We start from the raw sequence: 57,671 nt of genomic DNA on the forward strand, positions 1-57,671 counted from the left end.
CTGACGCCACCAGTTCTGGATCACGCCTTCATGCACAGTCGCGCCATCGCGGTTGAAGCCATAGAACGGGCCGGCCGGCACGTCGCGGAAGAACTGCGCACGGTTTGCGGCAAGGGCTGAGCGGAAGCCGTCAAAAACCTCGATCGGAAGGCCTTCCGGATTGGCCTCGGTCTTGACCATGATCGGCGGTACGGCGGAAACGAGAACGGCCTTGGCAACACGGCCGGCGGGCTCGCCATGCTTGGCGACGTAACGGGCAACTTCGCCGCCGCCGGTGGAATGGCCGATATGCACGGCATTCTTCAGATCGAGCGCTTCAACGACGGCAAAGGCGTCGGCGGCGTAGTGGTCCATGTCGTGACCATCCGCAACCTGGGCGGAACGGCCGTGACCACGGCGGTCATGGGCGACAACACGAAACCCCTTGGAGACGAAGAACAGCATCTGCGTATCCCAGTCATCGGACGAGAGCGGCCAGCCATGGTGGAAAACGATCGGCTGGGCATCCTTCGGGCCCCAGTCCTTGTAGAAAATCTCGGTGCCGTCCCTGGTTGTTACAGTACTCATGGTCTTGGTTCCTTCGGTGGCGGTAGTGGCGGAATCACTCTTGGCTGCGAAGCCGAAAACGGGATACATCGCTGTAACGGCAACGGCCGTACCTGCGGTCAGCAACACGTTCCGGCGTGTGATAGATGTGATATTCGTGGTCATCTCGCGTCCTGCGATCTCATTTTGAAAACTTCAGGCGACGCTGTGTTCGTCTGACAGACGCGATATTGACGTGAGAGCCGCCCATCAACAATTGATTGAATAGTGTCGACTTTATTTCATATTTTGAAATAATACGGCGGCGGAGTGTAGGGTAATGCTCCTACCTCCGCCGATGGCCCCGGGGAACAGGCAGATGCCAAGTCTCTTCGTCTCCGTTTGCGGGAGCACGATATCCTTTATCAAGCTTGGAGACTCCATAGAAAGTGGCCGATTGCACCACCACGATCGGAAATGACCGAAGTTTCCCTTAGTCCACGGACATACCGGGCGAAGCGAAAGACAGGTTTTGTCCGCGCGCAGAATTGAGAACCTCTTGAATATGAACGGAGAGGACACCGTGCGATGCAAGCGTGTTGTCACGGCGGCCGACTGATCAACGACAAGGGAGGAAACGAGAAGCAACCCTCTGACGTCTTTCAGTCTTTAGTCTTAAGTGTGCCGGACGGATCGATCCGGGTTATTCAACCGGGCTGCCGGCCAAGACACTCATGAATCTGGGAGACTACAGCGGCACCCTCGCCCACAGCGGCGGCGACGCGCTTGGTCGACCCTGCCCTCACATCACCGATCGCAAACACATTTTGAACACTCGTCTCGAGTGGAAGAACGGATGTGCGTACAGAAGAAGCCCTGCCCGTCAGGACGAATCCCTTGTCGTCGACGTCGACATCGGAGCGTAACCATGACGTGTTCGGATCAGCGCCAATGAACAGGAAAAGGTGCCGGACCTTGAAGGTTCGTTCACCACCGGATTGACGGTGTCGCATCACGGCCCCGCTCAGACCAGTCGAGCGGTCTCCCTCAAGGGCAACAATCTCGCTGTCGACATGGATTTCGACATTGGACAGCGCCCCGATACGGTCAATAAGATAGCTGGACATCGTATCCTTGAGGGGTCTTCGGACAACAACATGGAGCTGCCGGACCTTGGGAGCAAGGAAGACAATCGCCTGCCCCGCCGAGTTCCCCCCTCCGACGAGTACGACCTCTTCACCTTCGCATAGTTTTGCCTCGATAGGAGACGCCCAATAGGAGACACCGGACCCTTCGAATTCGGCGAGATTTGCCAACTGCGGGCGGCGATAACGCGCCCCGCACGCGATCACCACGGTTCGCGCATCGACGCTCCGTTCGCCATCGAGACCCAGCCGCAATATCGAACCGGTTCCCCATGATGATTGAACAACCCGCAGGTCAATAACGGGGATGGGCAAAGCAACCTCGACCCCGAATTTTATCGCCTGGTTGAAGGCACGCGCCGCAAGATCTTGCCCGGAAATCCCCGCAGGGAAGCCAAGGTAGTTTTCGATCCGTGCGGACGCTCCCGCCTGGCCGCCTGCGGATCGTTCGTCAATCGCCAGGACACTCAAACCTTCGGAGGCCGCGTAGACGGCGGCCGCCAGGCCGGCCGGGCCGGCGCCGATGATCGCAACGTCATAGACGGCACCGGAAACAATCTCCTGTGCGACGCCCAGACAAACTGCGGCCTCGTTGTCTGTCGGATTCTTCAGAATGGCTCCGCCGGGGCACACCATCAGGGGCAGTTCTTCTCTCAAGATACCCAGTCGATGGACAAGATCGCGGCCTTGTCCGTCGGCGTCAGCGTCAAGCGCAACATACGGATATCCGCTTCGCGCCAGAAAGCCTTGAAGGCGGATAAGGTCAGCACTGCCCGGTTGACCTACCAGTACAGAACCGGCACCGCCCTGATCTACAAGGGCGACGCGCCGAAGTATAAACGCGCGCATCACGATCTCTCCGATGTCGGCGGTGCCGATGATCAGAGCTCTAAGATGCGGGGCGTCGAATGAAACGGCCATGCATCCCTCCGCACCGGCACGCCCACTCGCCAGGGATGGCCTGCCCGACAGCTGGCTGACCTCTCCGGAAAATTGACCCGTCGTATGTCGGGTCACGGGAACGCTGGATGACAGGCCGTCCTGGCGCAAAACCTCAATCGATCCTTCGAGCACCAGCCAGGCGGGTGCGTGCCTCTCGCCGACATTGAAAATCATCTCGCCGGGCAGAAAGTACCGCGGTTCGTCATCAGCGAAACGTCTTGCCGTCGCAATCTGTTGCGGATCGAGTGCAGGAAACATCTGGTGTTCACGTGAGCCTGCGGCGGTCATACCTTTTCCAATCTCAGTAGTAGCGGGGAATCGGGCCGCGTTGGGGCGTCTGGTCGGGCAGGTCCACGAATACCTCATCGATATAGCACCAGCCCCAACCTTCAGGAGGATCGTAACCTTCTATGATGGGATGGCCGGTCTCGTGAAAGTGCAACGTCGCGTGCTTGCCGACCGATTGATCACAGCAGCCGACGTGGCCGCATTGTCGGCAGATCCGCAAGTGGAACCACTCCATGTTCTCCTTGAGGCACTCCTCGCAACCGAGCGTCCTCGGAGTGACGGACCGGACTGTGACATTGTGGTTGCATCCGCTCATGCTCGCTCTCCATTATCATACCAATGAGAGTATCCCAGTGTTGAGAACGCTTTTCTCGTCCTTCAACGCGCTGCGACGGGGATCCGGGTTCAATGCAAAGCTGCGCGATGCAATCGATCGCTCATTGGGCCAGCCGTTGCTCATCGATGAAGAGGTTATGCCCCGCTGAGCGGGAGTGCGATACCAGACTATGGTGTAGGTGGCTGATGGTCTGATCAGCGTACCGGAGCGAAAGGCTGGTTCCATCGGCGTCCACGGGGCCACTCCCGTTGTCGCCATCTTTCCTCATCGACAGCCGATGTTCGCGACTTTGCAAATACGACCGCGCCAAAGCCGCACCCCGGCGGCAAGGAGTTCGCGCTTCTAAGCCGGACTGGCATTGTCTCCTCTCTGATCAAACCGCGCAATGTTGCTGGAGAAGTGTACGACTGTTCGCCTTGAGGGTAGCGCCGGCGTTATAAGTTTCTGGCAAACACTTATAACCTTGACACGCGTCCATGTCGTTATAAGTTTTTGGCAAATCCTTATAACTGCATTTCCGGGCACGAGAGGAAATAATGCTGAGAGAGATTGATATCAGCTACCGCACAATGTTTGCGGAGTTGACCCAACGAACGCTCGACGCCCAATTTGTGGCGGACTTTCCCTTAGAGGGATGGTTCGTGACTGTAACCGTCAAAGATCGCGACTACTGGTATTTCGATCTCCCGACTCCTGAAGGCAAGGACAAACGAAGATATGTCGGCCCGCACTCCGACGAGGCGATTACAGCACGGGTGAAGGCCCACAAGGAGATCAAGGACAACATTCGGGAGCGCAGACGCATGGTCAGCACTCTGCGTCGTTCCGGCCTGCCCGGACCAGACCCGTTTGCGGGCGCTGTCACGCGGGCCTTGGCCGATGCTGGATTGTTCCGGTTGCGCGCTGTTCTTATCGGGTCGGTGGCATTCAGCACCTATGCCGGGATGCTCGGCGTTCGCCTGCCATCGGCGGTTATGCAGACAGGCGACGCTGATTTCGCGCAGGACTTCGCCATTTCGGCCGAGGTAAAAGACAGCCTGCCGCCAATCCTGGAGGTTCTTCAGTCAGTCGATCCCGATTTTCGAGCAGTGCCGCACCAGGCGGACCGGGCCAAAATCGTAGGCTTCCAGAATGCCAGGGGCTACCGCGTTGAGTTCCTGACTGGAAATCGGGGATCGGAGGAATACACAGGTAAGCCGTCGCCTATGCCTGCACTCGGTGGCGCTTCGGCGGAAAACCTGCGATTCCTTGATTACCTGATCTACGAGCCCGTCCGCACGGTGCTTCTCTTCCGCGAAGGCGTGAACGTACTTGTCCCAGCCCCGGAGAGGTACGCTGTCCACAAGCTGATCATATCGTCTCGAAGGCGATCGGACGCTCTTGGACGCCTGAAGGCAGACAAAGACCTCTCACAGGCCGCTTTGCTCTTCCAAGCCTTGGTTGAGACGCGCCATAATGACGAACTGGCCGATGCATGGGAGGAAGCGTGGGATTGGGGAGATGCCTGGAAAGAGGGCATGGTCAACGGACTTCTGAGGTTACCCAAGAACGGGGTGAAAGCCCTCGAAAATGCCCTCGGACCCGAGACGTTAAAAATTGCGCTGCAAAGGTAGTGTATCGACAAACCGGGAGATGGTCGTGTCGATATTTTTCTATGACGGGCCGAACCGCCCGGTTGGTCTTGACTTTCGGGGTGTCGTGACTGAAGCACCGCATGATCGCTTCGGGAGCCATTGGTTTTCGTCGTCGCCGCAGCAATATTCCCTGCAGTGCCGTTCTGATCTTCCCTGTGCGCGTGTCAGCGGCATCATTCATCGCGAAACAACAAGCCTTCCTTATCGTCCGAGGAAAAGGTTCACGTCAGAATGCCGGCGCGATCGGCGGGATGAAGCGAGTCCCTTTAAGCGTCTTGCCCCACCGGGATCTAGCCCGCTTGGTTTGCCGTAGACGATCGCGGAAAGCACGCACTGCGCAGCGTAACCATCTCCCTGCCCTGTCGTCCATACACCAGGACTACATCACTCTAACCTTCGGGCTAATTACCAGACCGTGGCGGGCACAATAGTCTCCGAGGTGCAGGAGCGGCCAAACCAGTTTGAGAGTCGCTCCTTTCAATATCGAAGAGGAGTGTTCGCTTGAAACTATACTACTATCCCGGGGCATGCAGCCTTTCAGACCATATAGCTCTCCGAGAAGCGGGTGCCGATTTCCAGATCGAGCGCGTTGATCTTCAAACCAAAATGACGTCGTCTGGTGAAAACTTCAGGCAGATCAACGCGAAAGGGTACGTACCAGCGCTGGTCTTGGACAGCGGAGACGTTATCAGCGAGAATGTCGCAATTCTCGACTGGGTCGCCGCAATGTATCCAAGCCTGGGCGTTGGCGGACCGCTTGGAAGAACACGGCTGCTCGAGACCCTCGCATTCATCTCATCGGAGTTGCATCAGGGCTTCGAATCCCTCTGGTCTCATCGAGGTGCCGAGGAGGTTGAGCGTGCCGAGGCATCGTTGCGACCGAAGTTCGGTTTCCTGTCGCGGAACTTCAAAGGCGAGTTTCTTTTTGGAGACAATCCCACTGTCGCGGACTTCTATCTGTTTGTGATGCTGTTGTGGGCAGAACGTTATTCGCTCGATGTGGAGACGCATCTCGTCGAGTATCGGGACATGCTAAAGAGGCGTCCCAACGTTGGTGCAGCTATGGCTGCAGAGGGCCTCATCTGACAAAACTGCTGGCGCGAAAACCATCAGCGCCAGTTAGTGCCAAGGACAATCCGCAGTGCCAGCGCACCAGCGACGTTTCTGCCGGACCCGCAACCTGCGTTCTTCCGCCTTCAGACCCGTGGTAGCCGTCTGATGTCGACCTGTGGTTCAGCAGCAGGAACGGGCAGTCGCGCACAGAGTGCCGCGGTGTATGCGGTTTTCAATGTCCTCAATAGCTGTCGGCGGCGGCCCGACATGTCTCTGGCGGGGAGGCCCGTGACAAACCAGACCATCCGCCGCGAGAGGTTGTGATACGGCGGGTTGGCGGACGAATGCCCTAAGTGCGCGGACGCGATAACTTCCAACGCAGGCCGACGGGCCGGCATCGCATTCTACTGAACTGCAATTTGCGTGGGCACCAAAGGCCGATCCCCTCCCGCTGGCTGTAAACAGGGGACGTCAGAAGCACAGTAACCACGGTTTTTCTCCTTGAAAAATGCCGGACAGCATCACCAAGCTTGAAACCGAGTAGCGCTTTGGTGGTAGGCAACGATACCCATGTCGAGCTCACACGCTCCTTTGGGGAAGACTAAAATGACGGCGGCTTGCAGAGTCCAGAACGCGACGCAAGCCTTCCATTTATCTTCCCGTTACCGGAGCAAAGAATGAATTCCAAACTCAACAAGAACCTTAGGACCGCGCGAGACGAGATAGTCCCGTCCCGGTATGTTGTTAACGTTGGCGACATCGAGGTGATCATCATAAGCGACGGCATTCTGACGCCGCCTGCAGAGTCCATGGCCACGAACGCGGACCCAAAAACCCGTAATGCCTGGCTTGATGAGCGGTTTCTCGATCACGACGCTTTCGACTGGGCCTTGAACGCCGTTGTCGTCCGCAGCGGCGATCAGACAATACTCATCGATAGCGGTTTAGGCGAAGAGTACCCCAGCTTTCCTCGGGCAGGCCAGTTTGTTGCGCGACTTGAAGCGGCGGGCGTCGATCTGGCATCGGTGACCGATGTGGTGCTGACGCACATGCACTTCGATCACGTTGGCGGCCTTCTCGTACAAGGTGTGAGGGATCGCCTTGCACGAGACGTTCGCGTTCATCTGTCCGCGGCGGAAGCCGCGTTTTGGACGAACCCTGACTTTTCGCGCACTGCGATGCCGCCGGATCTTGCGGAGCTTGCGCGCAGTGCCTCAAGAGAATTTCTTTCGGTCTACGCAGATAACCTGATGACCTTCGAACACGAGACAATGATCGCGCCTGGTGTCGTGGCCACGAAAACCGGCGGCCACACTCCGGGCCACAGCGTGGTGCGTATCTCCTCGAATGGCGAAAAACTAATGTTTGGAGGAGACGCATTGTTCCCTGTCTCCTTTGACCATCCTGAATGGCATAATGGATTTGAGCATGACCCCGAGGAGGCTACAAATGTCCGCCTTCGGCTTATGGCGGAACTGGCCGGAACGGGTTCCTGGCTTGTGTCGACACACTTGCCATTTCCATCCCTGGGACGGGTCGCACCTTCTGAAAAGCTGTATCGTTGGGTGCCGGCACCCTGGGACTACTGATCAACAGCTGTCATAACGATTCCCTGCCGTCCTGCCGCATCGCAGGGCGGCGTTTTTTTTGAATGCACGGCCGACCGCTTGTGAGCGCGCGCCTGCTTTCACACCCCGCGGGATATCTACAAGAAGCAAGTTAAGAGCCATCGGCCCGCTAAGGCGTCGCCGGTGAGTTCTGATTCCAGCTCTTGCTGTAGTGCACATGCGAGCGACCCGTATGAATGCCTATACGCGTTTTAGCCGAACGTCAGGCAGGAAACCTGCCCTGTTCCTTTGCCTAAAGATTGTCATTCATACCGCGCCACGCGGCATCCCGCCTTGACTGATGGTGAAGGTCCACCAATTCGTCAAAAGCCGAGTCGTCAACCGGTCCCTACCCGAATCTTGGGCAATTTTGCCAAGTTCCCTTACAGCCGTGGAACGAAACCTGGGCAGCGAGGGCCGTAGGCGATCGGATGCTGGAGTGTTTTCGCTGCAAATTCCGCAATCAAGCAACACACACAGCAATCCGGCAAGGTCGCAACCTTCTTATTTCGCCTAAAAACGTCTCCGTAAACAGCCTCACAAAATGGAGATGGCCATGCATGACACCCTTCGCACCACTCGAACACCCTGCCACGACGCTCTTGTTGCGCCTCCGGTACCTTTTCGTCGTAACTTGCTGCTGCTGGGCCTGTCCGCGCCGCTGGTTGCAACCGCGCCGGCCCGGGCAATTGCAAAGACAGTTGACGTTGCAGCCGCCGCAATCGAAGGCAGAAATCGTCAAATGAATTATGTGACCACAGCCGATGGCGTCGAGATTTTTTATAAGGACTGGGGTCCCAGGGACGGTCAGCCGCTGGTCTTCCACCACGGGTGGCCGCTTTCCGCTGACGATTGGGATGCGCAGATGCTGTTCTTCCTCGGTAAGGGATATCGTGTGATTGCACATGACCGGCGTGGCCACGGACGATCGAGCCAAACCGGCGCCGGCCACGACATGGACCATTACGCTGCGGACGTCGCCGCGCTCGCAATGCATCTCGATCTTCGCAACGCGATCCACATCGGTCACTCCACTGGCGGCGGCGAAGCCGCCCATTACGTCGCCAGACATGGGCAGCCTCAGGGTCGGGTGGCGAAGTTGGCTCTCATCGGTGCTGTACCGCCGATAATGGTCAAGACGAACAATAACCCCGGAGGCCTTCCGATAGAGGCTTTTGACGACCTTCGTGCCCAGCTTGCCGCCAATCGGTCCCAGTTCTACTTTGATCTGTCGAGTGGCCCGTTTTATGGATTCAACAGAGACGGCGTTAAACCCGTTGATGCTATCATCCAAAACTGGTGGCGGCAGGGGATGATGGGCGCCGCGAATGCGCACTACCTCGGCATCAAGGCATTTTCGGAAACCGACTTCACGCAGGATCTGAAAACAATCAGTGTCCCGACAATTGTTATGCATGGAGGCGACGACCAGATCGTTCCTCTCGCCAACTCCGCTCCGCTGTCCGCGAAATTGCTGAAGCGCTCTACCCTGAGGGTTTACGAAGGTCTCCCCCACGGCATGTGCACAACGCACTCGCAACTGATTAACACGGACCTCCTCGCTTTTGTCAAAAGCTGAACTGTCGGGAGGCGGTGCGCGATCTGACACCGCCTCCCCGCGCCAGACAGTCATCTCACAGGGATATCGTCGTTCATATAGCAAACGCCAATTCTGACACCATTGGACATGGGACACCTCGTGCAATGGGGGAAGCTCTCTTCGTATCCGGATAGCCTCGCTCCACGATCGCCGAGATGAACCTAGGCTGTTGGATGATACCTCATCGGCGCGCTGTCCCGTATCGTTCTTTCTCGTTCTCGACATGGAGCCGATAGAAGGACGCACACGTGGTTCGCCTAAGGACAAATTTCCGTCAATCAGAGACTGGCGAGGCGACGAGCAGTTTCGCCGGCCAATCTGTGTCGGGAGTTCCAGCGGACAAGGAAATGGAGCGAGTGCTGCGAACCCCGCCGATTGAATCCCTTAATATTCATGACCCTTTCGAGACCCGTTTAGCCCGCTGGAAACATCAACCGTTTCACGATGTCGTAAAGCCGATGTCCGACCATGTCGTAATGACCTATCTCGGCGCGATGCAACGCCTCGAACGCGTCTCCGGGAGAGACCACCGCTCCGCCATGGGGCGTAGAGGCACCATCACCGTCATACCCGCTGGCTCCAGTTCCCGTTGGGACATCCATGGTCCGATGGATATCGTCCAGCTCTATATGGCACCCCAACTGCTCGATCATATCGCGCAGGAGTGTCCGGGATCTACTCGCCAGCTGATCGAGATCACGGCCCGACCCGACGCGTTCCTGGCGGCGCTCCTGGAAAAATCGCTGGGAGCGCCGGACAATCCCTCCTTCCTGGAGGCGCTTTATCGCCAGCAGATCACGTCACTGATCGCGGTTCATCTTCTAAAGGGTCCCGATCATGCGGCCGAAGATCCGGGGAGAGCCTCGGGCGGCCTTGCTCCGCACGTGTTACGAACAGTCCTGGAACGGCTGGCGTCGGACGACGAACTCGACTTCTCACTCGGGGCGCTCGCCGCCGAAGCGAACCTGTCGCGGTTCCATTTTTGCCGGGCATTCAAGAAAAGTACGGGGGTGAGCCCGCATGAGTGGCTGCGGGAGAGGCGGCTGGAGCAAGCGATGGGAATGCTTCGGGACCCGCGCGTGCTGATAACAGACGTTGCGGGACAACTGGGCTATGCGACGCTGACCGCATTCAGCGTCGCATTTAAACGTCACACGGGACTAACGCCGAGCGAATGGCGAAATGCAGTTCTTTGAGCCAGTCCGGCTCATACGAGCGTCATGCCTCCGTCAACGTGAAGTTCGATGCCGTTGACGAAGCTCCCCGCGTCCGAGGCAAGAAAAAGGGCCGCACGCGCAAGTTCTTCCGGTTGCCCCATGCGACCGGCAGGAATAAGAGACGCCATCTGCTCCTCGAACGCTGGGAGCAGGGTTTCGGGAACGCCCAACTTTTCCAGGATTGCTGTCTCCACGGGCCCAGGGCTCAGGATATTGACCCGGATCCTCCTCGGTTTCAGCTCGATTGCCCAGTTCCTGGCAAATGCTGCGACAGCCGCCTTGGAGCCGGCATAGACCGTGTGATCGGGCAGCACCTTGGTCGCGGCAAGGGAGCTGGTCACGATGATGCTTCCACCGTCCCGTATCAATGGCGACATGGCCTGTACTCCGAAAAACACCCCTCGCGTGTTGATGGCAAAATGCCGGTCATAGTCCTCCGGCGTCACGTCAGCTGACGTCGTCAGATTGATGATACCGGCGTTGGCCATGTAGACATCCAACCGGCCAAATTTTCCGGCGACGAAGTCGGCAAGTCTCCTGTGATGGTCGAGATCAGCGCTGTCAGCGACGAAGCCCACCGCACCGTGGCCGATTTCATCAACTGCCTGTTCTACCACGTCCGCTCGCCGTCCCGTGATAATCACCTCGGCGCCTTCCTCCGCGAAGAGTTGAGCGGTCGCCCTGCCGATCCCGCTATTACCGCCGGTTATTACAACGACTTTGCCACTCAGATGCTGCATGTCTCTGTTTCCCATTAAAATAGAAGTGAGTTCACCGGCGGCGAAAGGCGCGCGCCGGATGGCGGCAGCGGAAGCAACTTCCCGCTCCCGCGGCCCGTCGGTCGGTCAGTGACACCGCTCGGTGGCTGAGCGACTGACTGAACAGCAAAAGGCCGCACGCGACGGCGCCCAGGTCGATCGCATGCGGCCCTCTCGTTCCGGTTTATTTGGTCAGTAATCCCAGAAAACCGGGACCCAGCGGAACGCGTCGCCGTCTGTCGCCACTCGTCCGACCGAAGGAAAAGGAAGATGCGTGGCGACCAGCTGCTCGCCACTGTCGGCTAACTCCCTCAGGAGTTTGAGCCGAACGCGCGCAGCCTCCTCCGGATCGTGCTCGAAACCGTTGTACCAGTCGGGATGATCAAAGCCGACGGCGAAAATCGCGTCACCCGCAAAGGTCAACCGGTCACCTCCCGACGAAACACGCACCACACTGTGTCCCGGCGTGTGTCCGCCTGTGCGGTGAATTACGACGCCTGGCGCGACCTCATATTCGTCGACGAAAGTCTGGATGAAACCCCGATACTCCGAGGCGAACTTCTTCGCTGTCGCACGGAGCGCGTCAGGGAAACCCTGGGGCATGTTCACGTGCGTGAAATCGGGATTTTCCCAGAAGCTGAGTTCAGCAGCAGCGAGATGGATGCGCAGGTCCGGCCGGAGCCGTTCTTTAACACCTTCGACGAGAAGGCCGCCGACATGATCCATATGCATATGCGTGATAACGACGTCGGTGACGGATCGAAGGTCCACTCCCGCCGCTTCGAGCCGTCTGATCACCTGTCCTGCTCTTGGCAGGTTAAGATCGGGGTCGAGCCCAAGACCTGCATCGATCAGTATTGTTTGCTCACCGTGACGAACAAGGACGACGTTCAGCGACCAGTCGAAAGCGTCTGGTGGCAGAAACATCTCGTCCAGCCAGGCGGCGCGCTCGGAAGCGTCGGCATTGTGACCGAGCATCTTCGTCGGAAGCGGAAGAACGCCATCGCTGATGACCAGGACTTCAATTTCACCGATTTGAACGGCATAGCGCGACGGAACCAGTTCTTCTGTCCCAACTTTCGCGCGTAAAGCGGTACTTGCGTTCATGCTTGTCTCCTGTTTGGTTGGAATAAGCGGAATTTTGCGGCAGTCAGCTGTTGTGGCCGGAACCCCTGTTTCGGAACAGGAAACGTATGGACACGAGACTGCGCGCCCAGTTTATGAGGCTGTCAGGGGGCGGTCGACTGGACGGTCTATGAGGTCAGCCTAGCCTTTTGCGTATTGCACCGCGCGATCCGCGTAGGACACCGCGCTTAATTGCAGGCCATGCCATCTATGAACGGATCGAACTGCGGTCCCGTTTCGCAAGAGCTTGCCGGATTGCCTCCAGCAACGCATTTCCGTCGAACGGCTTTCGCAGAACAGGCCTCTCGGGCCCGAATGATTTCCGATAGAGTTTCTCGTGTCGCCCGCTGATCAGGAATACCGGAATATGAGGGTGGTTGCCCTCCACACAGGCCTGCAACTCAAAACCGTCCATGTCTTGCAGCCCGATGTCGGTTATCAGGACGTCTATGTCTGCCATTCCTTCGGCCAAAAGCGCTGCGCCCGACGAAAAGGTTCTTGGGATGAACTCAGCGGATTCGAGCAGTTCCTGAAGGGATTCCAGGACCTGGGGATCATCGTCGACGACTGCAATCACTGCCGCGCCTGGGTTCATTCTCTCCTCCATAGACCGCGGCACTCCCGTATTCGCTATCTTTCGATCTTTTAGCCAACGTCCCTTGCCCGGGTAACGTTCGCTTGCACGCCTTACCGCCACGACTAACCGAGGTCGATCTGTGCAGCAGGCAAGCTGAAAATGAAGTTCGCGCCGTGCGGTTCATTTCTTTCAGCCCATAGCTGGCCGCCATGCGCTTCCACAATCGAGCGGGAGATTGAAAGGCCCATACCCATTCCCTGATCTTTTGTTGTGAAAAAGGGTTCGAAGATTTTGGCCGGAAACTGAACGCCCCGGCCCCGATCGATGACGGAAACCCGCACCTCGTCACCCGTTCCGTAGACCTTGACCGTCACAGTTTTCCTCGTCGAGACGGGCGCCATTGCGTCCATCGCGTTGCGGACGAGGTTCATGACGACCTGCTGTATCTGGACGCGGTCGAAGGGCTTGAGCGTCAAACCGATCTCGAGATCAAGCTCGATGCGAATACCCCGTCGTGCGGCTTCGAACGAAACAAGATCGCGCATCTCGAACACGATTTCGTCGAGAGAAGTGCAGTCGCGCGTGTTTCTGTCCTGCTTAAACAGGGCACGAATACGGCTGACGACGTCGGCGGCCGCGTTAGCGCTGTGAATAATTCGATCAACCGCTTTTTTTGCCCGGTCGATGTTCGGAGGGTTCATCGTCATCCAGCGCTGGCACGCATTTGAGTAATTCATTACGGCCGCAAGTGGCTGGTTAACCTCATGTGCTATGGATGCAGAGAGTTCAGCGAGACTGGCCGCCTGGCTGGCACGCGCCAGACTGTCCTGCGCCATGCGAAGGTTTTCCTGGGCGCGAACCTCTCCGTCGATATCGAGACAGATGACATTCCACTGAACAATTTCTCCCGTCTCGGTCCGCATCGGAGCGGCGCGGGTTTCTACCCAGCGATACTCACCATCGTGGCGGCGCAACCGATGCCGACGGGCATAGGGCTCGCCTGTCGACAGACATTGGTGATACTGTTGTTTAACCCCTGCCACATCGTCCGGATGCACACCTGCGTCAAGCGTTCCGTCCAGACGGGATTTTCCGCTGCCATCCAGCGCATCCAGATTATATCCCAGGAACTCCCTGAGTTGCTGGCTGCGGTAGAGCGGCTCTCCGTTCGGCGCCGCGCAGTCTATCATCGCCGGTAACGTTTCCACCAGTTGCCACAAGAAGCGTTCACGCTCGCGCAGCGCCTCCTGGGCCTTCATCTCCTCTTCAATGTCGATCGACGCGATATACCATTGAAGGACCGTCCCCTCTTTGTCCTTCAACGGCTGTGCGCGAGCCTCGATCCAGCGGTAGGATCCATCCCTGAGAATCCGGCGAAATCGGTTTGTGAAGGGCTCGCCCGTTGCAAACCCATGCTTGGCCCTGTCAAACATCACGAGGAAGTCCTCGGGATGGACGACCTCCAGAGCAAGGGCGTCAAAGTCCTTAACGTGAGAAGATGGCATCCCCGCCTGGTTCAGGTATCTCTGACTGGCATAGGTCATTTGTCCGGTCGGGGAGAAGCTCAATACGTTGAATGGCACCGCTTCGAGCATTTGCTCCAGCTGCTGTTTGCTTTGATGGAGAGCCGCCTCCGACCGGACCTGATCTTCGATATCCTGCGAAAGCCCATACCACTGGATAATCTCGCCGTCGTCGTCGCGTAGGGGTTCGGCTCGCCCCAGGACCCAACGGTAATTGCCGTCGGCCCCGCGCAGACGGTACTTAAGTGAGAACGGCTCGCCCGTTTCAATCGAGTGTTGCAACGCACCCGCAAACGAGTCCTTGTCGTCTTGATGAACCAGAGCGTCGATAAAGGCCGCCAGGCCCTTTTTCTCTGCGGTTTCGTAATCACCAACCTGCACGCCAAGGAAATCGACAACTCTTTTGCTGAAAAATACGGGGTCACCTCGCGCACTGAGCCGCCACAGGTAACTCGGCACCAGATCAACCAGCTGTGAAAAATCCCGCTCCCTGCTCCTTAGTGCATTAAGACTTTCCTCGAGTGTACGCGAAGCGCGTTTTTGCTGCATTGAAACGACTGCAACCACGACAGTCGAAAAAGAAGAAACTGCCAGAAACAGCTGCAAGACGAACTGTCGATGCTCTTCTGCAAAACCACTGGCAGAGGCCGGATCGGCTGCCGGCGCCGCAGACAGGGCAGCGAGCGCAACAAGTGCAGCAACGGCCATCGCCGCACCCTGCAACGCAAATCGCAGCGCTGCCCACAGTAACAACGGCGCAATGACGAAGGCGAATGGCAGATAACCCTTCACGAGAAATGCTGTCAGGCCGAACAGGACCAGTCCAAGCGCGCCCGCCTCACAAAAACGTCGGGTCGAGATGACGCCGTCCCCCTGCCAGCTCTGGAATACCGCTATCACGAGCGGCGCGGCCGTAAGCACGCCTGTCGCATTGCCGAGCCACCGGAACGCCCACGCGGTAGCGAAGGATTGCGGCGGGATGCCAAGCCGGGCAAGGGCGAAACTCCCGACCGTTGCACTGATAACCGGCGCCAATCCCCCGCCGAGGAAGAGCAGGGCCAGGACGCCTTTCAACGTATCAAACCGGGGGGCAGGTCCGAGAACGCGCTTGACAACCAGTGCTCCGGCCACCGCCGTCAGCGCATTGCCGAAATATATCAGCAGGGCTGCGGAGGACGGGCTGCGAAACCAAAGAATGTTCGCTGTCATTTCAGCGCCCAATCCGGTTGCGATCCACCATAACCAGGTGAACTTGCGCGTGAAGAGAAGGGTTACAATAAAAAGGCCTCCCGGCGGCCAGACTGAAATTCCCGTGCCCTGTACGGTTGCAAGCAGGTGGGCTAAGCCACAACCAGCAAGATAGGAAAGAAAGAAAAATCCAAGATAACGCGCGTCGGGCGGTCGAACCGGAACAGACTGCAACCGGTCGCTCAGCCCGCGAAGGCCCGCTGCATCAAATAAGTGCCTACCGATATTCAAGACCAACGCTCCGTTTCGCCCGAACATCTCCGTCCGAACCCAGGACCGGACGTGCGTTCAACACCTGACGCCCGATAATAACTGGAAAAATCAGGCGGCGAACCTCGTCTGAAGGCTAGGTTTTATTAGTTAGTGAAGATTGTCCGGATCGACCTTAAAAGTGCGTGCGAGGTATGGTCGTTTCTAACACTGGGATTAATAGCATGACGGGCGTTCTCTTCATGCAGCGACAGCTTTATCGAAAGCTCCCTGGCAAGTTCGGGCTGGTTTCTGAGCAGGTTTGAGAGAGGTTCGTGGCCGATCTCCCAGATTTTCACGGCGGACACCGCCTTCAGGGAGCTGTTCTTCCAAAATTGAGACGAAAAATCCGCCCCGCCATAGAGATCGCCGGGTGAGAGGCGCCTTTGCTCCAATCCATCCTGCATCACTGCGACAACGCCGGAGTCGATGACGATGACAGACGAGACTTGAGAGTCGTCTGGTGCTATTGTGGCGCCCTCCGGGTAGGCCCGCAATGTGGCTGCATCGGCAAATTGCTCCTTCGCAGCCTCATCCAGGTTTTCAAAAATGCTGTTCTGGCGCAGGATTTCGACCAGCCTTCTTTCGCGATAATGCGAGGAATCAGGCGTCGTGGACTGCTCCGCAAGAAGAAGTGACGATGCCGACGGAGCAAATTGCAGGTTGGCGGCTTTGCAGTGGCGGTGAAGCAAGTCAATAATTTCGTTTCTCGCTCCTATCATATGCATGGGGTCCTTCACCCGTGCATAAAGATCGGCATCGATCGCATTGGCGTCGATCCCTTTGAGAGCAACCACTGGGCCGGGATTCCTGATGATCAGGTTGCAGCCTTCAAGGGCGGTGGTGATAACCTCTTCAATTGCCGACGGTGTCGTCGTTGACTTCAATCTGATGGTCAGCTGCAGCAAGTGCGTTTCTTCCGGTCGGCTGACATTGGTGAGCCCCAGCTTGGCCAATGCGCTATTGGGTAGGACCACGACGTTGTTGGCTATCGTCAGTATCTGCGTCGAGCGCCACGTGCTGGCGACCACACGCCCCTCCACGCCATCATTGAGGCGTATCCAGTCTCCAAGCGTGAAGGTCCGGCCAAGCGTCAGGGCGATACCGGAGAAGACATCACCCAGCGTGTTTTGGAGGGCCAGGCCCAGCGCTATTGCGATCACGCCCGAGGTCGCAATCAAAGTCCCGACCGGCAGCCGGAAAACGAATGCAAGAGCCGAGAGCGCGACGCACAAGTACACGCCACCGACCACAATGTCTTGAAGGAGGCGCGCTTCTCGCGGTCTGCCTTCGAGGACAAGATAAATACGTACAAAGCCGATCACAGCCCACGCGAGGTGCAACCACCATAACATCTGCCCAAGGATCACGACGAGCGTTCGGTCGTCATCTGTAGGCGCGCCGCTCGACTGGCCAAGCGGCACTTGTCCAAAGACGATGACGGCCGTCATGGCGAGGAAGAAAGCAATCTGGACGACAAGCCGGAGATTGGATCTTACCGGACCGATGAGCTTCCAAACGATCATTCCCGTTATTCCGAGAAAGACCAGCCAGGCAATTGGATCGGTCGCCAGATCGGCAGAGAAATCTTGCATCATGTAGATGTCCTCAGACAGGAACTGACTGGTGCTTTGACTGCTTGTATGCCCATTGAGAGGCTGTTAGTAGCCAAACCCGGCGATGTAGTTCTCCATCATGTGTTCCTGCAGTTGCTCCTGTTCGTAGAGCACCTTCAGGGCATCCCGTATGTCGAGAACGCCCAGTGGTTTTGCCTGATCTCCAAGAACGGGCATGTTCTGGAGGCGATTATCGACCATCACCTGCCACGCTGTTTGCAAATCATCCGTCGGGCGACAACCAACGATCTTCGGGCTCATCAACCCCTCAACCGAACCCGGTCCGGAGCGATGGGCGATATGTCGAATAAGATCGGACTTGCTGAGGACGCCTCTTGCCACGCCGTCATCAGAGCAGACGACCGCGAGCCCAACGCCAGGTTTTGAGAGTGTCGCCGCCGCGCGCGCCACCGTATCCGTCAGATTGACAATCATCAAACGAGCGGAGACCATGGGGTAAAGCTTTTCGATGCGCATCGCGTTCTCCTGCCATCAAGGGTCAATTGTCGGACCTGCCCTTTATTGCGGCATACGAACCGGAGTGGCGCTGCGGCGGCGCCACTCCGGTGTACTGGCCGTGACCTGATGGATCATGGCCAATGGTGAGCCTCTACAGCTGTTCAGGCAGGCCCCGCCGAACAGCCGTTGACGAAATGCCAGCGGCCTTACTTCTCGTAATTTGTAAGATTGGTTTCTGACGTGTCGACCACGAACACGGCAAGCAGACGCGCGCGCTCGGTTTTACTTGCGTTTTCGCTCACCGCGTGATGATCTCCGGGGTATTCGGAAAAGTTTTCGCCAGCACGGTAGACAGTGACCGGACCGCCGTTGACCTGGCTGGTGATGGCGCCTTCCAGGACGGTCGCGTAAATGAATGCCGAGGCCGGATGCGTGTGCGCAGGAGAGTGGCCGCCCGGTGCATATTCGACGAGCACGCCCCGCAGGCTTTTTCCGGGAACGTTCGGAAGTGGTTGATCGTACACGATCTTCACGTTCTCGCCTTCGGCCTCATGTGCCGCGACGGATGTGACGAGCGACATGGCGCAGGCGGCGCCGCAGAAGAGTAATTTCATCATCATAATTCTCCTTGTCGAAGAGGGCTGCCTGGCCAATTCCACGCCAGACAGCACCGGGTTGAGTGAGAGCCGCTTATTTCTGCTGCGCCGAATAGGCCTTCAGCCATTCGTCAAAGCCGATAGCGCCCAGATGTGCGCCTGCGTCGGGAACCAGCGTCCGGTCATCAATGCTGACTTCGAAGTAGCGTGCTTTCGGATCGGGCATGACGGTGCGCGGATCGTTGGTTGCCTTCAGGAACCGACTGATGAACTCGTTCATGGGAGCTCGGTCCGGACCGGCGATTTCGATCGTTCCATTCAAAGGTTTGCCGACCGCAACTTTCGCCACGGCGTCGGCAACATTATCGGCCGCGATGGGCTGGAATGCTCCCGTCGGTGAGCGGACGATCGAGCCTTCAGTTGCCGATTGCGCGATCGCACCGACAAACTCGAAGAACTGGGTGGCATGGACAATCGTGTAAGGGATGCCGGACTTGCGGATGTGTTCTTCCTGGGTCAACTTTGCGCGAAAGTAGCCCATGGCCTGCATCCTGTCCGTGCCAACGACCGACAGCGCAACATGATGGCGCACTCCGGCGTTCTTTTCGGCCGCGAAGAGATTGCGCCCTGCCGCTTCGAAAAAGTCCATGGCCGCCTTTTCCTCGAATGAAGGAGAGTTCGCCAGATCGATGACAACCTCTGCCCCCGCGAGAGCATCATCCAGCCCCTCGCCTGTAACGGTGTTCACACCGGAATTTGGCGAGGCAGCAAGAACGTCGTGCCCCTGCATTTTCAGCCTTGCGACCGTTTTTGAGCCGATCAACCCGGTACCCCCGATGACGACGATTTTCATGTCAGTTCTCCTTGTTTCAGTTGATTGATACGGTGTTCATTCGGCGGCACGGGCGGCCAGATCAGCTGCGCTCTCACGCGCAGCTTCCTCGATGATGGTGGCGACCTCTTTCGGCCTAGAGACGATCAGGGCGTGAGATGCTCCTTTGAGGATGACCGTTTTGCGCGCCTGAGCGCGTTTCGCCATGAAACTCATGACGGCCGGTGGAATGCAGAGATCGTGCGAACCGAAAATTGAGTAGGAAGGCAACACCTTCCAGGATGGTCTTTTCGTCAGTTCTGCAAAGGCGGCTTTCGAAATGGGCCGCTGCGTGAACGCCATCTGGATGGCGGTTTTTTCCGGAACGTCCGCCGCGAATTGCTCGCGGAACATATCTGGCCGAATATAGAGGTCCTGGCCTCGGTCCTGCAGTTCTACCGCGTTCAGCGTTTTCGATAGCGTACTGCCAGGGAATTTCGAAGACAGGCTGGTGCTCGACTCGCCAGTATCTGGTGCGAAAGCCGCAACATAAACGAGAGCCTTGACGTTGGGACTATCATTTGCAGCCTCGGTGATAACCGGACCTCCATAGGAGTGGCCGACAAGCACTACGGGTCCCGGCACCGAGTGGAGATAACTGGCGACTGCCGCACCGTCATTGGCCACGCCTCGCAGGGGATTGGCAACGGCGACAGCCTTGTATCCGTCTCTTCTCAGCTTGTCGATTACCCGGTTCCAGCTCGCCGATTCTGCAAAGGCGCCGTGAACGAGGACGATCGTCGGCTTGGGGGAAGGTGACATAGCGAAGACGGCAGCGTCAGGTAAGACGCCGACCGCGGCCGCAATAACCAGAATTTTGAGTGCGCCTCGCACAAGTGTTCTCCGTCAGGCGTTTCCGTTGACATGAGATTGCGCGATTGCCGCCCTCGGGAATATCGAGCCTAGGACGAGGTCACATAGACCAAAGGCGAGGTTCGGTCCGCCGAAAGACTGGAGGTGCAACAACCAAACAAGGCAACCACCGCCTATCATGCAGGCGTGTCCGCATGGCAGAATGTTCACGGGTATTGGCTGTGTCGATCCCCGACCTCGAAGCAGGAGGAGCGAACCGCATGATTGGAGAATCTGTCGTCTGCCGCGCTCTTCAATCGGACACGGCCTGCAAACCCCAATCAGGACGATAGCGACATCGGTGTGGCATCTCGCAGCGACGCTGGTAACGCATCCCAGACGCGGATCAGTTCCCCGACGGAGATCGTCTGCATCTTCCGCATGACGTTGCTGCGGTGCAGCTTGACCGTCGCCTCGCTGATACCAAGGTCGAAGGCAATTTGCTTGTTGAGGCGACCAAGTGCGACTTCGTGGAGAATCTGCCTCTCGCGTGGCGTGAGCGTTGCGAAACGGGACGCATGTTCATGGGTGTACTCGGCACGCTTCCGCTGCTCGACGTCCCGCTTTATTCCTTCAATGACGGCGTCAAGGAGGGTCTGATCCCGCACAGGTTTAGTGAGGAAGTCGACTGCCCCCGCTTTCATCGCCTGCACTGACATCGGAATGTCACCGTATCCGGTGAGAAAGACAATCGGTTTGGTTCGTCGTTGCTCGCAAAGCTGGTGCTGGAGATCAAGACCGCTGGATCCCGGCATGCGTACATCCAGGACAAGGCAGCCCGGCCTGTCGGGAAGCCTTGCCTCCAGGAGATCGCGCGGCGATGCGAAGCATTCCACGTCGAGGCCGACAGATTCGATAAGCTCCTGCAGCGAGTGCCGAACATCGGCATCGTCGTCAACAACAATCACGAGCGGACTGTCGGCAATGAGAGCAGCCGCCTTCATCGCCTTGCCCTCCTGCAAGCGACCAGGGCTGTGTTATTTTTATCAGGAACTGAAAAAGTGCTCATGACCCTTCTCCACAAACTTAATCCGAAACCCCTGTCGTAGATGTAGTGCGCCATATGCAATGGCGCCCTGCTTCGATCAGGTGCCAGGCTATTCATCCGCTGAACGTACACGAGATTTGGAGATGGTTCTGGTTTCGATCCATTTTTCGACATCTCCGTAGAATTCCGCAGGGGCCTTGCGGCCAAATTCCCCGGCTATATCAGCCAGTGACTGGCTCGCCAGAGATTCCCGCATTGCCTTCTCGGCATGCAACATCACCGCGTGGACCGCACAGACGCCTTTTGTTGCCCAACGCGGGGGCTTTCCGCCAAAAGCTGCGCAGCGACCACGAATTTCCTGGCAGTCGAAGAGAGGTTTCCTGCCCTCGATGGCGTCCACCACTTCGAGTACGCTGATATTTTCCGGCTGCTTGGCCAGGCGATATCCGCCTTTCGCTCCTTCCCATGCGACGACCAGGCCAGCTCGCTCAAGTTTCGGAAATATCTTCGCCAGAAAACTTGGAGAAATGCCCTGCAGATCGGCAAGATCCCGGCTGCTGAGAGGCTTGTCCGGAGACCCCATCAACCACAACAGACAATGCAATCCGTATTCCACGCCGACCGTTATATGTGCCATAACGCGGACTATAATAGTCCGCGTTATCTTTGGCAAGTGCCAGTTATGGATGGAATGGTCTCGGTTCAGGAGATGCCGTAGGCCGGGAGGACAATGATCACCCGCGTGCCGACGGTGGGCTCACTTTCCACCTTTATGTGGCCGCCGGCCGCCTGAACGAAGTTTTTTGCGGCGGAAAGTCCGTAACCACCAACGCCTGACGATCTTGTCGTGAACAAGGGTATGAACGCGTTTTCGAGAGTTTCGCGCGTCATGCCGTGACCGTCATCGGCGACCACGATTTCAACAGCCGGTGCGCCGTCAGGTACCAGTACCCGCGCAGCCAGCAAAATCGTGCCACCGTCCGGCATCGCTTCGCGGGCGTTGACCATCAGATTCAGAAGGACTGCTTTGAATCCGATGGCGTTACAAACCAGGCGAGGCAAGTTCGGCTCTGCCTGAACTTCGACGTGTGTTTCCGGCTCCCAGATGGCCAGAGAGTCTTTCACATCGAGGAGACAAGATTCAACATTGACGGTTTCAACGGGCGTATAGCCATTACTCTTGGCCCGGAGGGATTGGCGAACGAGTCCGCCAGCACAGTCCAGCGACATTCGGGCGCTGCGAATGACATCTAAAGCCCGGACGTCGGCAGAGACCAAGGGATTGCGTGACAGGACATTTATGGCAGACGTCGCAACCTGGATAAGATTACCGAGGTCGTGAACGACTGTTGCCAAGGGTTCTTGAATAGGGGGCATGTCGGGCTTTAAACTGACGCAAAACGGTGCATGCGACTTTCCAGACAGACTGTGTTCAGCATGTAGCATATTATCCTCCAGATCAGCTGATATGGCGCAGTTCATAGGAAGCGATTGCGAACCTAGAGAAGTGCACGCTTAAGATCGACCTCACACTGGACCCAAATAACCTATCCGGAAGTTGAGACTTGCTATCGCTTTGGTGGCTGTGGGGCGCCAAAAACTGGCGCTCGCCCCGGGGTATGAAACTAGCCCTACAGGCTGCAAAGGCTAGCGCGTTGGTGAGGTCGCCTCAATTTTTCGGTAACAGATATCAACGCTCGTCCAGATGTGCGCTGACGTGAAGCCATGCATCATTTCCCAACCGAACAATTGGCGCCTGTAACCTTTGCAGGCGCATGGGTTTGTTATGAGATGGCTGTCATTATTCCTCTGTGTGCTTGCCTCGATCTTCGCGGTGTTGCCCGTTTTGGGGGCCAGCAACAGCGGCGACGAGTGGCGAAATTCGCAGCAGCGACTGCCGACATTGGAGAAATTGCCGGCAACTGTTGGGCGCGGGTCCGATCCGGCAACTGAAGGGGCGACAGCCGCCGGGATCCTGGATTGGGAACAACATACGCGCGCCAGAATTCATGAAGTTCTATCCGCCGCTGCGCGAATTCCGAATGAGACACAACGGGCAATGCAGGACCTTTTGGATGACCTGAACGACAATGGTTATCTGCCGGTTTCTTCCGCTTTCGTCCTTATGGTTGTCGCTGGCACCACTGCGGAGCGATTTATCCGGCGAAATCGCCTGCATCATTGGGACGGCCCGGAACAATATCTTCCATCGCTGGTCTTTGCGGCGGTCGTCGCACCACTTTATTTCCTCGTCGATTTGCCACTGTCGGTACGCCTTGTTGCAGGCTGCTACTTGCTCTTGTTTGTGGCCTGGCGATTTGTCTCGGCTTTGGCGGAGAAGATCGCACCTTTATCTTTTCGCCGAAATTTAAGGTTGGTAATGTGTCTGTCGCTATTTACCGCCAGCGTGATGATGTTGGGCCATGTTCTCGATTTCGATCCCGACACCGCTCTGGCAATCGAGGCCCTGGCGTCCTGCATGATATTGACGGTCATCATCGGTACGACATGGGTTTCGGTCGGTCGAGATGCCAGGATGAAGACGGCGATATCGCTCTATGCTGCCTTCGTTTGGATTCTCTGGTGCCTGAATGCCCGGGCGCTGTTCTGGTTGAGCATCTATCCTGCCATCCTGCCGCCGGTTCTTCGCGCAGTTTCTCAAATCGTCCGGGACCTTGCTTCCAAAGCGCTTCAAATCCCTCAAACTAGTAACCGAGCCATCCTTTTGGTGCGCGGTGCGAGGGCGTCGGTATTTTTATTGGCTCTCGCCTGGATAGCATTTGTCTGGGAAACTGACGTCACCTTCCCCGGTCACGGGATCCCGTTGGTCCGGGACGCTCTCGCTGGCGTCTTACGGAGCGCACTTGTCCTTCTGGTCGCGGACATCATCTGGCATCTGTCGAAAGCCGCCATAGAGCGACTGCTTACCCGCCAAAACCCTTCTTCGGCTGCGCTCGAGACTGATTGGGAAGGAGAGCATTTCACGCGGCTGCAGACGTTGCTTCCCATCCTACGTAATGTGCTTGCGGTCACCATTCTTGTCGTTGCAAGCCTGACAATCCTTGGTCAGATCGGGGTCGACATAGGTCCGCTGATAACAGGAGCGGGCATCGTTGGAGTGGCAATCGGCTTTGGCTCACAAGCGTTGGTGCGGGATATCATAAGCGGCTTTTTCTATCTGTTTGACGATGCTTTCCGGGTCGGAGAGTATATTCAGGCAAAGGACTACCGCGGAACCGTCGAAGGTTTCAGCCTTCGCTCGGTAAAGCTAAGACATCACAGGGGTCCAATTTTCACTGTCCCTTTCGGCGAACTAGGTGCAGTAGAAAACATGAGCCGTGACTGGTCCAAAACCAAGATACTCGTGACTGTCCCGTATGACACGGATCTCGAGAAAGTTCGCAAGATTGGCAAGGCGATAGGCCAGACTTTGCTCACAGACCCGGAACTGGGTCGCTTCTTCATCGAGCCGCTAAAACTGAAGGGTGTCGAAGATTTTGCAGAGTACGGAATTGTGGTCAGCTTCGCGATGACCACCGTGCCAACCAGCCAGCAGAGCTTTATTCGACGTACCGCATACGCATCTCTTCGAAAATCATTTCAGGAGAACGGCGTCACCTTCGCTCAGCCTACCGTCAACATTGCCGGTAAAGACCCAGCTGATCTAGCCGCCGCGAACTTGCAGCGCCAGCGATCGGCCCCAAACCGGGTCAATAAGTGACGGCATCTCAAGCGATTGCCACTGAAGGGATTTGATCTTTCGGCGCCGGATCCCATCAACAAGGCCCTGAACCCTTTCAACTTGCTTCTGCCGACCACTCACCGTTAAAACGGTCTTTCCGGCGGACGGAAACAGTCGCCCTTGATATATTTCACAATCCGTCCCAGTTGCCGGGCTCCGACCTTCTCGGCGGGAAAGGGTATCTGGAGACGCCACTCCATCTAAATGGGTTGGAAATGAGCGCTTGCTTCAGCCGGCCTGATGCAACCTACTGTCCATCCATCGGGCCGTCGCTGTCGCCGCCTTGCTCACGGTCGCCAGGCTGGCCGATGGGCACAGGGGGCGCACCTTCATCATTGTTGGTGATAATATCCTCGTCCTTGGCTCTCGGCCGCCATGTTGAGCCGCGTGTGGCTTTCGGGTCGTCCGGCCGGCCTACGGTATTCGGGTTCAAATCTCTCATGATGGTCTCCTTTCCCAAGGCGAACCCTCCAGGCGCGCAGATGTTCCGGTGCTCGGAACTCGAATCGAGGCGGTTGCATTTGGGCATCAGAAGGAGGGCGCTATGCCGGACGATAAAGTAAAGCCGTACACCGTCGAGGAACTTCAACAGGAATACTCGGTCAGCCTGCCTCAGGCGGTGGAGGTGCTGGATCGTTTCGGCGGAGACCGGCGGACGATTAAAAAGCTAATGAAACGGTGTCCCGTTCGCGATGATGAGCACTAGGAATATGACAAGGATGTTTGTTCCCAAGGAAGAGTTGCTCCTACCCGGCGCACGCCCCATAATCTCTTGCTCGTGCGGTCATCCCGAAGCGCTCGTTGCACGGCTGGCATCTCTCAACGAATACCAGGCTTATGCTGGATAGGGACTGCAAAGCATCTGTCATCCGTTGGCGCTGTCGTCGAGTTTAAGTGACATTCCGTAGATAGTGACATGAACGTCAACGAGACGTTTCATGTGATCGATGTCCGTCGCCGCGTAGCGAAGGCCACGAAGGCCATAGGTGAGCGCCGCCGCAAACTCAGCCCGTGAAACGGGGAGCGTCCAGTTCGGGACGTGCTCTTCCAAAATCCGAACCAGAAACTGTTGAAACCGCTCGTAGACCTCCCGAACCGCCGGAAACCGGAAATCAAAAAGGTCTGCGGCGTCAGGATGGGCTGAAGCCAGCTCCACCCCGTGGAGGCCCCAAACGGTACAGGCATGCAACAATTTCCCATCAACAGACTCAATCCGGTCGACCGCCTGCTGGATCTTTGCGAGGGATCTCGCGTCCATCATCTCAATGACGCGGCTAAAAATCGCCTCTTTGTCCGGGAACAGGAGATAAAGGGCGGGGCGGGAGATACCTGCAGCTCTTGCTATGTCGCCCATCGTTGTGCGCGCGAAGCCGTAGCGCACAAAAACGTCCTCGGCCGCGACAGCAACCTTCTCTTCCCGGTCTGAAAATCTTTCCATTCCCGATTCTTGACATAATAACAAAAACTGTCAATATCTGACATATGAACGAATTTTGTCAGAAAGACACATCATGGATCTTTATACTCTCTCGCCCCAAATCCTGTCAGACGCGGCTGAACGGCTCGGCGGGAACCCAGTCGTGATGATAAATCTTCTCCGCTTCCGCGAAAGTCCTCACTATCCGGGCGGGTTCGTGGATATGAAAGAGACGTCACGGGCAGCATATTACGAAGGCTATGCTGGCGTGTTCCAGGAGATCGCATCAAAACTCGGGATTATTTCCGAACGACTTTACGTCGGATCCAGAGCCATGACGTTAGTCTCGACCGAGGACGAACAGTGGGACGACATCGTGATGATACGCTACGACAGCTTTTCGGACCTGCTTTCAATCATCGGGCATCCGGACTACCTTTTGCGCGCCGAGCCCCACCGCCAGGCCGCAATCGCGAACTGGCGGTTCATTGCAAGTCAATGAACACCGCAACTCGGTGGCCGCGAGCATTCCGCCGACGTTCCCATAAGCAATTTGCCATGATCGGCCAGTCAAAGCGCCCAGCCCTGATTGTTGTAGCGCACCGCGATGGTCGCTCAGCTGTGCGCCCGTCGAGCGCGTCGACGTTCGAATGATGCCCTGGATCGAGGTATATGCAGCAAACGACAGCGCACGGGCTACTTCGTTCGCATGCCGGGTTCGACGTGGACGCGACGCAAGCTGCGACATGTCTAAAGCGGTTTCGGGAACGGCAGGCCAGCGCCGACGTTGTCAGGATTAACCCGCGAGATCGCGCTGTGGACCGGTTTTGCTGAACCTTGCAATCGGAGAAAGCTGACGATGAAATTCAATCTCGAGCGCTTTGTGACGGCGCAGCAAAACATTTACGAGGTGGCCCTCAGCGAATTGCAGGCGGGACTGAAGCGCTCACACTGGATGTGGTTTATCTTTCCGCAACTGCGTGGCCTTGGCCGTTCGGAAACTGCGCGCTTTTACGCAATCTCGGGTCGTGCGGAAGCGGAGGCGTATTTGACGCATCCTATGCTTGGACCACGCCTCGTCGAGTGTACGACCGCCATGCTGCGGCACACCGATCTGAGCGCGCATGACATTCTCGGATCCCCGGATGATCTCAAATTTCGATCCAGCATGACGTTGTTTGGAGCTGTTGCTGAACGGGATTTACCTTTCCAAGCCGCACTGGACATGTTTTACGCAGGAGCCCGTGATGAGAGCACGCTTCGGCTGCTGTAGTAGAAATAACTAACGCTCGCCGACGCTGCCGGCATATTGGATGTAGCACGAGCCGGCGAAGGTCGTCATGACCAGTCGGGCAGACTTTGGCCGCCGTTAAGGTTCATTGTTTCGGGCCCGTGCTACCGATGTCCGATCGCTTATTCCACGTTGGGCATGCAGTCACGCGCAAATTTCGGCAGCGGGCTCCCCTGGTGGCATCGTTCGAGAATGCGTTTGGCTTTATAAAGAGCAAACGGTGCCGGTAGCGCAATCGTTCTTTGCGCATCGATCATCTTTTCCAGCTGCAGGATAGCCCGTTCCAACGGGTTAGCTGTAGTTCGTATGGGTCGCGGGAAATATCGAGCATGACCCGAGTTGATTGACATCATGTCACCTCATCGGTTGTTGTTATCACAGGATACATAATGGCAAAGACGACATATACGCGGCGTGGAGTTCGACAATGCGCCTTGTGGTAAATGAAAGTTTGCAGTCGTTCCGATTTGAAGCTCCGTCTGGTTTCGCTGTCAGTTCCCGAGGGCAAATGCCGCAGAAGAGATGAAGGGGCACTTGTTCTTCGCTCGGCAGGAAGTGGCCGTGATGGTTTCCTACGACCTCAGGAATGAATCCAACTACATTCTCCATCCACTTCGGAGTCCGCCTGCGGCGCCTAGTCAATGCGGTATTCCGACACGCAAGTGATCATTGGTTTTCATCCCGCTTTGATCACGGGTCCGGAATCCCGCTGTCTGCTCGTTGCCGCCGTTTGAGTCAACGCCGGGCTCTGTGAGCCATTTTTTTGGCGCGATTGCCGCAGGTGGACATGTCGCACCAGCGCCTTGAAGCGTTCTTTGTCCGGTCGATAAACAGCCAGTGACAATCGTCGGGTGGGCATTGCTTCAGCCGGGAGAGTTCGTCGCCTCGAAGCAGGTCGAGCGCGGACCACGCGATGGTGCCGGTCACGCGATAGATACCCTCAAAATGCCATGTGCACGGCGTCCCGGAAAGCGAAGCCTGGCGCAGAGACAGCGCAGCAACGTCGCGTATGACGTCCAGATCCAGCCGAGACGGATCGAGATCGTTAGCTATCGCCGATCCCGCGGCACCAATTGCCTTGCGAAGCGCGAGCACCTGCTCGAGCAGTATCTCTTGCTCCTGCGGCGATAAGACGAAGTCGCCGCCGACCAGGCCGACTTCCTTCGCCCATGCCACAACGTCATCGAAGCTTGCCAAATGGTCGACTTCCCGGCTCGTGTTGCGCCAACTGATAGTGTTGGCGAGATCAAGAGCGAGATTGCCGGAGACGCGGTGGGGCAGTGAGATCATCGCTTTCTTTTCCTGGTCAGCGCGATTGCGCCGGAACACGCGCCGTTCCCGATGCAAAGAGGTGGGACCATCTGGAGACCGGCCGGCCCTTGCTGCGGCCGGGAGATCCCGATTTTCTTGCGGAGCTCCATCACCCTAGGCAGGGCTTGCTCGCGGCTCAACGAAGGCTTGGATCATTCACCAGAATGCGATGCAGCTCGATGCGCTCGGGCAGTTCGATCAGGAACTCGGCGTCGAGATCGAGATGATGAACCTTGACAGGATCGCCCTTTGTAAAGGCGGTCATCGTCTCGATGTCCGGCCAGTAGGAGATAGTCGTGAACCACGTTTCCTCGTCCCGATCCTCCCGAAAAAGCTGGACGCCGAGGGCAATCTCCTCAAGCGGAGGAATGCCCTCGGCTCGCAAATAGGGCTCGTAGCTGTCCGCGACCTCGCGGCGCGTACGGCCGCGCCAGATGCGTGCAATTGTGGGCTTCGTAACCATGCATGTCTCCTCTCGTTGCGGGCTACGTTCAAAGGCGCGATCATCGGAAGGTCCGGGCAAGGAAATCGCGGACGAGCGGCAACGCCTGTTCGAGATGGGTTTCCAGCAGCCAATGCCCGGCCTCGCTGAGAATGTGCAACTCCGCGTCCAGGAGATCGCGCCGGTAAGCTTGCGCCGACGCCTCGGGCATATAGCCGTCCTGCGGGCCCCACACCACCAGGGTCGGCGGGCGGTGCTCACGCAGATAGGCTTGATAGCGAGGGAACCAGTCGAGGTTTTCCTCCAGCTTTTCCATCAGGCGGACTGCCACCATTTTGCGTGTCGGCGTATCCATGAGCGGCCAATGGAGCTTCCAAAGGTCGGGAGGGAAGAGACTTGCCACTTCTTCAGAGACTTCACCGACGAACTCCTCGCGAAATCCGTCTTCGCTTACGGCCTCCTCGAGAGGGCGGTGCTTCTCGGGCGACTTGTCGGCCCACCACGCTTTGATCGTCTCGTATTTAGGGCCGAGCACGTCTTCATAGATGTCACCGTTCTGGATGATCAGCGCGGCGATCCGCTCCGGGTGGGCTATGGCATGCCGCAGACCAATCTGCGAGCCATAGTCGTGGAGCCAGAGCGCGTAGCGCTCCAGCCGGAGCGCCTCAGCGACGTTGTTGAGCACCTCGGCGTAAGCGTCGAAGTCATATCCGAACTCGGCGGGATCAGGCGTGTCGCTGTAGCCAAAACCCGGCCAATCGAAAGCTACCGTGCGCCACTGATCGGCGAGCGCCGGCATCAGCCTGCGGTACTGATAGGACGAACACGGGTATCCGTGGGGCAGGAGCAGAACGGGCGCGTCCATCGGCCCCGCTTCCCGGAGGAACAGGGAGTGCGTTCCAATAGTAACCCGTCTGTGGGTTATATTGCATCTGTTCACGCGTTCGCTCCTGACAGCTTCTCCATCTCCCGGAACCATCATAACTCGTTTAGCCGGTTCCGGTTCCGTCGTCGTGACGCACCGGTGTTCGGCCCAGCGCGACGGGGCGGACCTATCAAGACCACGGCGCCCCACGCACGCTTCTCCAGATCAGACGACCATTCAGTCTCGATTTCAAAATGGGAGCATGAAAGACGCAGCAGAATGGGAGCCGGCGGAGCCAGTTTCTGACTTACTTGCCGTCCGCCACAGAAGCCGCAAACTTCGCCAAATCCTTATTGAACCGCGACGCTTCTTCAAGAAATGGCGCATGACCCGAGTTGTCGTAAATCTCTGACTTGATCGCGCCGTTGAACGACTTCGCGCGTTCTATACTCGGCTGCGGCCGTACCAGATTATCCTTACCCCCATAGATCAACAGAACCGGCTTTTTTGCCTTCGCCAGTCCTTCTTTTGCCTGGACTGTCATCGAGGGGACGGTTCGCGTCATCAGCCATGATGCCACCGCTGCATTGGACAGCAGCCGCTCAAACGTTGCGCTTTCTGGCTGCGTTGCAAAGCAGAGGGCCAGGAAGGTACGCACCATGTCGAGATGCGTTCGCAGGTCCTCTGAGGCCAGTCCTGCATAGACCTCCGGATGCGGCGTGATGAGATCGGGTTTGAGTTCGATAACACCGTCGACGTAAAGGAGGCCACCAATCCCGCCGTCGCCATGGTTGGCAAGATAGTTCGACAGCACCACACCCCCAAGAGACCAGCCCACGAGCACCGGGTTCGTCGCTCCGCTTCCCCGAAGGACTGCATCGAGATCGTCTGCCCAGCGGTCGCCATCCTTGTAGGCGTCAGCGTCATCCGGTTTTGCCGACAGTCCATGTCCTCTCAGATCAAAGGTGATCAGCCTAAACCTCTGCAGGTCTGGATCGGCCGTCTGGCTGTCCCAATTGATGCGGCTGCCAAGCAGACCGTGAACGAATACGATTGGCTGACCTTGGGGATTTCCGGTTTCTTCGACGGCGATTGTAACGCCATCGGAGGATGTGACGGTGTATTGCTTTTCGGCAGCCGCAGCGACCGATGCCCCCGTAAACAAGATCACCGCGGCAAATATTCCTTTTGCGGCTCGGATGAAACGTCCTGACATTAAATCTCCAGTGGTATTGCGCGAAAATTGGCTATCTTTAGTGATCGATACAAACTAACCACTTGATCCCCTCTGTCAAGCTGTGTTTAGTGATCACTATGAATAAGCAGATCAAACGCCGGCGCGGCGGACCGAGGACCTTCAATCGAGACGAGGCGGTCGACATCGCCATGCATCTGTTTTGGCGGCATGGCTACGAAGGTGTGTCGCTCAACGATCTGACGACCGCGATTGGAATCGCACCACCAAGCCTCTATGCCGCGTTTGGGAGCAAAGCAGGGCTTTATCGGGAGGCCCTTGATCACTATTCGGGAATTCCCGGGGCTTTGTTCAACCTTGAAGGCGCATCAACATTGGAGGACACCGTGTCGGCGATCCTGCGCCAAGGGGCCGACGCCGTGACGGACCCTGCCGGTGAACGAGGATGCATGGTGTCCAGCGGCATGCTGCAATGCGCCGAAGAACATGCCGCGCTTGCGCGAGTGTTGTCCGAGCGCCGAGGTATGATGAGAGAAACAATTGCGCAGGCGCTTGGTCGTTGGCTCGACTCCGATCGCGCGCGCTCCCTCGCCCGCTTTTTGGTCGTCGTGCTTCAGGGCATGTCCGTCCAGGCCCGGGACGGCGCGACGCGCGAGGAACTTGAACACGTCGTGCAGGACGCTCTGCACGTGTCTCTCACGGCGTGCAAGGCTGGTACCAAATAACAATAAAATTTCTGATTGTTCGACATTGTTTCTAGAATAGCAGGCCCTGCGTCAAGTCAATTGCGCCCGACGATGATGAGCCTGTGAACAAATGTGCTGCCGGAGCACTCTCTTAACCGCGCATGTCATTTTCAAAACAAAAGCCAACGCTCGAGTGGATTGAGACACCGCATTCTATAACTCACAATTTCGCGAAAAATGAGCTATTGCATGCCCGTCTATCGCTCAGTGCCATATCTGTAACTCCGCGACAGCTAGCAGGTGCGTCACGAGGTTGATCGCATAGCAAGAGGTGGCTCCTCGTACAAAACCGGGGCTCAGTCCGCCGGCCTCCCCCTCCGTCCATCACGCGACAAACCAAGAATTTCGAAGAAGCGCTGATCGTTTCCCAGGAGGCTTGGTGGGCGGCAACTGGATTTTTAACCGGACATCCGGAAGATGAAATCTCTTCGATCCTCTGAGCTCTGCGATTTTTTCAAGCCCGCGCAATGCACGCTGTCACGGCTTGCACTTAATATTGGACGGGAACCGTTATCGACGCCGCCGGTTTTGCCCCGCTCAATCCTGACGGGGGAACCATGCGGTCAAAGCAACACAATCGCTCCAATGTCACAAAATCACCGGCTTGGGGCGTACGACGCTCTCCATCGGGGGGTGTCACTTTTCGAACCTGGGCGCCTGGGCAAAATGAATTATACCTCGACGACGGCACGGCTTTACGATGCATGGCACGCGACGAGCACGGGTGGTTCGAGATCACATGTCCAGACGCTGTGGCAGGAACCGAATATTGCTTTGTCCTGACTGACGGACAACGGGTGCCCGACCCCGCTTCGCGGGCGCAGAAGGACGATGTCGATGGACCATCGCTCGTCACCGATCCGGATCGCTACATTTGGCGAAATATCAGCTGGAAGGGACGACCGTGGGAGGAGACAGTAATTTACGAGATGCACGTCGGAACCTTCACGCCGGAGGGGACGTTCGAGGCCGCGGTTGGGAAACTCCCTCATCTTGCGCAGCTCGGAATTACCATGATTGAGGTTATGCCGGTTTCCCACTTCGGCGGCAACCACGGCTGGGGCTACGATGGCACTCTGCTTTATGCTCCCCACGCCGCATATGGCAGGCCGGATGATTTCAAAGCCTTTATCGATGAAGCGCATGGTTTTGGCATATCCGTCGTGCTCGACATCGTTCTTAATCATTTCGGACCGCAGGGGAACTACCTCCCCCTGCTGGCTCCGGGTTTCTTCGACAAGGATCGAAAAACCCCTTGGGGCGATGGGATAGCCTATGAAGTCGACGCAGTGAGGCGATACATTGCCGATGCCCCTCTTTATTGGCTGCACGAATTCAAGCTTGATGGCCTTCGATTTGACGCGATTGACCAGATTGAGGACAATTCCGCAAAACACATTTTGGTGGAGATAGCTGAACGCATTCGGCGCGAGATCACCGATCGTCCTATTCACCTTACGACCGAGGACAGTCGCAACATCATCTCCCTGCATGAGAGAGCCACAGACGGAAGTATTCCTCTGTTCACCGCAGAATGGAATGATGACTTCCACAATGCGGTTCATGCGTTTGTGACAGGGGAAAGCGACGCTTACTATCAGGATTTCGCGGCGGCACCTGAAAAGCTCGTGGCCAGGGCGCTCGCAGAAGGCTTCGCCTACCAAGGCGAAACTTCACCCCAAACCGGAAGACCACGTGGCGTCAGAAGCGACGGCCAACCGAGCTCCGCATTTGTGGATTTCATCCAGAACCACGACCAGGTGGGCAACCGGGCCCACGGGGAACGGCTGATTACACTTGTAGGCAGCGATCGCGCCAAGGTTCTGATGGCTCTACTTGTACTTTCGCCACACATTCCTCTTCTGTTCATGGGAGAAGAATTCGGCGAGTCCAACCCGTTCCTGTTCTTTACCGACTTCCGTGATGATCTCGCAAACACAGTCCGCGAGGGTCGAAGAAGCGAGTTTGACGGCCATTCCGGTTACAAAAGCGAGACTGTTCCCGACCCCAATGATCGCACCACGGTCGAGACGTCAAAACTGGATTGGAGCAAGGCCCAAACCGAGGCGGGGGAAGATTGGTTAACGCTCACGGGCAAGCTGCTTTTACTGAGACGGACAAAGATCGTGCCTCTTCTTCGAGGAGATAATGGCCGCGCTGGCAGAGTTGTGGAGGCAGGCGACGGATGTATTGCGGTCACCTGGACGTTTTCTGCCGGCGCGCTTTCGATCGCCGTCAATCTTGGCGATGAAACAAGACCGCTGCCGGATCAGCCCGGAGACGCGATTTTCGCATGGCCAGAATAGCAAGCCGCCCTGCCAAAAAACTCAATCTTGGTTCGCCTCGCCACGGAAGCAGTGTAATGACAATTCCCACAGCAACCTATCGGCTACAATTCCGCAACGGTATGACCTTTGATCGCGCAGCTGCGCTTGCACCCTATTGGAGGCGGCTCGGCATCAGCCATCTTTATGCATCGCCGATCTTCACCGCAGCACCGGGCTCGACCCATGGCTATGACGTGACCAATCCGAACGAAATCGATCCAGCGATCGGCGGCCGTGATGGCTTTGACCGGATGGTCGCCGCACTCAGAAATGAAGGTCTTGGGCTCATTCTGGACATCGTGCCGAACCACATGGCCGCATCGCTCGATAATCCGTGGTGGTATGATGTCATCAAGAATGGGATTCATAGTCCCTACGCTCGCATTTTCGACATCGACTGGTCACGTCGCCTGACATTGCCATTCCTGGGGGAATCCTTTGAACACGAGTTACAGGCCGGCAACATTTCGATTACCGCCGATCCAATAACCGGAAAGCCGACTTTCGCCTATCATGACAGCTGCTACCCTATCGCGCCGGAGACGCGTGAAGATCGGCTGCCTGCCACCAGCCACTCTCTCAACAAAACCGAGATTGCAACACTTCATGACCGTCAGCCCTATAAGCTGACGTCTTGGCGCACGGCGCGCCACAACCTCTCCTATCGCCGGTTTTTTGAAATCACCGGCCTGGTAGGAGTTCGCGTAGAAGATGATGCCGTCTTCGACGCCACGCATCAACTTATACTTGAACTCGTGCGTAGTGGCGCTGTCGACGGCTTGCGAATTGACCACGTGGATGGGTTGGCCGATCCGAAAGCCTATCTCGACCGGCTTCGGCTGAAGGTCGGGCAGGACTGCTACCTTCTCGTAGAAAAAATCCTGGCGGATGGCGAGCATGTGCCAGCCGATTGGCCTGTCTCCGGCACAACCGGATATGAATTCATTGCCGCACTTTCGAACGTCCTTGTCGACAGCGGTAAACTAGAGGTGCTGCGTGGAGCCTATGATGCTTTCTGCGGTCAAAAAACCGACCTGGACGGCGAGGTTCGTGCTGCAAAGCTCCTGATGATAAATCACAATTTCGAGGGCGAATTTTCGACCTTATTACAGCTGGCGATGACAGTGGCGCAGAAGGAAGGTAAGGATCTCAGCCTTTCCAACCTCGAAACAGCATTGCGAGAGCTTCTCGTCGCCTTTCCGGTCTACCGAACCTATCGAACACGCGAGCGACTTTGTGGCGAGGACGAGGCGCTGCTCGGCGCGATTGCCGATAGTGGCCGTGTTCATCTAACTGCACCTGGCGAGACAGCGCTCGCTTTCATAATCAGCATTCTTAAACGATCCGTTTGTGATGCGGCGGCTTTCCTCGCGGGTGAATTCCGCGTCCGTTTCCAGCAACTGACCGGGCCGTTGATGGCAAAGTCGATCGAAGACACACTTTTTTTCCGCCAGCACATGGCACTCGCGCTCAATGAGGTGGGGGCGGATCCGCTGCCACGCCCGTTTGCTCTTTGGCGATTTCACGAGGCGATGGCGGATCGCCTTAAGCGCCAACCGGATGGATTGTCGAGCACTTCGACCCACGACACCAAACGCGGAGAAGACGCGCGCGCGCGGCTGTCGACGCTCAGTGAAGCACCTGAAATCTGGGCGGCCAACGTTGCGCGATGGTGCGACACCAACCGAACTGTGATCGCGGAACTGGATGATGGTCCTGCGCCGGAACCCTCGGTGCAGTGGATGCTTTACCAGGCTCTTGCCGGCGTGTGGCCTGCCGAGCCCGGGGTACCGACAGGACCGGAGTTGGACGCACTAGAGGCGAGGTTTCTTGTTTACGTCGAAAAATCTCTGCGTGAAGCCAAGTTGCGAACCAACTGGGGCGACAATAACGACGTCTATGAAAGAGCCGTACTCGCCTATGCGTCACATCTATTTGCGCCGGAGAACAGCGTCTTTCTGAAAGACTTTGTCCATTCCATCCAGCCATTCGTTCTGGCGGGCCTGCGCAATTCCCTCAGCCAGACGATCATCAAGCTGACGGCGCCTGGCGTCCCGGATATATATCAGGGCAGCGAGAGCCTCGATCTCAGCCTCGTTGATCCAGATAACCGTCGAACGCCGCCCTTCGAGCAATTTCACTCACGTCTTGAGGACAGCGCGGCTATCGATTTTAGCTTTGAAGATGAGATGCGCAACGGGGTGACCAAACAACGCGTCATTTGTCGCATATTGGAGTTGCGGCGCCGTCACCCTGACCTGTTCCGCACGGGTAGCTATGAGCCCCTTTTTGAAGGATCTCCATCAATAGTGTCGTATGCGAGGACCCACAGAAACCAGACCGTTATCGTCATGATCCCACGCCTCGGTCTGCAACAACTCCTCGGAAACGAGCAAATCAAGGCAAATGATCTAGCAATGCGCGATAGCTCGCTGGCCAGCTCGCGTGGCGTTTTCACCGATGTCTTGTCCGGAAGCACATACCGCGCCGGTGAGATTGAAGGCTTGCGCCTTGTTGAACATCCGTTCTTTGTGTTCTACCGACAAAACACAGTGTGATGCCGAGGGCCTCGCTCAATCCAACCTGTTCGGCTACCGCGACCCGTTGTGAGAATACGCGCCGGGGTCGGCGATAAAGCGCTTGTCCAGTTGAATGAGCCTAACGTCTGACGCCTACTGCCGCATGTTCCGGGCATGGAGCGCGCCCACACCTGCGATTGGTCTGGGGCAAAGCGGCAATCATTCCGGCAGCTAACCACCGCGACAGGCTTGCGCGCTTCTCAACATTGTCGTGATGATGATCGGATGCCCGCACATCGCATAATCCGGGCGCATGCGCAGATGGAGCCTCAGAATCAAGAATTTCGCACCCGAGGACGAGGCTCTCTGTCAGCGAAGCATGACCGCCGGGCTATTGTTAAAATGAAAGTCCCGCACGAGAGGAATGGCCACTTGCTCGATCACGGCCACGCCGGAATGTGCCCTTGCCACTAGCCAGCGTGAACCACAACACGCGTTTCGGTCGACCACCCCCCGGGGCGCCGTTGGCCCCACGCGTCGCAGACCGCGATCGCCCCTACAGCTCGCCCACGGTCAAGCGCAAGCGACTAGCCTGGGTGATTATAATTAGCTCTATCGGTTATCCTCGAGCCTTCTTTCGGGGAGAAATTTGCTCTACCTCCCCTTGAAGACGGCCCGAAAGATAATGTTTCGTCCTTTTGACGCTGCACAATCTGCGCTTCCTGAGCCGCCTGCAAGAACATGTCGCGAGCCCAGTCTGCGCCTTGACGTCCAGCGAGTGCGGCACGGCAAGCGCTCCTTGCACGGACGTAAGCGGGGCCTCTTTTGTCCGGCCATTCATCCAATAGGAAAATGAGAGCATCAAATGGGCCGTAGACGGTTTGTCGCCCACCTTCTGTGCTTAAAATCGTTACGGGGCTAACCCATCGGGAATTATTCATCAACGTGTTCCTCCAATTCACGTCTAACTGTCGGCTGCACTCCCTGTTCCTCAGTGAGACTGAATTATTGCACTCTGACCCGATGCCCTTTCGAGGATAACGGAACCAAAGGTCTTGCTGCCGGTCGATCCAGATCATCCTTAGACTTGCGGTGCAGCAGATGGCGAAAGCTCCTGACGACATTCTTGATCTCGACGAGGACCGGTAGGCGTTGCTCGGCCGCAGCGACCTCACCGTCTGAGGGTTGTTTCAGCGCCTCATCCGACAGGCGATTTTTGTCCCATCTGCTTGCTTTCCAAATTTCCAGGAACATTGGCTCTGGTCAGTGGTTCGTGGTGGCACCAACCTCATGAACTGACAGGACGCATTATGGCGGATGTATTTTGGCTGGTTGTTGTCGGTGGAGGCCCATGCTGCTGGGTGCCGTGGTCGTTTATGTCCTGCTGCGTCAGCGCGGGTTATCGGCCAAGGAGCAGCAAGAACAGGTCCGCAAGGTTCATAAACTTTACGACGGAAAGTAACCGGAAGCGGAAACTGATATGAAGAACTATAGAACTATATTGACATTGGCAGGAGCCGCTGCCGTGGCTCTGGCGATGATCGTGGTCGTCTACTTCGTTAAGACGACGCCGGACACAGCACCGTCAAATTCGCCAGACAGGGGCCAGACGGAAGAGCAAGCACCTGCAGGGCCTGCTGACAGAAACGCGCTGCCGGGCAGCCAGAACACGACGCCCTGACCACAACAGTCATTGAGGGAGAGTTTAACATGAAGCCATTCCATGCCTGCTGCGCCGCACTGTGTCTTTCGATGTTAATGCCCGCTTTCTCGAACGCGCAATCACCCGCGGACTTCACTGTCGAGGCGGCTTCCTTCAATCAGTTTGAAGTGGAGGCGAGCAGGCTGGCGCTTAAAAGCGCGCAGGATGACGCGACGAAAATGTTCGCTAATGACATCATGCGCGACCATGAGAAAGCGCTCGTCGATCTCGCGGATGCTGCTCAAAAAGATGGTACCTCGGTACCAAAGAACATGAGCGCCGAATATGCAGAGAAGATGAGAGCTTTAGAAGCCGTTTCACAAAGTGAGTTCGACCAGGCGTACCTCTCGACGCAGGTTTCGGTCCTCGAAGACGCGAAAACGATGTTCGAAGCCTTTATCAAAACCGGGGTTGCAGGGTCGCTACGTGCATATGCTGAAAATCAGCGCGGCACCCTGCGGACCTATAGTGTCCGTGTTCAGGGCCTGACAACTCCGTGAGACGCTCACGAGCATAACTATGAAATGAGATGCACCTTATCGTCGCGGTATCTGTATCGCTGGATCCCAACTCCGAATGCTGCTCCCTATCGGCAGGAGTTCGAGGAGGATGGCATAAATTTCGGCGTTGCGGTCGAGCCGCAAATCGCCACAAGCGATCTGCATCGGGCAAGGTCACAGCTCGGAGCGTTGGTTCCCAGTCGTCGACGACTGCAAGCATCGGTGCGTGAATGAAATTCAATGAACACTTCGGGCCCCGCACTTGAAGAGATTCGAACCTCTGACCGGGTTGATATGCAGACCAGCGCTTTACCTATTCGGTTGATCAAAAGGCACCCGTTTTGGGCTCATGGGAACAATAGTCTCGCCCAGGCGCGCTATAGTAGCAGCTCGTACTGTAGCCGGACATCGCGCAACCACCAATTGTGGAGAGTGTGTGGCCTGCTTCTCACCATAGTCTTTTCGATCCTTGCACACCCTGCCCATGTTAAGGCAACCCAAAATGCGCGGACTTACTCGGCAAGCGAATGCAGCGGGCTCTGCGTATCGGGCGATGATCCAAGCACCGCTACTGCTCTCGCGAGACAGGCCGCCCTTATATCGTCGAATTCGATCAACCGGCAAACAATTTTGGGGAACGCCTCTCTAGCTTTAGCGCCGGCATCAACAGCACGTTTAACGCTACGCCAACCATGTCGACAATATGAGAGGTGGCGTAAAGAATCTTATAGGGGAGATCCTGTAGGCTTTGACGTAAGGCAGGCAGAGCAATGCAGATCGATTTACAAACCCTTTGGTACTTAACAGTCGGAACGCTCCTGGTGTCAGCGTCGCTTCTCCTTTGGGAAAGGCAGGCTTATCCAGGTCGCGCGCACGTGCTCGGTCTTCTGGCGACGGCACTCTTCGCGTTCGTTCTCGGCTGCATGCTTGCAATGAACCGCAGCCACTTTCCGGTCGCGCTCGGCATGGGGGCGATCAACATCCTAATGATGTTGGGCTACCTTTTGGTCCTCAACGCTGCCGCCTGCATCGATGGTCGCCGGTATCTCTGGTCGTCCCTCGCATTGCTAAGCTTCCTAGCACTCGCCTGGGCGATCACTGGCACGCACTTTCCGGCGGCTTTCTGGAACCATGTCTCGTCCATCCCCATCGCGCTGACGTGCGGCCTGACAGCATGGATGCTTCTGCGCAGCCGCACGGTCCAGCGATTGCGCTCACGTCCGATCGCAGTATCGATTTCAGCCGTCCATGCCGTGTTCTACCTTGGCCGAGCGTTCATTGCGCCTGTTATTCTTGAGCGGTACGGGCAAGATCTTATCTCCATCGTCGCGAAGGTGACGATGTACGAGGCCGTCTTGTACTCGGTAGCGATGCCGATGTCCTTTCTGATGATTATTCGAGAGGAGGAAAAGCTCCACCTGCTCCGCATGTCACAAACCGATCAGTTAACCGGCCTTGCAAACCGTCACGCTTTTTTTGAGCAGGCATCTCGGATCCTCCGGGAGCGACATGGTGATCCCGTCTCACTGCTCGCCTTCGACCTCGACCACTTCAAGGCGATCAACGACCTTCATGGACATCCAACCGGAGACAAGGTCTTGCAGTTGTTCGCGGAAACCGCCCGCGAAGAAGCGGGACCCGACGCACTTATTGTCCGGCTGGGCGGTGAGGAATTCGCTGCGCTTCTGCCACGGTGCGACCATTCCCAAGCTCTCAGTCTCGGCTCGGCTATCGCAAGCCGGTTCGCCAAAGCAGCCGCTCGGGCAGAGGGTTTGAAAACCCATGCCACCGTCAGTATCGGCCTTGCAGCACCGGATTGTCACGACCTCGCCGGGATGCTTGCAAGCGCCGATGGCGCGCTATACCGCGCGAAATCCCTTGGGCGGAACCGCGTTGAGGCAGCACGGTCAAACGAAACGAGGCAACAACCCTCAACCAATCCCGTGCCTCATCATTTGCGGTTAGTGGCGACAGGGGTGCCCTGATTCGATGTAGCTCTTGGGTCATCGATTGTGTCGAAATCCGGCGAGCTGGTGGAGCAAGGCACCCTGCCATGACTGTGTTCAATAGCCCGCTGCACATCACGTGCATTTGAGGCTGCCAGCACGAATGGAGCTTTCCAAGTAAGGGCACGTGGAAAGCTAGTCACGTCTCACTTGTACAACGCATCAAGCACCCGGCGAAGTAGCGACACGAGCATATCGACCTCCATGCGACAGTCCTGTTGTCATTTCCGCATTGCCTTGGCGCAAGATTGCGCGACGTGCCGGCAATCGTACGAGTGCTGTCTGTGTCGCAAAGGTGGGGCGCAAAAGTGGCCGACTTTTTCTCCATCCCGTGGCAGGTCTTTTCTCCGCCGTTGACAATTCCATTCCTCCTCAGCGGTCCAGGGCACCTGATTAAGTGAAATTTGCTTTTATGATAAAAGTCTTCGTTAGCCCTGATCAGATCAGGAACTGGTCGCACAGTAGAAATCCGGCTATCTGGGTTGGCGGATACGGCCATTGTCTCATACTCGACACTCGCGCCGGTGAAACCCGCGGCGGTTGGAGATACCACCTTTGAATCGCGACAAAAGGTGCCTCGACGAATGGTGAGAAGAGAAGAAGATGGGGGCCCGGCGGACTTATCTACGCTTCAGATGAGGTTGCAAAGTGAGCCGCGAAGACAGAAGGTGGCGGTGATCCTCAAGCTGGCTGGCGTGGCCTGCATCGGTCTCGGGCTGGCGTGGACGCTCTGCTACCTCTATTTTGGTCGCTACGAGCTGTCGGTAGTGTTCATCGGATTGACCGGCGTGGGCGTGCTCGCCCTCCATCGCAGCAAGCGCAGCGATAGCTCATCGCTACTTGTCGTTGCCCACGGGGTTTTTGTGGTCGTCTGCGCCATTTCGCTGATCGATGCACCCATCGCCTGGGTTCCTCGGTCGGCCCACCTATTTCTGCTTCCGCTTGCCGCTGGAGCGGCTTTTACTTTTGAGCGACACGAGCGCTATGGAACGCTGATCTTCCCCCTGATTTGCATCGCCGCTTTTGTTGCGTTCGCGATGGGCGCGCTAGACCCCCTCGCACCAGCTATCTCGCCGCCACTGGAGGTGCGCGCATGGGGTGCAAAGCTGAATACGACGACGTCGATGCTGCTGCTGGCCGCGGTGTTTGCCATCTACCGCATCGATAGTGGAAAGCGCCTGCGGCTGGAGCGCGAGTTGGGTCGAGCTGTCCGTAACGGTGAGATCGAGGTGTACTTTCAGCCACAGGTGCGTGATAGTGGCATTGTAACTGGTGCTGAGGCGCTCGTGCGCTGGCGGCATCCGTCCGGCAAGCTGCTGTCACCCGATGCCTTCATCGATCTCGCGGAAGAAAGCACTCTGATATGCGAGATTGGGTTGGAAGTGCTTCGTCAGGCCTGCGAGACCCTCAGTCTTTGGTCCGCCAACCCACGCACGCAAGCGCTACGCCTCGCGGTGAACATTAGTCCTGTCCAACTACAGGATCCTTCGTTAGTGTCGTCGGTCTCGAGGATCGTTCGTGAGGCAGGTATTGATCCGTCCTTGCTGGAGTTCGAGCTCACCGAAACTGCACTGGCCACCGATACTGCGGCTGTGCTTGAGCGGATGGAAGTGCTGGCTTCCAGTGGCGCCTCTTGGGCGCTTGACGATTTTGGAACGGGATACTCCTCGTTGGCAACGTTGCGTACCCTCCCCGTGCGCAAACTAAAGATTGATCGGCAGTTCCTTATCGAGGCCACCAGGCAAGAGCGTGCGCAGCAGCTTCTCGGAAAAATCATCGAGATATCGCACGTCATGGGTATGTGTGCCTTGGCCGAAGGTGTGGAGACGCCTGACCAGCGGGAACTATTGACCCGACTTGGTTGCGACCACTTCCAGGGCTACTTGTTCGCCCGGCCGATGCCGCGCGAGGAGCTGAATAGATGGTTGGATAACCTTCTGCTGTCGGCTGAGGACAGACATGCGGTACAAAAAGTACAATGTACTTAATATACGAGCGCGAGACGTCTGTACCCACCACCAACCGATTACAGCGACGTATCACTGACCCAGTAACTGATGCCCCGGGTGGAACCGCCATCATTAAGCCTTTGAAGGGTTACGGACCGAAGACCCCACTATTCTGACCAAATCAGATCGTCAATCACCCCACGATCATTCCTTTGGCGGCTTGGAGAAACCTCAGCATCTGGCTGCTGATCATCACGCTATTTCCGATTGCGCTGACGGTTCTCAACGCGCTGAAACCATCCGCCGAAATCGTCCAGAACCCGCTGGCAATGCCTTCGGTGATCCGCTGGGACAACTTCACCCGCGCCTGGACGGACGCCAATTTCGGCACGACGCTGGTCAACTCCGCCGTCCTGACCGGGCTGACGATCATTCTCGTCTGCTCGACGGGCTCGCTGACGGCCTATGTTCTGGCGCGCCAGAAGATCAAGCGCTGGAAGGTCCTGACCTTCTATCTGCTGGCCAGCACCACCGCGCCGATCCAGCTCTTCCTCTTTCCGCTCTATTTCGGCTTTGCCCGTTTCGGGCTGATCAACAACCCGATCGCCGTCGCCTTCATCTATACGGCCGTCTATTCGCCCTTCGCGATCATGCTGCTGCGCACCTATTTCCTCGCGGTTCCCAAGGAACTCGAGGAAGCGGCGCTGATCGACGGCGCGACCCACTGGCAGGTCTTCCGCCGCGTCTTCCTGCCGATCGTTTCGCCCGGCATCCTGACAGTGGCGCTGATCATCGGCCTCTATTCCTGGAACGAGTTCCTGATTGCAACGACCTTCCTGCAGGAGCAGGACAGGCTCACCGCCGTCGTCTCCTTCTTCCTGCTCTCAGGCCAATACTCGTCCGATTGGGGTGAGATCATGGCCGCCGCCCTCATCATCATTCTTCCCATTGTAATCCTCTTCGTCCTGCTGCAGCGCCACTTCATCGAAGGAATGGCCGGCGGCTCGGTGAAGGGCTGACAAGGAGATTCGCATGCCAATCCCCGCAGATTATACCAACCGCGTCTATGCCGGCGTTCTCGGCAAGCTGATCGGCGTCTATCTCGGCCGCCCGTTCGAGAACTGGCGCTACAAGGATATCCTGGAGAAGCTCGGCCCGATCACCTATTACGTCCACGACCGCCTGGGCGATCCGCTCGTCGTCACCGACGACGACGTTGCCGGCACCTTCACCTTCCCGCGTGCCCTCGACGATTACGGCATTTCGCCCGATCTCTCGGCCGAAGACATCGGCAAGGCCTGGCTGAACTACATCATCGAAGAGCGCTCGATCCTCTGGTGGGGTGGCGCCGGCAATTCGACCGAACACACCGCCTGGCTCAACCTGCAACGCGGCATCCCGGCTCCGGCATCCGGGTCGATCGAGGTCAATGGCGCGACCGTCGCCGAGCAGATCGGCGCGCAGATCTTCATCGACGGCTGGGCTCTCGTTTCGCCCGGCAACCCGGCACAGGCCACCAAGCTGGCGCGCGCTGCCGGTTCCGTCAGCCATGACGGCGAAGCTGTCAACGCCGCCGTGCTCTGGGCGGCGATGGAGGCGGAAGCCTTTGTCAGCAAGGATGTGAACCACCTGCTCGACACCGGCCTTGCCCATATCCCGAAGGACAGCCTGATCGCCAAGCTGGTCGGCGATATCCGCAACTGGACCTCCGGCAACGAGGACTGGGAAGCGACGCGTCAAAAGATCGAGGACAATTACGGCTACGACAAATATCCGGGCAACTGCCATGTCGTACCGAACCACGCACTGATGATCATGGCGCTGCTGCATGCCCCGCACGATTTCCACCGCGGCCAGATGATCGTCAACACCTCCGGCTGGGATACCGATTGCAACGCCGGCAACCTCGGCTGCCTGCACGGGATCATGCTCGGTCTCGACGGCCTTGATGCCGGGCCGGACTGGCGCGGCCCCGTTGCCGACCGTCTCTACATGTCGACCGCCGACGGCGGCCGCTCGATCTCCGATGCCGCCGATATCTCTCTGTGGCTTGCCAATCTCGGCCGTAAGCTTGCGGGCGAGCCGGCAAAGCCGGCGCCGAAGAACGGTGCGAAATTCCATTTCGCGCTGCCGGGCTCCGTCCAGGGCTTCCGCCCGCAGGCCGGCCAGACGGCGGTCGACGGCCTCAAGGTCACCGGCACTGGTTTGGCTCTGGCGATCGACTATCTGGCGCTGGCGCCAGGCCGCGAGGCTGCGGCAACCACGCCGGTCTTCACGCCGCACGAAGTCACCAAGATGCGTACCTACGATCTGGTCGCCAGCCCGCGCATCCACGCCGGTCAGACGCTGCGCGCCACGCTTTCGGCAGAAGCCGGAAACAGCGGCACGGTCGAAGCCAAGCTCCGCATCCGCCACTATGACGGCAGCGACAATCTCGTCGATATCGACATGCCCTCCGGCAAGCTTCTCGGCCCCGGCGGTTCCGCAGCGCTCGAATGGACGATTCCCTCGACCGGCCACCAGCCGATCGCCGAAATCGGCGTCGTGCTGAGTGCCCCGCAGGGCCGTGCCAACGGCCGCGTGCTCGTCGATACCGTCACCTGGGACGGTTGCCCCGATGTCACCTTCCGTCGTCCCGAAGACGGCGGAGATTTCTGGCGCCGCGCCTGGGTCAGCAACGTCCACTTCTTCTCGAAGAACTTCCCGCAGGATTTCCGCATCAGCCAGAACCGCGGCGAAGGCATGATCCTGCAGGGCACGCGCGACTGGACGGATTACGCGATCGAAGCCGACATGATGCTGCATCTCGGCGATCACGGTGGCCTGGTGATCCGCGCCGGAGGGCAGCGCCGCTATTATGCGGCCCAGGTGACGCGTCAGGGGCAGTTGCAGATCGTCTGCCGCAAGGACGAAAAGCAGACCGTGCTCGCCTCCGCGCCGCTTCGCGTCGAGTTCGAGACACGCTTCACGATGAAGTTCTCCGCCAAGGGCGGCAAGCTTTCGGTGAAGGTCGGCGATACCGTGGTCGAGGCCAATGACCAGACCTTTGCCGGCGGTTCCGCCGGCCTGATCATCCACGAGGGCGCCCTGTCGGCCACGCGCATCCATATCGGCGCGGCATAAGGAGGACTTCATGGCAAGCGTCACGATCGACAAGGTCGCCAAGCGTTTCGGCAGCGCCGAGGTCATCCACGGCATCGACGCGGCGATCGGCGACGGCGAATTCGTCGTCCTCGTCGGGCCGTCGGGCTGCGGCAAGTCCACCCTGCTGCGGATGATCGCAGGGCTGGAGGACATTTCCGGTGGCACGATCTCGATCGGCGGAAAGGTGGTCAACACCCTGCCGCCAAAGAGCCGCGACATCTCGATGGTCTTCCAGAACTATGCGCTCTACCCGCATATGACCGTCGAGGAAAACATGGCCTTCTCGCTGACGCTCGCCGGCGCCAGCAAGGCCGAGAAGCAGAAGAAGGTCCGCGAGGCCGCCGAGATCCTCGGCCTAGAAAGCCTGCTGCAACGCAAGCCGAAGGCGCTTTCCGGCGGCCAGCGCCAGCGTGTCGCCATGGGCCGCTCGATCGTCCGCAATCCGCAGGTCTTCCTCTTCGACGAACCGCTCTCCAATCTCGATGCCAAGCTGCGCGTCCAGATGCGCGGCGAGATCAAGAGCCTGCACCGGCGTTTGGGAACGACGATGGTCTATGTGACGCATGACCAGGTCGAGGCGATGACCATGGCCGACCGTATCGTCGTCATGCAGGCCGGCCGCATCGAGCAGATCGGCACGCCGCTGGAGCTTTACGACTGGCCGGCCAATGCCTTCGTCGCCCAGTTCATCGGCTCGCCTGCGATGAACCTGTTCCCGGCAACCGTATCCGCCGGACAGCTGGTGCTGGAGGACGGACAGGCCTCCGGTCTCACCGCACCGGGAGGGGCGAGAGAAGGCCAGAAGCTGCTAATCGGCAAGCGCCCTGAAGAAATCGCCCTCGGCCCGGAAGGGTCACTCGAAGCTATCGTCGAGAATATCGAGCCGACCGGTTCGGAAACCTTTCTCGAACTGAAGCTCGGCAGCCAACTGGTCTCGGCGGTTCTGCGCGAGCGGCCATGGTTCGAGGTCGGCTCTGTCCAAAGGATTTCTCTTGGTCAGGGCGCGGTACATTTATTCGATGCGCGAGACCGGCGGCAACGTCTTTTTCCCTAAGCTTTGCAATTGAACGTAAGTCAAACGCATCGTTCGGGTTTCTGGAGTGGCCAACTGTCGAGTCGACAACAAACAAGACTGTGTGCTCAGACAAACGCGGTTAGTCATCTGCAGCGAAAAGAGATGAGTGCTCCTCGGCTAAGGAGCGGTCATGAGTCGTTCGACCGGGGTCGGCCTCTCTACGGTGCAAGCTCTTTTGGAACCTTGCCTTTCTTTCACGGCAAAGAGCATCGTGCGCGGAACCACGTCGCCCACATTTATAACGTCTGCTTCAAGTAAATGTACTAGAGCAGCTTCCTTCGGTTCAGGCAGGCCTCGAACGGGGGTCTCCACGATGCGCGGCGCTGGCACCGCTTTGCCAAATGCTCTCGCACTCCTCGGTGCGGGAGACAATGAGAGTCTGCTTCGTCATAACGACCATTCCATTCCCGATCGGGGCCTACAGGATGCAGCGAACGATCCACGGGCCGAATATTCATTTTTAGAAATTGCTCGTTACCGCGAGTAAAATGTCTCAGAATGCTTTTCGCCCGAGGCAAGAAGGCCTTTCGCGCGAAGCCACTATTTCATTGGAAGAAACAATCCCTTGTGAAATGAGGCGGTTCTCGCTCCCAGGAAGATGGATGATTATCACCGCGACAACAAACCCGGTGAGGATTCGAACCATGAACAACAAGCCAATTAATGTAGCTGAAACGCCGCAAAAACTCGCATCATTGACGAGCGCAATTGCGTTGGCAGTAATTCTCACGGCCCCGGTCGCTAACGCTGCCGATGTCAGCGCCCCCACGCCCCAAATGACCTATCGTACAATCGAGATTGACGGGTCGAAGATCGCCTATCGGGAAATCGGCGCGCACGATAAACCAGCAATCCTTCTGCTACACGGCGTTCCAAGCTCATCGCGGATGTACGACGATCTGATGAGAAGGCTCGGAAACGAGTATCATCTCGTGGCCCCTGACTATCCAGGGTTTGGCAACAGCGAGGCGCCTTCCCCGCAGGATTATACGTATACGTTCGATCACTTGGCTGAGACCATCATCAAGCTGACTGATGCGCTCAAGCTCGATCGATATGTGCTCTTCATGCAGGATTATGGTGCTCCGGTCGGGATGCGCGTCGCTACGACGAGACCCCAATCTGTGATCGGTACAATTTTTCAGAATGGCAACGTCTACGAAGAGGGGCTCGGCCCCATGTGGGAAAAGAGAAAGGCATTTTGGAACAACCGCGGCGAACTCCAGGCTGAAGTCGTTAAACAGCACCAGTCTCTCGCTGTGACCCGAGCCCGTCACCTTGGAACAGATCCTGATATCGAGGCCTATAATCCGGATCTGTGGATGGACGAGTACGCGTATCTCAACCGACCCGGGCAGGACCAGATCCAGTCGGACCTGATTTTCGACTACCAGAACAACATCGCGGCTTACCCGATTTGGCAAAGCTGGTTGCGCGAGCACAAACCATTAACTCTTGTCATGTGGGGAAAGTATGATCCAGCATTTACGGTCGCTGGCGCCGATGCCTTCAAAAAGGATTTACCGGAGGCAGACATTCATATTTTGGATGCGGGTCATTTTGCGATGGATACGAAGTTGGATGAAGTGGCGAGTTTCACGCGAGCATATATGGCTAGACTTCCGCGATGACGCTAGCCGAGATCGGATCAAAAAGCGGCGCGCATTTGAGATTTCGGCCCCCAAGGATCTGTAGTGAAACAACGCTTGATGAGATCGCTAACTTCCAGCGATGATACGTCGGCCGCGTCCTTTGCTCCTGGAAAACCGCTATCTCTGAGGTCTCGCGGCTACTCTGATCTGGATAATTGCTGCAACTACAACAAAAGCTGGCGCGTCTCCGGCCCACTGCTTCTCACATGACCTCGAATTGCCGGAACAGAGTATTGCACAAAACAGCAGTGGTCGGCGCGGCTGCTTGGTTTTAAGCTCGATCCCGATTACGCGCTTTTCGCGCGAACAAAGGCGCAGGTTATGACGAAAAAAGATGTTCAATACGCAAGCGATGTCGCCTTTACGCCCTCCGTTAAAGACATTCAAGTCAGGAAAGGGTCACGACGCGGTTACGAGCGAATGGAAACCGGCGGCTCTTGGCAGACCGACATAACGGACGATCTTGCAGCTTTCATAGAAAGCAGAACGACCGTCTATCTAGCGACCGTTAATCAAGACGGTCAGCCGTACGTGCAGCATCGGGGTGGCCCGCCTGGCTTTCTCAAGGTTTTGAACAATACCACGATTGGTTTCGGCGACTTCTCAGGTAATCGTCAGTACATCACCCAAGGAAATCTTGTCGATAATCCGAAGGCTTTTCTTTTTTTGATGGACTACACCTACCGTCAACGTGTCAAAATTTGGGGTGAAGCGAAAGTAATTGAAAACGACGCGGATCTCGAGGCTCGTCTCAAGCCTGCGGATTACAATGCCCGCGTAGAGCAGGCGATAGTTTTCACAGTGACGGCATGGGATTCGAATTGCCCACAACATATCCCCCGAATGGTAGATGAGAGCGTCGTCAAACAGCTGTTAGCGGAAAAGGAACAAAAGATATCAGAACTCGAGGAGAAAATCGCGCTGCTCGAGGCACATACTGGTCCATCACAGTAACTATGGAAGGTCTGCCGACGGCTGCTGGCCTGATGCATCGACGCGTTATCAATTAGGTTGGCATCAAAGGGTCTGACGGTGAAGTTTGCTTGTCGAGAGTTGAAAACGGCTCTCGTTCTAGGTTGCCACCGCGCGTCCTATACAGAACCAGGTGATCCGGGCCTCATGCGCCGTTAAGAAGTACCAGCGTAAACATATCGACTTGATTTGCTCCGCGTAGGGCGCCTGACCCTCAACAATATAAGGAACGAGCCATGAGTGAGTTGAAAATCGCCGTCATTGTTGGAAGTACCCGGATGGGTCGGTTTGCGGACCACCCCGCGAAATGGATTCAACAAATTGCGGACCAACGCGCCGATCTGAACGTCGAGATTCTCGATCTGTTGGACTTTCCCATGCACTTTTTCGGTGAAGAGCGCGCGACCACCGCGGAAAGCGACACTGCGGAGCGGTGGAAGAAGGCTTTGCGCGAGTTTGACGGCTTTATTTTCACCGTAGCAGAATATAACCATGCGCCAACGGCTGTGCTTAAGAATGCTATTGACCTTGGCGAGTTCATTCACAAGCCGGTTGCTTTCGTCGGTTATGGCGGTGTCGGCGGAGCTCGCGCCGTCGAGCAACTCCGGTTGATCTTCGTTGAGATGAGTGCGGTCTCCGTCAAAACAGGTGTTCACATCTCCTTCCCCGAATACCTATCGGTGGTCAAAGACGGCAAAACTCTAGGCGATTATCCTCATTTGGACGAGGCGGCGAAAAACCTCCTCGATCAGCTTACTTGGTGGGGACGCGCCCTTAAGGCTGCAAGGTTGTCTGTGTAGACGCACCCCGCCTAGATTCAGACCTAGGCGTCAAAAAAGCAAGTCTCGACTTGCTTAATCAGGGCTGGGAGCGAAGCGCTGCGCTTCCAGCGTCTAGCCGCATCTCACTATGATGGAAATTTGGAGGAAACCGTAATGACCGCTGATTGGCCGCCACTATCGCCTTATCGAACTGGGATAAAGGGGCTATGCCCCCGTTGTGGCCGGGGTCACTTGTTTAAGGGGTTTCTCACCTTGAAATCCAACTGTGAGGTCTGCGGGCTGGACTACGCGTTTGCCGATCCGGCGGATGGCCCGGCATTTTTTGTGATCTGCTTTACAAGCGTGCCAGCTGTCGGCATCGCATGTTGGTTAGAAGTCGCCTACCAGCCGCCTTTATGGGTCCATCTCTTTACGTCTCTTCCACTTGTTGTCCTGGCGTCAATCTTGCCACTCAGGCCCTTGAAAGGTTGGCTGGTGAATAGCCAATATTTCTTCAAAGCTGAGGAAGGAAAAATTGACCGAGGCACTCAAGGATAATCCGACTCGAAAGACGAGGCGACGGTCGACCGCTAATAGTTATTTATCTAGATGCAGCGCGGCTTGAGGGGACGGACCGCCGAGCATGTGAGATCGTTGGATCCGATGATACATAACTCAGATCGTCGCGCTCCGTTCCTGACCGCCACACAGTGGAGAAGGTCGGGCTAGACGTGCGAGACGATCAGGCTCCCTCGGCTTACGCAGCCTGACACTCGCGCTCATTACATTCATCAAGCGAAACAATGTCTTCGCCAGCTCGAGGCTTCAAAGCCTTGTTCGCGAGCCGCATTATGTTGGCGACCAAAGCGAGAGGCTGCAAAAATGTTCGAAGACATCACTATTGCGCGTTGGCTTGAAGAAGCCATGACATCCAACAGGCGCTCGCCGAGCGGCTTCGGCGGAGCGATACCTTATGAGCTGGAGCAGCATGAAGCGCCTGCTATCTCCCAGCTTGGAGCCGAGCGATATGGTTACTTGCGCGATTATTACGAGCAAATGATAGCACGCTCATTTTGACGAATGCTCCCGCGATCAGTCATGAAAACTTGATTTGAAAGGAAGTCTCAGATGAAAACAGTTTCTTATACACTTGAAATAAATCCTGAAGGCGTAGAGCCGGTGCTGACGGCCGACCAGGTTTGGAAGGGTCTCGAGATGAAGGCGAACAACGCACTTCCATTTGTGCCTGGGATGTCTCGTTGTGACGTCATCAGTCGATCCGATAATGGCCTGTTGCGTCAGATCACTCTGCCCACTGGTGATTATGAAGAGAGAATAACCTTTTTTCCACCCGTCCAAGTTCAATTCGAAAGGGTCGGTAGCGATGGCTTCATTCAAAACACGATCAGCGAAAGCGAAAAGGGGTTGTGGCTCACCTTCACCTTCAGCGTCCCTTTCGAGGGAGCATCGGAAGGTTCTGACGAAGAGCTCGCTCTGATCAAGGAGATGCGTCGCAGCTACATTACCGCAGTGGTATCAACGTTGAAGAAAGTCCGTGAGCTTGTGAGTGCCGGCAAGCTTTAGATTCCATGCCCAACCTAAAGTCGTTGTTCTTTATGCTTTAGGCAGCACAATGAACACGACAGAAGGATGGAGATCAACGTGCCATCCCATTCCCACATGCCTTGTTCAAGACTGCTGTTACTTGAACATGTTTTATAGATCCGTGAACGGCTCCTTCCCCGCCGCTCCACTGCGGTCCTCGCCGCAGTCGCCTGCCCCCGTCGCAGGCTTTGCTGCCTTCGGTACCGCCACCGAAGGCAGCTTTTTTCGCGAATATCAAAGGAGCTTTGATATTCGCGGCGGCGGTTCTCAGGGAAGCTCTGAATTGCGCGACGCCGTCATCGGCCTATCTCAGGCGACACAAGCTCTGCATTGCTCAGCCGACAGGGCCGAAAGACCCTGCAGATAAGGTCCTGGACGGCGTTTGAAGTCAACACATTGCACGAAAGCTGCCTGCAGCCGCGGGACCATTCGGAATGACGTTCTATTCGGAATTCGGCACGACGGGTCCGCTTCGTCGTCTCGTGAGAACGGCCGGAGAGTGCGACCGAAGGACTTTGATGGCAACAGTATGCCCGCCTTATGTGTGCGAGCGAGCCGTCAGTCACGGATGGCGCTGAAAACGATATAAAATTTTCTTCGGCCCTCTACAAAGGACCAAGCCTTCGCCCGCGCCGCGTGAGCCGCAACGGAGTGGTCTGGCACTTAAAATCGCATGAGCCAATGGTAGATGGCCGCGAAAGAAGGAGCGGGCCAGAAATAGGCTCTTCACGTGATCGCAGGACGTGTGAACTGCCCCCCATTTCGACCGGACAGTCGGAATAAGCAGAAAGGCTCAAGCACAGGCTTGGGTATAGGCTTATGTCTAACGACTATCGACACGTTGAATTGCTGACGGGTGATGTTCGCCGCAGGCGGTGGACAACCGAGCAAAAGCTGACAATCATTGAGCAGAGTTTCGAACCCGGCGAGACGGTATCTTCGACCGCTCGCCGTCATGGCGTCGCGCCCAATTTGCTTTATCGGTGGCGCCGGGTTGCGGAGCGGCCCGCCATCGTCATGGCGGGCTCCACTTGGAGATCGTCACGGGCGCTCCTTTATAAGCCGGAGTGCCTGATTTGGGGTCGAAATCGGAGAGGGCCATCACCTTATTAAGTTCTGGATAGTAGCCTGCGACCGAGCCTTGTGGAATGTTGAATTCAACCGCTATGAAACCAGTCAGGACACGTGTTTTTAAAGGTTTGCCGATGGCCATTCCAGCGACCTGAACTTGCTCCCCTTCGGCGATACCGCGTACGTCCATATCGGCTTTGTTCATAAGGATCACGTCCCGTCTGCCAAAAATGCCCCGATAACGGTCATCCATGTTATAAATAGTCGTGTTGTACTGACCATGGGCACGAATGGTCGTGAGAACAAGGCACTCGCCGTCGATCAATCGCGCATCGTCTTCAAGCCCTGCAGCAACGAGAAAATTGGCTTTCCGATTTGTTGTATGCCACTCACGCCTCGATGCAGGGATATCCAGACGGAAACCGCCTGGCTTTCGTACTCTGACATTGAAGTCGAAGAATTCAGGAAAGACGATCTCGATTTTGTCACGGATACGGTCATAGTCTTCCACCAGTTCATCCCATGGTATCTCGTAACGGGAACCGATTGTGGCCTTTGCTAGCCCGGCAATGATCGCTGGCTCTGACATAAGTTGGTCGCTTGGCGGTTTAAGAAAGCCCTTTGAGGCGTGAACCATCGACATCGAGTCCTCGACTGTGACGGATTGGGGCCCGGTACCTTGCAGGTCTTGGTCGGTTCTGCCTAGGACAGGCAGCAAGATCGATGTTTTCGCAGTGAGCAAATGGGATCGATTAGGTTTTGTAGCGATGTGCACGGCCAGTTCTAGTTGGCGCATGCCTTCGAACACAACATCGGGGTCTGGCATAGCGACAGCAAGATTTCCTCCGAGGCAAATGAGTGCTTTGGATTCGCCTGATATAATCGCTTCCAAACTTTCGACTGCGTTATGACCTTTCTCCGCAGGTGGTCGAAAACCAAAAGCTCTCTCGATACCGTCCAGAAGTGCAGCGCTCGGCATTTCAGTGATGCCGACGGTTCGATCGCCCTGTACGTTTGAGTGCCCGCGCAACGGGCACAGTCCGGCCCCCGGCTTTCCAATGTTTCCCCGTAGCATGAGAAGGTTCGCCAATTGCTGAACAATCTCGGTTCCGGCGAAGTGCTGCGTCACACCCATCCCATAACAGATGATGACCCGGGCGGCGCTTACATAGGTATTCAATGCGTTCTCGAAGTCGCTAGGTCCTAAGCCAGACCTCCTGTAGATTTGGTCCCAGGTTGTTCTCTCTACGTCAGCTTTAACCTCTCCAAGTCCGGAAGTATGATCTTCGATAAAATCCCGGTCGAGAAGGCCGGCGCCGCCATTTTCAATATCCAGACGATCTCGTTCAAAAAGCAGTTTCATCAGTCCTTTCAATAGAGCCATGTCCCCTCCCATTTTGATTTGGTAGTAGGAGGATGCAATAGGCGTCGAGGATAGAGTAATCATCTCGATAGGATTTTGCGGAGCCGCAAATCGTTCCAGTGCGCGTTCGCGCAACGGATTGAATACCATGATCGGGACACCTCTTTTAGAGGCGTCGTGCAACGTGGTCATCATTCTCGGGTGATTGGTTCCGGGGTTGTGACCGATGCTGATGATCAGGTCACATTTCTCGAAATCAACCAACTCCACAGTACCCTTGCCAACTCCGATCGAGTGAGGAAGCCCGACCGACGTCGCCTCGTGGCACATGTTCGAGCAGTCGGGAAAATTGTTCGTGCCAAAGGCGCGAACGAACAACTGGTAGAGGAATGCAGCTTCGTTTGAGGCGCGGCCCGACGTGTAAAACTCGGCCTGATTTGGATTTGATAACTCGCGCAAACGCTGCCCGATCATATCAAATGCCTGCTGCCACGAGATCGCTTTGAAGCGATCGCTTGCTACATCATATATCATCGGTGAGGTCAGGCGACCGGAATCTTCTATGCGGTGGTCGTCCCAAGCCCACATTTCGGATACGGTGTGAAGCGAGAAGAACTCAGGATCCGCCCGTTTCCGGGTGCCCTCCCATGTAATCGCCTTCGCGCCGTTTTCGCAAAACTCAAATGCAGAGGTATGGTCGGGATCCGGCCACGCGCAGCCCGGACAATCGAAGCCTTCCGGCTGGTTTGCTTTGAGTAACGCGTAACGCCCGTTAAAGAGAGTTGTTGTTCCTTAAGGGCCCTGGCAACTGCTTTTAGGGCACCCCATCCTCCCGCTGGCGCACGGTAGTCAGCAATACCCTCCAACTTGTCTTCCGTCATGCTAGCCTCCGATCGGTTACACTACGGAAATGGGAGCCGCATTTTCCTTCGATGTCTTGATCGTCACGGTCGCGATTTGTACGGGAGCAAAAGTAGCTTGGGTAGGGCGACGCTCTCAAACCACTAGCTGCTTTGAACACCAACGATACCAGCCTCATCCAAACGCTGTTCCGATTTCAGCAACTATGAGTTCCGGCCGTTGCCGCTAGTGGATATGCCGTTCGAATGACACCTTTAGAGCAGTCGAGTGATCAACCACCGACACCAACAATCAAAAGGATATGACAATGTCATACGACCGGATTACAGCCCAGAACTCCGCAGTTCTTTTCGTCGATCACCAGACAGGCCTGGCCAACGGCGTGCAGACCCAAAGCCCGCCGGAGTTCAATAATAACGTCAAGGCCTTCGCGACCCTTGCTAAGGTTTACAAACTGCCCGCGATCATTACGACCAGTGCTTCCGATGGTCCAAACGGCCCTATCATGCCAATCGTGACAAACCTTCTTCCAGACGCAACCATCGTCCACCGCCCTGGCGAGATCAATGCTTGGGATAACAAGGACTTCGTTGCTGCGGTTAAGAACACCGGGAGAAAGAAGCTGCTAATCGCTGGCATCTCGACCGAGGTCTGCCTCGCTTTTGCAGCGCTATCAGCCAAGGAAGATGGCTATGACGTCTATGCAGTTATCGATGCTTCTGGAACATGGAACAAGATCGTTGAGGACGCCGCCATTGCTCGTATGGTGCAAGTCGGCATCAAGCCCATCACTTGGGTAGCAGTAGGCGCTGAACTTCTCGGCGACTGGCGTTCGGAGCATGGTCAGGAGCATGCGCAACTGATGGGCGATCACCTCCCCTTCTCTGCCAACAACATCTCTGGCTACCTAGCGGCCAAGGGACAGTGAGGGCGACGGCCGGGGGCGCTGGCTGGGGGTTGTTTAATTGCCCGCAGCTGCGCCCTCTGCCACATCAACATATACAGATCCGGATATGAGAACTGGATTTTCGGCTTACCAGCTCAGCCGGTAGCTTTAGAGCCATATTCGGGGATTACGAAGGTATTCAAAATGGAAGTCGGAATTTTCAGCGTTGGCGAAGTTACAGCCGATCCCTCGACGGGCAACGCGCAGACAGAGCACGAAAAACTCCAGGCTATGGTGAAGATCGCCGTCCATGCCGACGAGGCTGGACTAGACGTATTCGCGATCGGCGAACATCACAACCCACCCTTTGTACCCAGTTCCCCTACCACCATCCTGGGCTACATTGCGGGTCAGACAAAGCAGATCACACTGTCAACGTCGACAACGCTAATTACGACCAACGACCCTGTAAAAATCGCCGAGGATTTTTCAACGCTGCAGCAGCTTTCGGCGGGCCGTGTCGACTTGATGCTGGGACGCGGCAACACGCCCGCCGTATATTCCTGGTTTGGGAAAAACGTCGAGGACGGTGTAGCCCTGACCGTTGAAAATTACGGGCTCCTGCACAGGCTCTGGCGTGAGGATCGTGTGGATTGGGAGGGTAAGTTCCGCACCCCTTTGCGCGGGTTCATGTCCACGCCTCGGCCGTTTGAAGCGAAGCCGCCGCTTGTGTGGCATGGTTCCGTATCGAACCCCGATGTCGCCGAAATCGCGGCGTATTACGGCGATGGATTTTTTACCAACAATCTCTTCGGCCCGGTCGAACATTTCGGTCGACTTGTGAAACTGTATCGCGAGCGCTTCGCCCACTACGGGCACGGGAAGGCCGAAGAAGCAATCGTCGGCGCTGGAGGGCAGATCTTTATGCACCCCAACTCTCAGGAGGCTTTGGCCCAATACCGGCCTTTCTTTGCCAACTCCAGGATTTATCGGGGCGCCGGACTCGAGCAGGTCATGAACAACACCTCACTCGCCGTCGGAAGTCCCCAGCAAGTGATC

Annotated in this window: 49 protein-coding genes and 3 pseudogenes (1 of these 52 running past the window's edge); 29 read left to right on the plus strand and 23 right to left on the minus strand. The window is 56.8% G+C overall.

Annotated elements, in window-relative coordinates:
* From K7A42_RS01595 to K7A42_RS01605, 3 genes are all read right to left on the minus strand, one after another.
* A partial coding sequence (locus K7A42_RS01595) for an alpha/beta hydrolase (RefSeq protein ID WP_322784211.1) occupies positions 1 to 567 on the minus strand: 567 nt, incomplete at its 3' end.
* A gap of 665 nt (positions 568 to 1,232) precedes the next feature.
* The gene (locus K7A42_RS01600) at positions 1,233 to 2,900 is read right to left on the minus strand and encodes an FAD-dependent oxidoreductase (RefSeq protein WP_108082003.1); all 1,668 of its coding nucleotides are present in this window, start codon (positions 2,898 to 2,900) and stop codon (positions 1,233 to 1,235) included.
* Positions 2,901 to 2,913: 13 nt separating this feature from the next.
* Positions 2,914 to 3,216 carry a UBP-type zinc finger domain-containing protein gene (locus tag K7A42_RS01605; RefSeq protein ID WP_006699077.1) on the minus strand — a complete coding sequence of 101 codons (303 nt, stop codon included), beginning with the start codon at positions 3,214 to 3,216 and terminating at the stop codon, positions 2,914 to 2,916.
* A 557-nt stretch (positions 3,217 to 3,773) separates the two neighbouring features.
* Here K7A42_RS01605 and K7A42_RS01610 point away from each other — a divergent pair.
* The 5 genes from K7A42_RS01610 (at position 3,774) to K7A42_RS01630 (ending at position 10,327) form a co-directional block, all read left to right on the plus strand.
* Positions 3,774 to 4,850: a GSU2403 family nucleotidyltransferase fold protein gene (locus K7A42_RS01610; protein ID WP_108082004.1), complete on the plus strand. Its 1,077-nt coding sequence runs from the start codon at positions 3,774 to 3,776 to the stop codon at positions 4,848 to 4,850.
* A 522-nt stretch (positions 4,851 to 5,372) separates the two neighbouring features.
* The gene (locus K7A42_RS01615) at positions 5,373 to 5,957 is read left to right on the plus strand and encodes a glutathione S-transferase C-terminal domain-containing protein (RefSeq protein ID WP_108082005.1); all 585 of its coding nucleotides are present in this window, start codon (positions 5,373 to 5,375) and stop codon (positions 5,955 to 5,957) included.
* Between the two features lie 644 nt (positions 5,958 to 6,601).
* Complete coding sequence (locus tag K7A42_RS01620; RefSeq protein ID WP_034499518.1) at positions 6,602 to 7,513, plus strand: MBL fold metallo-hydrolase; 912 nt, start codon at positions 6,602 to 6,604, stop codon at positions 7,511 to 7,513.
* Positions 7,514 to 8,273: 760 nt separating this feature from the next.
* Positions 8,274 to 9,110, plus strand: a complete 837-nt coding sequence (locus K7A42_RS01625; protein ID WP_112766899.1) for an alpha/beta fold hydrolase — start codon at positions 8,274 to 8,276, stop codon at positions 9,108 to 9,110.
* A gap of 368 nt (positions 9,111 to 9,478) precedes the next feature.
* On the plus strand, positions 9,479 to 10,327 hold the full coding sequence (locus tag K7A42_RS01630; protein ID WP_112766898.1) for a helix-turn-helix transcriptional regulator: 849 nt from the start codon (positions 9,479 to 9,481) through the stop codon (positions 10,325 to 10,327).
* An 11-nt stretch (positions 10,328 to 10,338) separates the two neighbouring features.
* Here K7A42_RS01630 and K7A42_RS01635 read toward each other — a convergent pair whose 3' ends face one another.
* The 12 genes from K7A42_RS01635 to K7A42_RS01690 all read right to left on the minus strand — a co-directional run bounded on the left by K7A42_RS01635 (position 10,339) and on the right by K7A42_RS01690 (position 22,656).
* A complete protein-coding gene (locus K7A42_RS01635) occupies positions 10,339 to 11,088 on the minus strand; it encodes an SDR family NAD(P)-dependent oxidoreductase (RefSeq protein ID WP_108082009.1) in 750 nt (249 codons plus the stop codon).
* A 210-nt stretch (positions 11,089 to 11,298) separates the two neighbouring features.
* On the minus strand, positions 11,299 to 12,213 hold the full coding sequence (locus K7A42_RS01640) for an MBL fold metallo-hydrolase (protein ID WP_034499512.1): 915 nt from the start codon (positions 12,211 to 12,213) through the stop codon (positions 11,299 to 11,301).
* A 226-nt stretch (positions 12,214 to 12,439) separates the two neighbouring features.
* Positions 12,440 to 12,826, minus strand: a complete 387-nt coding sequence (locus K7A42_RS01645) for a response regulator (RefSeq protein WP_034499510.1) — start codon at positions 12,824 to 12,826, stop codon at positions 12,440 to 12,442.
* Positions 12,827 to 12,930: 104 nt separating this feature from the next.
* Positions 12,931 to 15,810: a PAS domain-containing protein gene (locus tag K7A42_RS01650; RefSeq protein ID WP_416220889.1), complete on the minus strand. Its 2,880-nt coding sequence runs from the start codon at positions 15,808 to 15,810 to the stop codon at positions 12,931 to 12,933.
* 125 nt (positions 15,811 to 15,935) lie between these two features.
* Positions 15,936 to 17,426, minus strand: a complete 1,491-nt coding sequence (locus K7A42_RS01655; protein ID WP_282454697.1) for a mechanosensitive ion channel family protein — start codon at positions 17,424 to 17,426, stop codon at positions 15,936 to 15,938.
* A 63-nt stretch (positions 17,427 to 17,489) separates the two neighbouring features.
* Positions 17,490 to 17,921 carry a CBS domain-containing protein gene (locus tag K7A42_RS01660; protein ID WP_282454698.1) on the minus strand — a complete coding sequence of 144 codons (432 nt, stop codon included), beginning with the start codon at positions 17,919 to 17,921 and terminating at the stop codon, positions 17,490 to 17,492.
* Positions 17,922 to 18,109: 188 nt separating this feature from the next.
* Entirely contained in the window at positions 18,110 to 18,520 is a 411-nt protein-coding gene (locus K7A42_RS01665; RefSeq protein WP_034499505.1) for a cupin domain-containing protein, read from the minus strand.
* A 73-nt stretch (positions 18,521 to 18,593) separates the two neighbouring features.
* Positions 18,594 to 19,352, minus strand: a complete 759-nt coding sequence (locus K7A42_RS01670; protein ID WP_034499503.1) for an SDR family oxidoreductase — start codon at positions 19,350 to 19,352, stop codon at positions 18,594 to 18,596.
* Positions 19,353 to 19,388: 36 nt separating this feature from the next.
* Positions 19,389 to 20,132, minus strand: coding sequence for an alpha/beta fold hydrolase (locus K7A42_RS01675; RefSeq protein WP_282454769.1), 744 nt, complete (start codon positions 20,130 to 20,132; stop codon positions 19,389 to 19,391).
* A gap of 371 nt (positions 20,133 to 20,503) precedes the next feature.
* Entirely contained in the window at positions 20,504 to 21,166 is a 663-nt protein-coding gene (locus K7A42_RS01680) for a response regulator transcription factor (RefSeq protein ID WP_282454699.1), read from the minus strand.
* 153 nt (positions 21,167 to 21,319) lie between these two features.
* Positions 21,320 to 21,847: an RrF2 family transcriptional regulator gene (locus K7A42_RS01685; protein WP_282454700.1), complete on the minus strand. Its 528-nt coding sequence runs from the start codon at positions 21,845 to 21,847 to the stop codon at positions 21,320 to 21,322.
* A gap of 65 nt (positions 21,848 to 21,912) precedes the next feature.
* The gene (locus K7A42_RS01690; protein ID WP_034499496.1) at positions 21,913 to 22,656 is read right to left on the minus strand and encodes a sensor histidine kinase; all 744 of its coding nucleotides are present in this window, start codon (positions 22,654 to 22,656) and stop codon (positions 21,913 to 21,915) included.
* 340 nt (positions 22,657 to 22,996) lie between these two features.
* Here K7A42_RS01690 and K7A42_RS01695 point away from each other — a divergent pair, with 340 nt between their 5' ends.
* On the plus strand, positions 22,997 to 24,931 hold the full coding sequence (locus K7A42_RS01695; protein ID WP_112766896.1) for a mechanosensitive ion channel family protein: 1,935 nt from the start codon (positions 22,997 to 22,999) through the stop codon (positions 24,929 to 24,931).
* Positions 24,932 to 25,199: 268 nt separating this feature from the next.
* Here K7A42_RS01695 and K7A42_RS01700 read toward each other — a convergent pair whose 3' ends face one another.
* Positions 25,200 to 25,394 (minus strand): hypothetical protein, encoded by a 195-nt coding sequence (locus tag K7A42_RS01700; protein WP_082055493.1) that lies wholly within the window; start codon positions 25,392 to 25,394, stop codon positions 25,200 to 25,202.
* A gap of 102 nt (positions 25,395 to 25,496) precedes the next feature.
* Between K7A42_RS01700 and K7A42_RS01705 the strand changes: the two genes are divergently transcribed.
* Positions 25,497 to 25,658 (plus strand): hypothetical protein, encoded by a 162-nt coding sequence (locus K7A42_RS01705; RefSeq protein WP_282454701.1) that lies wholly within the window; start codon positions 25,497 to 25,499, stop codon positions 25,656 to 25,658.
* Between the two features lie 159 nt (positions 25,659 to 25,817).
* On the opposite strand, the gene K7A42_RS01710 is transcribed toward K7A42_RS01705, so the two are convergent.
* A complete protein-coding gene (locus tag K7A42_RS01710; protein ID WP_112766893.1) occupies positions 25,818 to 26,390 on the minus strand; it encodes a TetR/AcrR family transcriptional regulator in 573 nt (190 codons plus the stop codon).
* 73 nt (positions 26,391 to 26,463) lie between these two features.
* Here K7A42_RS01710 and K7A42_RS01715 point away from each other — a divergent pair, with 73 nt between their 5' ends.
* Positions 26,464 to 26,871 (plus strand): hypothetical protein, encoded by a 408-nt coding sequence (locus K7A42_RS01715; RefSeq protein WP_220367116.1) that lies wholly within the window; start codon positions 26,464 to 26,466, stop codon positions 26,869 to 26,871.
* A gap of 357 nt (positions 26,872 to 27,228) precedes the next feature.
* On the plus strand, positions 27,229 to 27,642 hold the full coding sequence (locus tag K7A42_RS01720; RefSeq protein ID WP_045535298.1) for a DUF1810 domain-containing protein: 414 nt from the start codon (positions 27,229 to 27,231) through the stop codon (positions 27,640 to 27,642).
* 753 nt (positions 27,643 to 28,395) lie between these two features.
* Here K7A42_RS01720 and K7A42_RS01725 read toward each other — a convergent pair.
* The 4 genes from K7A42_RS01725 to K7A42_RS01740 all read right to left on the minus strand — a co-directional run bounded on the left by K7A42_RS01725 (position 28,396) and on the right by K7A42_RS01740 (position 31,494).
* A complete protein-coding gene (locus tag K7A42_RS01725; protein ID WP_282454702.1) occupies positions 28,396 to 28,950 on the minus strand; it encodes a CGNR zinc finger domain-containing protein in 555 nt (184 codons plus the stop codon).
* A gap of 157 nt (positions 28,951 to 29,107) precedes the next feature.
* Complete coding sequence (locus K7A42_RS01730) at positions 29,108 to 29,434, minus strand: hypothetical protein (RefSeq protein ID WP_282454703.1); 327 nt, start codon at positions 29,432 to 29,434, stop codon at positions 29,108 to 29,110.
* A 40-nt stretch (positions 29,435 to 29,474) separates the two neighbouring features.
* Complete coding sequence (locus K7A42_RS01735; RefSeq protein ID WP_416220891.1) at positions 29,475 to 30,392, minus strand: alpha/beta fold hydrolase; 918 nt, start codon at positions 30,390 to 30,392, stop codon at positions 29,475 to 29,477.
* 193 nt (positions 30,393 to 30,585) lie between these two features.
* Positions 30,586 to 31,494 (minus strand): alpha/beta fold hydrolase, encoded by a 909-nt coding sequence (locus K7A42_RS01740; RefSeq protein WP_282454705.1) that lies wholly within the window; start codon positions 31,492 to 31,494, stop codon positions 30,586 to 30,588.
* Between the two features lie 98 nt (positions 31,495 to 31,592).
* Here K7A42_RS01740 and K7A42_RS01745 point away from each other — a divergent pair, with 98 nt between their 5' ends.
* The 3 genes from K7A42_RS01745 to treY all read left to right on the plus strand — a co-directional run bounded on the left by K7A42_RS01745 (position 31,593) and on the right by treY (position 37,104).
* The gene (locus K7A42_RS01745; protein WP_282454706.1) at positions 31,593 to 32,198 is read left to right on the plus strand and encodes a TetR/AcrR family transcriptional regulator; all 606 of its coding nucleotides are present in this window, start codon (positions 31,593 to 31,595) and stop codon (positions 32,196 to 32,198) included.
* 578 nt (positions 32,199 to 32,776) lie between these two features.
* Positions 32,777 to 34,525, plus strand: coding sequence for a malto-oligosyltrehalose trehalohydrolase (gene treZ / locus K7A42_RS01750; RefSeq protein WP_282454707.1), 1,749 nt, complete (start codon positions 32,777 to 32,779; stop codon positions 34,523 to 34,525).
* Positions 34,526 to 34,581: 56 nt separating this feature from the next.
* Positions 34,582 to 37,104: a malto-oligosyltrehalose synthase gene (gene treY, locus K7A42_RS01755; protein ID WP_282454708.1), complete on the plus strand. Its 2,523-nt coding sequence runs from the start codon at positions 34,582 to 34,584 to the stop codon at positions 37,102 to 37,104.
* 548 nt (positions 37,105 to 37,652) lie between these two features.
* On the opposite strand, the gene K7A42_RS01760 is transcribed toward treY, so the two are convergent.
* Positions 37,653 to 38,189, minus strand: coding sequence for a DUF982 domain-containing protein (locus K7A42_RS01760; RefSeq protein ID WP_022557505.1), 537 nt, complete (start codon positions 38,187 to 38,189; stop codon positions 37,653 to 37,655).
* Positions 38,190 to 38,545: 356 nt separating this feature from the next.
* Between K7A42_RS01760 and K7A42_RS01765 the strand changes: the two genes are divergently transcribed.
* The 15 genes and pseudogenes from K7A42_RS01765 to K7A42_RS01835 all read left to right on the plus strand — a co-directional run.
* Entirely contained in the window at positions 38,546 to 38,746 is a 201-nt protein-coding gene (locus K7A42_RS01765) for a hypothetical protein (protein ID WP_282454709.1), read from the plus strand.
* 29 nt (positions 38,747 to 38,775) lie between these two features.
* Positions 38,776 to 39,267, plus strand: coding sequence for a DUF4142 domain-containing protein (locus K7A42_RS01770; RefSeq protein WP_282454710.1), 492 nt, complete (start codon positions 38,776 to 38,778; stop codon positions 39,265 to 39,267).
* Between the two features lie 60 nt (positions 39,268 to 39,327).
* Positions 39,328 to 39,429: pseudogene (locus K7A42_RS01775) on the plus strand (LysR family transcriptional regulator); the annotation flags it as partial.
* A 608-nt stretch (positions 39,430 to 40,037) separates the two neighbouring features.
* Positions 40,038 to 41,252 (plus strand): sensor domain-containing diguanylate cyclase, encoded by a 1,215-nt coding sequence (locus K7A42_RS01780; RefSeq protein ID WP_282454711.1) that lies wholly within the window; start codon positions 40,038 to 40,040, stop codon positions 41,250 to 41,252.
* 695 nt (positions 41,253 to 41,947) lie between these two features.
* The gene (locus K7A42_RS01785) at positions 41,948 to 43,261 is read left to right on the plus strand and encodes a putative bifunctional diguanylate cyclase/phosphodiesterase (RefSeq protein ID WP_282454712.1); all 1,314 of its coding nucleotides are present in this window, start codon (positions 41,948 to 41,950) and stop codon (positions 43,259 to 43,261) included.
* A 173-nt stretch (positions 43,262 to 43,434) separates the two neighbouring features.
* Complete coding sequence (locus tag K7A42_RS01790; protein ID WP_282454713.1) at positions 43,435 to 44,241, plus strand: carbohydrate ABC transporter permease; 807 nt, start codon at positions 43,435 to 43,437, stop codon at positions 44,239 to 44,241.
* Positions 44,242 to 44,254: 13 nt separating this feature from the next.
* Complete coding sequence (locus K7A42_RS01795; protein WP_282454714.1) at positions 44,255 to 46,345, plus strand: ADP-ribosylglycohydrolase family protein; 2,091 nt, start codon at positions 44,255 to 44,257, stop codon at positions 46,343 to 46,345.
* 10 nt (positions 46,346 to 46,355) lie between these two features.
* Positions 46,356 to 47,420 carry an ABC transporter ATP-binding protein gene (locus K7A42_RS01800; RefSeq protein WP_282454715.1) on the plus strand — a complete coding sequence of 355 codons (1,065 nt, stop codon included), beginning with the start codon at positions 46,356 to 46,358 and terminating at the stop codon, positions 47,418 to 47,420.
* 665 nt (positions 47,421 to 48,085) lie between these two features.
* Positions 48,086 to 49,072: an alpha/beta fold hydrolase gene (locus tag K7A42_RS01805; protein WP_282454716.1), complete on the plus strand. Its 987-nt coding sequence runs from the start codon at positions 48,086 to 48,088 to the stop codon at positions 49,070 to 49,072.
* A 342-nt stretch (positions 49,073 to 49,414) separates the two neighbouring features.
* Positions 49,415 to 50,047, plus strand: coding sequence for a pyridoxamine 5'-phosphate oxidase family protein (locus tag K7A42_RS01810; protein ID WP_282454717.1), 633 nt, complete (start codon positions 49,415 to 49,417; stop codon positions 50,045 to 50,047).
* A gap of 254 nt (positions 50,048 to 50,301) precedes the next feature.
* Complete coding sequence (locus K7A42_RS01815; protein ID WP_034499446.1) at positions 50,302 to 50,865, plus strand: NADPH-dependent FMN reductase; 564 nt, start codon at positions 50,302 to 50,304, stop codon at positions 50,863 to 50,865.
* Between the two features lie 135 nt (positions 50,866 to 51,000).
* Complete coding sequence (locus K7A42_RS01820) at positions 51,001 to 51,384, plus strand: DUF983 domain-containing protein (protein ID WP_282454718.1); 384 nt, start codon at positions 51,001 to 51,003, stop codon at positions 51,382 to 51,384.
* Positions 51,385 to 51,708: 324 nt separating this feature from the next.
* Positions 51,709 to 51,903 (plus strand): hypothetical protein, encoded by a 195-nt coding sequence (locus tag K7A42_RS01825; protein ID WP_034499442.1) that lies wholly within the window; start codon positions 51,709 to 51,711, stop codon positions 51,901 to 51,903.
* Positions 51,904 to 51,954: 51 nt separating this feature from the next.
* Positions 51,955 to 52,410 (plus strand): SRPBCC family protein, encoded by a 456-nt coding sequence (locus K7A42_RS01830; protein WP_034499440.1) that lies wholly within the window; start codon positions 51,955 to 51,957, stop codon positions 52,408 to 52,410.
* Between the two features lie 840 nt (positions 52,411 to 53,250).
* Positions 53,251 to 53,427, plus strand: a pseudogene (locus K7A42_RS01835) (transposase); the annotation flags it as partial.
* Between the two features lie 19 nt (positions 53,428 to 53,446).
* On the opposite strand, the pseudogene K7A42_RS01840 reads toward K7A42_RS01835, so the two are convergent.
* Positions 53,447 to 55,746: pseudogene (locus K7A42_RS01840) on the minus strand (FdhF/YdeP family oxidoreductase).
* Positions 55,747 to 56,027: 281 nt separating this feature from the next.
* Here K7A42_RS01840 and K7A42_RS01845 point away from each other — a divergent pair.
* Positions 56,028 to 56,654, plus strand: a complete 627-nt coding sequence (locus tag K7A42_RS01845) for an isochorismatase family protein (protein ID WP_416220890.1) — start codon at positions 56,028 to 56,030, stop codon at positions 56,652 to 56,654.
* Positions 56,655 to 56,816: 162 nt separating this feature from the next.
* On the plus strand, positions 56,817 to 57,671 hold the 5' portion of the coding sequence (locus K7A42_RS01850) for a CE1758 family FMN-dependent luciferase-like monooxygenase (protein WP_282454720.1). 168 nt of this gene lie beyond the right edge of the window; only the first 855 of its 1,023 coding nucleotides appear in the window; its start codon is at positions 56,817 to 56,819; the stop codon falls past the right edge of the window.

Origin of the sequence: Agrobacterium sp. InxBP2 (genome assembly GCF_026191755.1) — a bacterium.
Lineage (GTDB): Bacteria > Pseudomonadota > Alphaproteobacteria > Rhizobiales > Rhizobiaceae > Agrobacterium > Agrobacterium pusense.

Coding starts and splice junctions, on each gene's coding strand:
- K7A42_RS01710 (WP_112766893.1), bottom strand. CDS start 26,390: ATGGAAAGATTTTCAGACCGGGAAGAGAAGGTTGCTGTCGCGGCCGAG.
- K7A42_RS01795 (WP_282454714.1), top strand. CDS start 44,255: ATGCCAATCCCCGCAGATTATACCAACCGCGTCTATGCCGGCGTTCTC.
- K7A42_RS01805 (WP_282454716.1), top strand. CDS start 48,086: ATGAACAACAAGCCAATTAATGTAGCTGAAACGCCGCAAAAACTCGCA.
- K7A42_RS01830 (WP_034499440.1), top strand. CDS start 51,955: ATGAAAACAGTTTCTTATACACTTGAAATAAATCCTGAAGGCGTAGAG.
- K7A42_RS01770 (WP_282454710.1), top strand. CDS start 38,776: ATGAAGCCATTCCATGCCTGCTGCGCCGCACTGTGTCTTTCGATGTTA.
- K7A42_RS01730 (WP_282454703.1), bottom strand. CDS start 29,434: ATGGTTACGAAGCCCACAATTGCACGCATCTGGCGCGGCCGTACGCGC.
- K7A42_RS01640 (WP_034499512.1), bottom strand. CDS start 12,213: ATGAACGCAAGTACCGCTTTACGCGCGAAAGTTGGGACAGAAGAACTG.
- K7A42_RS01760 (WP_022557505.1), bottom strand. CDS start 38,189: ATGTCGTCAGGAGCTTTCGCCATCTGCTGCACCGCAAGTCTAAGGATG.
- K7A42_RS01815 (WP_034499446.1), top strand. CDS start 50,302: ATGAGTGAGTTGAAAATCGCCGTCATTGTTGGAAGTACCCGGATGGGT.
- K7A42_RS01780 (WP_282454711.1), top strand. CDS start 40,038: ATGCAGATCGATTTACAAACCCTTTGGTACTTAACAGTCGGAACGCTC.
- K7A42_RS01625 (WP_112766899.1), top strand. CDS start 8,274: ATGAATTATGTGACCACAGCCGATGGCGTCGAGATTTTTTATAAGGAC.
- K7A42_RS01670 (WP_034499503.1), bottom strand. CDS start 19,352: ATGAAAATCGTCGTCATCGGGGGTACCGGGTTGATCGGCTCAAAAACG.
- K7A42_RS01765 (WP_282454709.1), top strand. CDS start 38,546: ATGAAGAACTATAGAACTATATTGACATTGGCAGGAGCCGCTGCCGTG.
- K7A42_RS01605 (WP_006699077.1), bottom strand. CDS start 3,216: ATGAGCGGATGCAACCACAATGTCACAGTCCGGTCCGTCACTCCGAGG.
- K7A42_RS01610 (WP_108082004.1), top strand. CDS start 3,774: ATGCTGAGAGAGATTGATATCAGCTACCGCACAATGTTTGCGGAGTTG.
- K7A42_RS01655 (WP_282454697.1), bottom strand. CDS start 17,426: ATGATGCAAGATTTCTCTGCCGATCTGGCGACCGATCCAATTGCCTGG.
- K7A42_RS01800 (WP_282454715.1), top strand. CDS start 46,356: ATGGCAAGCGTCACGATCGACAAGGTCGCCAAGCGTTTCGGCAGCGCC.
- K7A42_RS01720 (WP_045535298.1), top strand. CDS start 27,229: ATGAAATTCAATCTCGAGCGCTTTGTGACGGCGCAGCAAAACATTTAC.
- K7A42_RS01845 (WP_416220890.1), top strand. CDS start 56,028: ATGACAATGTCATACGACCGGATTACAGCCCAGAACTCCGCAGTTCTT.
- K7A42_RS01820 (WP_282454718.1), top strand. CDS start 51,001: ATGACCGCTGATTGGCCGCCACTATCGCCTTATCGAACTGGGATAAAG.
- K7A42_RS01600 (WP_108082003.1), bottom strand. CDS start 2,900: ATGACCGCCGCAGGCTCACGTGAACACCAGATGTTTCCTGCACTCGAT.
- K7A42_RS01660 (WP_282454698.1), bottom strand. CDS start 17,921: ATGCGCATCGAAAAGCTTTACCCCATGGTCTCCGCTCGTTTGATGATT.
- K7A42_RS01725 (WP_282454702.1), bottom strand. CDS start 28,950: ATGATCTCACTGCCCCACCGCGTCTCCGGCAATCTCGCTCTTGATCTC.
- K7A42_RS01740 (WP_282454705.1), bottom strand. CDS start 31,494: ATGTCAGGACGTTTCATCCGAGCCGCAAAAGGAATATTTGCCGCGGTG.
- K7A42_RS01630 (WP_112766898.1), top strand. CDS start 9,479: ATGGAGCGAGTGCTGCGAACCCCGCCGATTGAATCCCTTAATATTCAT.
- treZ (WP_282454707.1), top strand. CDS start 32,777: ATGCGGTCAAAGCAACACAATCGCTCCAATGTCACAAAATCACCGGCT.
- K7A42_RS01675 (WP_282454769.1), bottom strand. CDS start 20,132: ATGTCACCTTCCCCCAAGCCGACGATCGTCCTCGTTCACGGCGCCTTT.
- K7A42_RS01690 (WP_034499496.1), bottom strand. CDS start 22,656: ATGCTACATGCTGAACACAGTCTGTCTGGAAAGTCGCATGCACCGTTT.
- treY (WP_282454708.1), top strand. CDS start 34,582: ATGACAATTCCCACAGCAACCTATCGGCTACAATTCCGCAACGGTATG.
- K7A42_RS01825 (WP_034499442.1), top strand. CDS start 51,709: ATGTTCGAAGACATCACTATTGCGCGTTGGCTTGAAGAAGCCATGACA.
- K7A42_RS01715 (WP_220367116.1), top strand. CDS start 26,464: ATGGATCTTTATACTCTCTCGCCCCAAATCCTGTCAGACGCGGCTGAA.
- K7A42_RS01620 (WP_034499518.1), top strand. CDS start 6,602: ATGAATTCCAAACTCAACAAGAACCTTAGGACCGCGCGAGACGAGATA.
- K7A42_RS01645 (WP_034499510.1), bottom strand. CDS start 12,826: ATGAACCCAGGCGCGGCAGTGATTGCAGTCGTCGACGATGATCCCCAG.
- K7A42_RS01665 (WP_034499505.1), bottom strand. CDS start 18,520: ATGATGAAATTACTCTTCTGCGGCGCCGCCTGCGCCATGTCGCTCGTC.
- K7A42_RS01635 (WP_108082009.1), bottom strand. CDS start 11,088: ATGCAGCATCTGAGTGGCAAAGTCGTTGTAATAACCGGCGGTAATAGC.
- K7A42_RS01685 (WP_282454700.1), bottom strand. CDS start 21,847: ATGGCACATATAACGGTCGGCGTGGAATACGGATTGCATTGTCTGTTG.
- K7A42_RS01680 (WP_282454699.1), bottom strand. CDS start 21,166: ATGAAGGCGGCTGCTCTCATTGCCGACAGTCCGCTCGTGATTGTTGTT.
- K7A42_RS01745 (WP_282454706.1), top strand. CDS start 31,593: ATGAATAAGCAGATCAAACGCCGGCGCGGCGGACCGAGGACCTTCAAT.
- K7A42_RS01695 (WP_112766896.1), top strand. CDS start 22,997: ATGAGATGGCTGTCATTATTCCTCTGTGTGCTTGCCTCGATCTTCGCG.
- K7A42_RS01700 (WP_082055493.1), bottom strand. CDS start 25,394: ATGAGAGATTTGAACCCGAATACCGTAGGCCGGCCGGACGACCCGAAA.
- K7A42_RS01735 (WP_416220891.1), bottom strand. CDS start 30,392: ATGGTTCCGGGAGATGGAGAAGCTGTCAGGAGCGAACGCGTGAACAGA.
- K7A42_RS01705 (WP_282454701.1), top strand. CDS start 25,497: ATGCCGGACGATAAAGTAAAGCCGTACACCGTCGAGGAACTTCAACAG.
- K7A42_RS01810 (WP_282454717.1), top strand. CDS start 49,415: ATGACGAAAAAAGATGTTCAATACGCAAGCGATGTCGCCTTTACGCCC.